Consider the following 56,397-nt stretch of genomic DNA (forward strand, 5'->3'; position numbering starts at 1 on the left):
TCTTGACGTACTGGTTGGTTCGTTCAGTTTTCAAAGATCAATTCAATCATGGTGGGCCTGAGTGGACTTGAACCACCGACCTCACGCTTATCAGGCGTGCGCTCTGACCAACTGAGCTACAGGCCCCGATGAAATTCAATAATGGAGCGGGTGAAGGGAATCGAACCCTCATCATCAGCTTGGAAGGCTGAGGTTTTACCACTAAACTACACCCGCAAGTATTTCTTGTTGTTAGTTGTATCTCGATGGTCGGGAAGACAGGATTCGAACCTGCGACCCCTTGGTCCCAAACCAAGTGCTCTACCAAGCTGAGCTACTTCCCGTAATAATAATGGCGCGCCCGAGAGGAGTCGAACCCCTAACCTTCTGATCCGTAGTCAGACGCTCTATCCAATTGAGCTACGGGCGCATTATTTTATTTAAAGCGACATTTACCATTGTAACACATTCGACATTTTAACGCAAGAACTTTTTTGTAAAAGTTGGTGCGGCCGAGAGGACTTGAACCTCCACGGGATTACCTCCCACTAGGCCCTCAACCTAGCGCGTCTGCCGATTCCGCCACGACCGCAAAATTCATTTTAAAACAAATGGATGCTGTCATGATAATTGGAAAGTGCGGGTGGAGGGACTTGAACCCCCACGCCGTGAAGCACTAGATCCTAAATCTAGCGTGTCTGCCAATTCCACCACACCCGCATAATAATGGTGAGCCATGAAGGATTCGAACCTTCGACCCTCTGATTAAAAGTCAGATGCTCTACCAGCTGAGCTAATGGCTCAAATGAAAGGAATCTCTAACACTTGAAAAGCTTGTTATCTTTTATAAGCACAAGAAACATCATATAACTTATTGCGCTTTTTGTCAACTCTTTTTTCAAAGAAAAATGGCTGGGCCAGCTGGATTCGAACCAGCGCATGACGGTACCAAAAACCGTTGCCTTACCGCTTGGCTATGGCCCAAAAAATGGCGGTCCGGACGGGACTCGAACCCGCGACCTCCTGCGTGACAGGCAGGCATTCTAACCAACTGAACTACCGGACCTTTATAAATTCAAGTGACCCGTACGGGATTCGAACCCGTGTTACCGCCGTGAAAGGGCGGTGTCTTAACCACTTGACCAACGGGCCAAAATAAAAAATGGCGGAGAAGGAGGGATTTGAACCCTCGCGCCGCTTGCGCGACCTACACCCTTAGCAGGGGCGCCTCTTCAGCCACTTGAGTACTTCTCCATAATGGCTCCAACGGTAGGATTCGAACCTACGACCGATCGGTTAACAGCCGATTGCTCTACCACTGAGCTACGTTGGAATAATGTTGAATGTTGCTGACTCGTTTATCAGCGACGTTATATATCTTATAACATCCTGCCGATAATGTCAAACCCTTTTTTTCGAAAAAAGATTTCGTTTTTTTTCGAGTATTGGGTTGTTTTGTTAAGGCTTAATTAATTTAACATGTGTTGTCTTGTTCGTCAATGGATTATTTACTTCTTTTTTAAAATCCCTTTACATTTACCGCAACGATACCGCTTTGTGTCTACTCTTCTTTTGCGCTGGTATGCTTGTCCGCATTCTGTGCAAATATAATGATGAGACCTAGCTTGTTTTTGTGACGGTAATGGAGAACAATATCTCGGTGATCCTGTTTTCTTCAATAATTCTTTGAATTCAGGATCACGATGTCCGAAGCCTTTCCCTTCAATATGAAGGTGATAATGACATAGTTCATGTTTAATGATGCCCTCTAATTCAGCACCATCCAATTCTACTACATACTTCGGATTGATTTCAATGGTTTTTTTCGAAGGAATATAACGCCCTCCTGTCGTCCTAAGACGAGAATTGAATTTTACAATATCAATAAATGGTTTGTCAAAGTGTTTTTCAGATAAATCGTTTGTCCACTTCTGTAATTCCTGTAGTGTTAGTGACTTCACAGGAACACCTCCTCTATTCTTTGCATACTGTATCATAAGAATGAAAAAAGTTGAATAAAGGTTGAATAAAAGGAGTTGGAGTCCTATGCCCTCATGGCTTAAGAATCAAATGGCGAAAGCTTTTTTCAATAAAGATAAGTATCAGATTAAAATGTTAAACCAGTGCTGGTATTACTATCAACAGCTTTATAAATAAAACTACCCGGAAGGCAATCTCCCAGGCAGCTTCAGTTCAATTATTGATTAACCATGGTCAAAGCGATTCGTTGTTTTGTTATATCGACTTGATCTACCCAAACAGTGACTACATCACCAACTGACACCACGTCCATCGGATGTTTAACATATCTATTGGCTAGCTTAGAAATATGGACAAGCCCGTCCTGCTTTACACCAATGTCTACAAATGCCCCGAAGTCGACGACATTTCTTACTGTCCCTTCTAGTTCCATACCTTGCTGCAAATCTTCCATGGAGAGAACGTTTGTTTTCAACAGAGGTTTAGGGAGATCATCACGTGGATCCCTTCCCGGTTGGACAAGCGATTTCAATATATCCTCAAGAGTCAGCTTACCGATGCCTAGTTGTTCAGCAGTAGAAGCTGTTTCTAATTGCTTCAATTCTTCTGCTAGTTTCTCACTTCCTAAATCTTCACTGTTGAGGCCTAACATCTTCAACAGTTCCCGTGTAGCCTTATAACTTTCCGGGTGAATGGAGGTACGATCAAGGGGTTCCTTGCCGTCCATTATTCTTAAGAACCCGATACTCTGTTCAAAAGTTTTAGCTCCTAAACGAGGAATATCCTTCAGTTCTGAACGCTTCATAAACTTTCCTAACTCTTCCCGCTTTCTCACCACGTTGTTTGCAACCGTCTTGCTAAGTCCAGATACATGTTGCAGCAAGGAAGCTGACGCCGTGTTCACATTGACTCCTACTTGGTTAACAGCTGTTTCGACTACGAATGTCAACGATTCGCTCAATTTCTTTTGTGTGACATCATGCTGATATTGCCCTACACCAATTGATTTTGGATCTATTTTTACTAGTTCAGCTAGAGGGTCCTGAATACGTCTGGCAATGGAAACGGCACTTCTTTCTTCCACTTGCATGTCCGGGAATTCTTCACGAGCAAGCTTAGAAGCTGAATAAACACTGGCTCCTGCTTCGTTAACAATCATATAAGATACATCAAGTTGATGATTTTGAATCATATCGGCAATAAATTGTTCTGTTTCTCTTGATGCCGTCCCGTTTCCAATCGCCATTAGCTCAATGTCATACTTTTTCATGAATTGGAGGATTTTCTTTTCAGCTCCAGCTGTATCATTCTTAGGTGCAGTAGGATAAATCACTCCGATATCCAACACTTTCCCAATTTCATCTACAACAGCCAGTTTACATCCTGTGCGATAGGCAGGGTCCACACCAAGGACTACTTTCCCTTTTAACGGAGGTTGTAACAATAAGCTGCGCAAGTTGCTTGAAAAGACTTCAATCGCCTGTTCTTCCGCCTGTTCGGAGAGAGAGTTTCGAATATCTCTTTCTACGGACGGCTGTATCAAACGCTTATAACTATCTTGAATTGCCTCTTTTAGAAGAGATTGTAGTTGCCCCACTGTGCCAGGTTTAATTACTCTTCTATCCAAGTATTGAAGGATAGCCTCCTCTGGAGGTTGAACGGAAACCTTTATAACATCCTCTTTTTCTCCACGATTTAGCGCTAGGACACGGTGAGATACAATGGATCGAATAGGTTCCTGGTAATCATAATACATCTCAAAGATCCCTTTCTCATCCTTATCCGCATTCTTTCCTGAAGAAGAAATTGTCCCTTTATCAAATGTTTGCTTCCTAATTTTTTCACGGTATGTAGGATCATCAGAAACCCACTCGGCGATGATATCATTGACTCCTGAGCGAACGTCTTCCACTGATGCTATTTCATGTTCCTCAGAGAAGTAGTTCTTTGCTTCTGTATCGAAATCAATTTTCTGTTGCTCCCACACTTGAAGTGCAAGTGGCTCCAATCCTTTTCCTTTGGCAATAGTAGCCCTCGTCCGACGCTTTTGTTTATAAGGACGATAAAGGTCTTCTACCTTTTGCAACTTTTCAGCTGTTTCGATTTGATGACGGAGCTCTTCTGTAAGCTTCCCTTGGTCATCGATCAGACGGATGACTTCTTCTTTGCGTTGGACAAGATTCTTAACATAATTCCAGTGATCTTCAATATCCTTGATTTTCACTTCATCCAAGCCGCCTGTCAGTTCTTTTCTATAACGGGCAATGAATGGTACGGTGTTGCCTTCGTCCAGCAACCCGATCACTTGTTTAATTGTGTCGGCATTCAATTTTAGTTGTTTGGCTACCAGATTCAATAATTCTGGATTATTGTTTATATCACTCAAAAAATGACCTCCTTTAATGACGTCTTTTTTATTGTACCAAATTCCGTTTGGGTTTACCTGAGAGGCAAGTCCCCAGGCCAATATGTACTTTCACATCCAAGGTCCTTCTTCTATCTGGGACCAAGGGAAGATGTTAACTAGTATAGCAATTTCGCTACCCTCTACTGTTTCACCACAATAGTCAAACGAATGAATACAGGTATCTATTGTAACTATCGAAAAAATTAATAAATCCTTATTCTCTGCTGCTATAGCGAAGAATAAGGATTTATCAATCATACTCCATGGCGATCAAAGTCGTGTCATCATCTCGCGACTGTCCATAAAGTTCTTTATATTGTTGTGTAATGTGTTCGACATTCTTTATTCGGGTTAACTTAGAAGACAGACGACGGTCATTGACTCCGTCTGAAAACATAAGAAAGACCATCCCTTTCTGAGCTTTTCCTCGAGTGACTCTCAGCGTACGCGGGTATCCCGATAAATATCCAGCTAACGGAATATTACGATTTCGTTTTCCATCCGATTCTACGGTAATGACACCGATATTCCCGATGGAGGAATAGGAGTAAGTATCAGTCTTAAAGTCTATCCTCAGAATACCAAGAACGACTCCTCGCTTCCCTACTAATACTTCATTACACTTTTTCACAAGTGCTTCTACGGTCAAAATCGGATTCTCTTCTATTACGTCCATTACAGCCTTGGATGATTCCCTTGCCATTTCTCCACTGCCCAGACCATCGGCCAGTGCACAAAGGAACGCATCGTCCGTTTCTCTGTAAAAATAGCTATCCCCACAATAATAATTTCCTTTTTTGGCTTTTTGGAAGACAGATAGGTTCACCCGTTTATTTTCCCTCTCCACTTAGAATACCTCGACAGACTCAGCTTGCAGGGCTTCTCTTAATTTCCTCAATGCGCGTCTTTGCAAACGAGATACGTGCATCTGGGATATACCTAACCGTTCGCCTGTATCCTTTTGACTCATATTCTCAAAATAGGTGCATTGTAGAATCTCTTGCTCTCGTTCACTTAAAATAGGCAACACTTTTTCAAGCAGCATCTTCTGATCGATGTTGGAATAGCCATCCTCATGGTTCCCGATCAAATCAAGAATCGTAACCGTACTTCCGTCCGAGTCTGCTTCAATTTTACGGTCGACAGAAAGGGCTTTATAACTTTTGCCCATTTCCATTGTTTCCAACACATCTTCTTCAGATACTTCCAGATATTCGGCGATCTCCAATACAGATGGGGAGCGTTGGAGAGTATTTGTAAGTTCTTCCGCTGCTTTTTTTATTTTTGGTCCAAGCTCTTTAATTCTGCGGGGCACATGGACGCTCCATGTTTTATCACGTATGAAACGCTTGATTTCCCCAATGATTGTCGGTATCGCAAACGATTCGAAAGATTTCCCGAAATCAGGATCATACCTTCTAATCGCAGCTAACAGCCCCAACATACCCACTTGGACCAAGTCTTCATGAATGGTACTGTTTTTAGAGTATTTACGCGCAATGGATTCAACAAGGTCTTTGTATACAAGTACGATTTTCTCTTGTACAGCTTCATCACGGGGATGCTCTTGTAAGTAGGCGATCCATTCGTAAACTTCCTCATTGTGGTGTTGTGATTTGGTCGCCATTTTGACCCACCCCAGTTTCATGGAGATATTTTGTCATGAGGACAATGACTCCATATTTACTATTTATCTCGACTTTATCCATAAGAGCATCAATCAGAAATAGGCCAAACCCACCTTCGCGAAGTTCTTCAATATCATCATCCTGTTTGTAAGGACCGATATCTTCCTTGATTTCACCAAGATTGAAACTTCCGCCATGATCAGCAACCATAACTTCCAGACGGTCCTGATAGACACCGAAACCGATGGTGATTTCCCCTTCACCTGTTTCTTTGTAAGCATGCTTGACTGCATTCGTAATCGCTTCAGATATCGCTACTTTGAGATCTTCAATATCCTCATATGTGAAACCCATGCGGTTCGCAATTCCGGATATACTCAAACGAACGACCCCTATATATTCAGCTTTGGCAGGCACTTTCACTTCCACAAAATCAAATGGTTCCATCATTACATTCCACCTTGCACTGTAGACTCGATGTTTATGATTTCAGTCAGACCAGTAATCTTGAATAAACGATATACACGATCCTGCATGTGCACAAGTCTCATTGTTGACGCATGCTCCTTCGTTGATTTCAGGGCACTAATAAATACCCCAAGCCCTGTAGAATCCATATAATTAACATCTTGAAAATCCACTTCCACCACTTGTCCTTTTTCCTTCGTCAGCGGAAGTAATGTATCTTTCAACTTAGGAGCCGTAAACGCATCGACCTCACCCGTAAGAACGACGTTAGAGACCCCTTCATTATTCGTAACATCTATAGATAAGTTCATTCAAATCCCCTCCTAATTGCTTTTAATTAAATTAAAATAAAAGCTAAATAGTAAATACCCTATACCTCAAAACCTTAAACATTTCTTCTTAAAATAATTAAAGTGAAATCATCTCTCAATTGGAAATCCTGCAAGCGTTCAAAATGTTTATACACTTGTTCAACAATCCCCTGAGCTGGCAGGTGTGAATATTGCTTGATCACATGTAATATCTCTTCTTGTTCGATAAAACGGTCACCTTGTCTACATTCTGTGACTCCGTCTGTCAGAAGAATGATCATATCTCCTTTTTCAACTTTCTTTTCGTACTGTTTATAAGTTACTTCTGGAGAAACCCCGAGTACTAGTCCTGGTACATCGATTTCTTCAAACTCATCCCGGTCCTTATGATAATAGAACCCAGGTTCGTGACCTGCAGACGAATAGGTAAACGTATGTTTATTGGAATTGTATACACCATAGAACATTGTGATGAACATGCTGGCATCCACGTTTCTTTCGACAACACGGTTTAGACTGCCAAGAATGACATTCGGGTCTGTACCCATGCCCGAAAAGCTATCCATGGAATACTTGATCATCGACATACATAAGGCAGCAGGAACCCCTTTACCAATCACATCTGCTACAGCAATCCCGAGAGTTCCTTGACGATCATCTACAAAGTGATGGTAATCCCCGTTCATTTGTTTCGCCGGGACACTCAGAGCACCGACCTCCACATCTTCAAGGTCTGGTTTCACTGTAGACAACAAGGTCTTCTGCATATTCGCAGCAACAGAAATTTCAGACTTGAGCTCCAGCTGCTTCTCCCTTAGTGTTTGATACTCTTGATAAGCTAATCCGTAAGAAATCATCGTTTCGAGAAGAAAGTTCATGGATGATTGAATATACTCCGGCATATCCGGGTATATTTCCTGTAACGCTTGGATGTGTATATTGATAATCTCCTCTGGAGAGATATTTTGTTGCATGGAATGCTTACTGAACTGCTCCGCTTGATAGAGTGCTTGCTCATCTTTCGTCTTAATATACTCTTTTAAAAGATCTTTATAATTCTCTAGGTCGAGTTTCAATAAACTCATCGTTTCTACCTCCTTTAACGGAGCCATTTGACAACAATGATTTCCGTTCCCTCTCCTTCTTGGGAGACGATATCAAATTCATCCATCAACCGTTTCACGCCGGGCAGTCCCGCTCCGAGTCCTCCTGAAGTCGTAAACCCATCTTCCATGACCTGGCTGATATCTTTGATTCCAGGCCCTTTATCGATCGCTACGATCCTGATTCCTTTTTTATTCATATCCTCCAAGGCTTCAAAACAGACTTCCCCTGTCTCTGCATATAAATAAATGTTCCTTGCTAATTCGGATATGCCCGTGGCGATTCTCGCTTGGTCGACGGTCCCGAAGCCTATCTTCCTGGAAATGTCCCGGCCAAGTTGACGCGCCCCGACAATGTCCCACTCCTTTTTTATATTGACACAGGATTGGAAATCCATATTCACTCCTCCAATTCCTGGCGAAGTTTAATCAACCCTTGTTCTAAATCTAACGCTGTTGGGACATCTTGCAGGTGTATGCCTAAGTCAATCAGCGTCATCGCCACAGCTGGTTGGATTCCTGTCAGTACGACCTTTGCCCCCATCAAATCAGACATTGTCACTACGTCACCGAGGACTTTCGCAATGAAAGAATCGATTATATCAACGGAAGTCAGGTCGATGACCACGCCTGTCGCCCCGCTTTCATGAATCTTGCTCAACAGATCTTCCTGGAACTGAATTGCTGTTTGGTCATCCAGGTCGATTTGGATGGAAATCAATAAATAATTATGAAGCTTTAAAATAGGTATCCTCATCGTTATCACTCCCTATCTAGCGAATCAATTAATTCTTCGATGTCTTCATCATTGTTTTGTGTTTCTTCAATACGTCGATTAGTCAGTTCTAATGCGGTCTGGAACCCTTTCCTCAAAGAGCTCTTTGTAGGGAACTTACCTAAATCGATACCCAGATTCACGATGGTCTGTGCAATTTCAGGACGGATACCAACTAAAATACATCTCGATCCGACCAATCTAACGGCCTCAGCAGCCTGGATGATGTGGTGGGCAACCATCGTATCGACGACAGGCACTCCTGTGATATCAATCAAAACGACTTCCGCGTTATGTTTAATGACTCCATCCAACAAGTTTTCCATAATCAACTTTGCCCGCTCTGTATCGATGGTGCCGATCAATGGCATGATCGTGATATTTTCCATCACCGGTATTAAAGGAGCTGAGAGTTCTTGCAATGCCACGCGTTGCAATGAAACGATATGTTCCCAACTTCCTGAATACTCGTTGACGAGTCGATTGATGATCGGATCCACCCAACCATCCACCTTTCTCAACACTTCAGAGAAATAGTCCGAGTCTATCTTATCGGATTGCTTCAAGATAAAGTCTGTTACAACACGACGGAACACTTGCATCCCATCGGTCAAATAGCTCAACGGCCATCCTAAATTGATTAAACGCTCCGAAAAGTCGTCCAAGTCAGAGGATAACCCCTGTTTCTCGATACTGGAAAAGATGACATTCACAAACTCCCTGTTGGTGCTTTCGAACATCTCATCTGAGATTGTTGAGGTGTAATCATTTTTCTTGTGGGCATTGATTTCCTCTAACCACATGGTCACGATATCATCGCTATGTTCTAGTACTACATTTTTCAATCGTTCATCCATTATCTAAACCTCCGCCTCATTACCCTTCTATTAATGTTACGCTCTAATTCTATTTGGATATAATGTTATCAGAAACTGACCCACTTTCACACCATTAGCTACTTACGAAAAAAACTGCATCTTTTCAATTTTGACATCTTATTAGAAGAAAAAGGAATCCCCACCCTTGAAAAGCTTGTGTCACTGGGATTTTTCCAAAGGATTCCCATTACAAGATAAGCATCTATGTTAAAAAAACTTAATAATAAAAAACACGCCATATACCGTACCCTTCTTACATTTATAATAAACCAGAAAAGCAAAAAAAATAAAGTTACCTTAATTTGGTAACTTTATCATAATAAATAAAAATTTTTGATCAGAAGTCGATTAAACCGAGGCTGATCTGCAAAGCTTTATTCACTTGCTGCATCATCGGTTCATCGAGTTGAGTGATCTTGTCGGTCAAACGCTGCTTGTCAATCGTTCTGATTTGTTCTAGTAGGATCACAGAATTTCGCTCGAACCCGTATTTTTCTGCATTGATTTCTACATGTGTTGGAAGTTTGGCTTTTTGTATTTGCGCTGTAATCGCCGCGACGATCACGGTAGGGCTAAAACGATTACCAATATCATTTTGAAGGACGAGTACAGGGCGGACCCCGCCTTGTTCGGATCCCACAACCGGGGACAAATCAGCGAAATAAACGTCACCTCGTTTGACTATCACTGGCTTCACACCCCGCTCACTAGTTGCTCCAGGGTGTGTTCGGCCTCCTCTTCAGCTTGAAACGCTTCTGAAGCGATATTTAGATTGATTTTCGCCATTTCCATGTAGCCTCTACGCATGGATTCTCTGATATGACGTTGTTTTTTCTCACGCAAATACATTTTCGTTGCTTGACACATGAAATCGCTCCGATCACTGTTATCGAGTTGAATGAAGCCATCCACTTCATTGAGTAGGTTATCCGGAATCCGGATGACAATCTCCTGCATGCTATCGGACAAAACCATACACCTCCACCATCTTCTCTCAAAAGAAACCAGTCAATTAGTCCACTCTAATCTTATCAAACGGGAGTGTCCATTGCAAAGGAGTGTTGGATTTTTTTCGTGAATCATGAAAGCTTTTATCCTTACATAGGGAGAATTGTCCTAAATGAGAGAAATAGCATCATAATGAATTTCTGACGGCTATCGTTCTCCCATCCTGTCGGAAAACTCTCGGCACCCTCTGACTGATCATACAGGGAATCTCATAATTGATGGTATCGAGATGGTCCGCCACTTCATCAGCAGAAATTTCTTCTTCCCCCTGTTTACCAATTAAGGTAACCTTTGTCCCTATAGGATATTCCTGATCAAGGCAAATCATGAATTGATCCATGCAAATTCTTCCGACAATCGGATGGCGTTTCCCGTCGACAAGAACGTCCATCCCTTGCAGTTTGCGGATCCAACCGTCCGCATAGCCAAGAGGAATAGTCCCGATCCACTCGTCTTTTTCTGTCGTGTAGGTTGCCCCATAACTGATTGATTCCCCTGCCTCCAACTTCTTCACATGGACAAGACGGCTCTTCAACTGGAAAGCGGGATTCAAATCAATCGGTTTCTCCTTTTTGACAACAGGAGAAGGGTAAAGACCATACATACTAATGCCGAAACGGACAAAGTGATCCATCCGCTCGGGGAATCTCATACTCGTTGCACTGTTACTAGTATGAATTTCGACATTTTCTGGCCAATTCCTTTTAAAATGGGAAAACAATTCTTCAAAACGCTTTTGCTGGGTTTCAAAATATTCAGTATTCGCTTCATCTGCAGTAGCAAAATGCGTGAATACTGCTTCCAATTTAAAAGCAGATTGCCTTCCCATGATTTTGAGAATTCGTTCCATTTCCTCCGGCGTTCGAATTCCAACTCTCCCCATGCCCGTATCGATTTTCAAGTGAAGTCTTAAAGGCGGAGAAAATGATAATCCCTCTACTTGTTCCAGCCATTCCTCCTGGAAAACAGTGAGCGAAATCGCATGTTCGGCGGCAACAACTGCATCTTTCGGACGGGTCCATCCCATAACGAGGATAGGTGATTCAATCCCAGCCTGTCTCAGTTTTACTGCTTCGTCCAGAAGAGCGACAGCTAACCCTTTGGCCCCGGCATCAAGCGCCGCACGGGCTACTTGAATATCCCCGTGTCCATAAGCGTCAGCTTTGACGACTGCATAAATCCCTGTCCCACCCTTTAAACGTTTTTTTAATTGCTCTATATTATATTTAATCGCTGACAAGTCAATCTCAGCGATGGAATCTCTGTAATAATTGGTGAATGACAATGTGCCCGCTCCTCTCTCTAACTATTCTTACTATTATTGAATGAGAAGAAGACGGTGTCAAATGCTAAATAAAGAAAGGGCACAAAAAGAAAATAAAGCAGACCGTTAAGCCTGCTCCTTCCATGATTATTTGACCATAGTACCATTGTTGATCGAACTTGCTACGGCAACCATTTCATCCTGGGTCAATTCATTGCTCGCCAATTGATAGGTTGTTCCATTATGGTTCCATTCCAGACGGTTATGCTCGAAAGCGGCGAATACCCCATCCGAAAGTTGGACAGGTTCACCATTCACCTGAACAGAATATTGGGCGCTCGCTGCTTGCACTTCCGCTTTCTCTTGGACCAATGTAAAATCTTTATCTCCCGCATAAGTCATAATGACACGCTTTCCGTCCTCTGAAGTCACTTCTCGTTCATCTGCCAATTCAGCTCCGAATGTTTCCTGAGGATAAAGAACTTCTTCCAGTTCTTCCCCTTCCATATTCGCTACAGGAGCTTCCGTCGGTGCCATAGCCATGTTCTTATCCACATCAAAGTCTTCCTTCTTCATGGAATCATCTTTGGAGAAATTAGCAAATTGCACTTCCACTAATGCGTTCATGTCTTGATCGAATACCTTGACCATGACCGGGTGGTACGTCTTTTTATCAAAATAGATTTCCTGGAATGGCAATGTCTTGTTATTTTGATAATTCGTCTTTGTTTTGAACACATAATAGTTTTCCGATGCATTGAACTCAGCTTCTGAATCAGCTTTAATATCATTCAAGAGGGAAGCAAACAAGTAAGGTTGACTCGTATTTTGCGGCCATTCGCTTTGGAACTTGAAGCTCTTGTTCAAAGCTGGAGTCAATACATAAACACCACTATCGTTTTTCAGAATGATCTGGCTTCCTTTTTCATCCTGATCGTTCTGTAACTTCACACGATAATAGTCGTCCTTCTTATGCCACACCTGAATGTTGTACTTCTGTTCCTCTTTCCCTGTACGCATCTTCATATTCGCTTCCGTCTTATAACCAGCCATCTCTTCCGACTGTTTCTCCAACTTCTTGACGACATCTTCTTTCGACTGTGAGCCACAAGCAGTCAAAGCACCCAAGACGAAGAGGCTGAACAATAGGATCAGAAAACGTCTTTGCATAAGACTCAACTCCTTTGTCTCTACTTAAGGACAAAGGGAACGTAGTGATATGGATCAAGAAGAAACTGTACGGAACGTCCGGGATAAACCTTCGATGACGTCAGTGGCGAGTAGGTCAACCTTCGAATGTCCATCCTGTACTAACAAATCAGCCGTATATCCATGGAGGACACATCCGTTACTCAGCGCATCCATCAGGTTCTCTGTCTGCATCATCATACTCAACAGAATACCTGATAAAACATCCCCGCTACCACCTTTGGCCAGTCCATCATTCCCTGTATGATCGACTCGTTGTTCCCCATCAGGGGCTGTGATCACTGTGGAAGGACCTTTTAAGATAAGATGGACACCGTAATGTTCAGCAAATTCCCGCGAGTAAGAAAAAGGAGAAAGTAAGATTTCCTTGATCGATCGTCCAGTCAAATGGGCGAATTCTCCAGGGTGAGGCGTCAATACCGTCGGGGCAGTCCTTTTCTTCAATTCCTCTAAAGAGTCTTTCAAAAGGTACAACCCATCTGCATCAATAAGAAGCGGGGTTTCCTTTTCACGAACCAATTGTCCGATCAGATCCCCCCTGTGCTGCCTCCCGACCGATACCCATCCCGACTGCGACCCCATCATAACTGGATAGATCCGGAGCTCGTCCTCCTTCTTCATACTCCACAAAGGTCGCTTCCTGGATAAAAGAAGCAATCGACGGTATTGCCTGACGATCTGTCGCAATAGCGATCAAACCTGATCCACTACGCAAAGCGGCCCTTGCTGTCATGGAGACGGACCCTGGCATGTAGCGAGAACCCCCTAGGATCAGTCCTTTTCCATGAGACCCTTTATGAGAATGTGCGTCCCTTTCCGGCATCGTCCTTTTCAAATCAGAAACTTCCCACAATCGCCGCTGGTGATTAGCAAAACATTTTACAGGGAGTCCGATTTCAACAACTGACCACTTCCCATAAAAAGGTTCGGTTTGCTGAAGGAAAACACTTTGCTTCGGAGCTTCGATGATGGATGTATAATGGGCCTTGAAAGCATCAAAATCATCCACGCCCTCATCTGCTGGCACGCCTGTCGGAATATCAACGGCCAACCTTAGAACTGATTGTTCATTACAAAGATGGACGATAGTAGCGAAAGGCTCTCTCAGCCGCCCTTTTGCGCCGATTCCAAGCATCGCATCAATGCATACATCTGCCTGTCTTAGAGAAGTATTCAAGTCTTCCGAACGATTCATTCGTCTATACGGGTGACCAGAAGCTTGGAATATCCTCTTATGGGCTTCTGCATCGCCAGAAATCTTCGTATCGGGAACAACTTGCCAAGCTTCCACGTCATATCCAAGGTTCAGCAATGTCCTGGCAATGACGAAGCCATCGCCACCGTTATTGCCAGCACCAATCAAGACGACAATCTTGTGTTCAGGAAGAATGTGACGCAGCAAATCATAAGTGACAGCGCGTCCAGCATTCTCCATGAGCAATTCCCCTTCTAATCCAGCAGCTTCCATCGCCACTCGATCCCGTTCGTACATTTCCTGTGCGGTAACAATATCCAATTCGTTCCCTCCTACCCGCATTACAATGTTATGAGACAACCTATGTAATTATGTCTGTCCTCCTATTCCTCTCTAGTACTCTTCTAAAACTACTTGGGCAATGGCATGGTCAGTACTGTGACTGATGGATACCCAAATGCGGTAATTTTCGTAACCTTTCCCTTTCATCGTGGGTGCGCCTGACTTTTCATCTGAAAGAACTTCCACGTTCCGGAATCCTAATTTTCCGATCCCCGTTCCTGTTGCTTTCGCAAAAGCTTCTTTCGCCGCAAAGCGTCCAGCTAAGTATTCCGCTTGCCTTTTTTCATTTAACATTAGATAACGCTCTTGTTCACGTTCCGTTAATATCCGTTGAACAAAACGCTCCTTTCGCTTTATACTTTGTTTAATACGATCCAATTCAATGATGTCCACACCGATTCCTCTGATCACGATTCATCTTCCTTTTCTATAACAATCTATGAACAGTATACCCGAATCTTTTCATGATAAAAGAAGAATACAAGGAAACAAGGAAGACTACATTGAATTAAACACTATTTTCACTAAGCAAAATCACTCACACACCAAGAATAAATTTAGAGGTACCTATAAAAGGAGACAGCGTTATGTTTGTACGCACAGAAAACTTCAAAGAGTTCCTGAGATTTTATCCTATAGTCTCATTCCTTGTCGGCTTGCATTTCTTTTTGTGGCTTTTCATGGATTTCCTTCAGTTTGGATTTGCTGTCGAACTGAAACAGTGGGGAACAGGAATGAACGTATTGATTTTGAACGGGGAATATTGGCGCCTTATAACGCCGATCTTTTTACATGGAAATTTCACCCACGCCTTATTCAACTCCTTTTCTCTCGTCCTGTTCGGCCCTGCTCTTGAACAGATGCTAGGAAAAGGCAAGTTTATCTTAATGTATCTCTTTGCAGGAATTGCAGGTAATATCGGCACATTTGTCGTCGACCCAGATGCCTACTACTGGCACCTCGGCGCTTCGGGCGCGATTTTCGGAATTTTCGGCGTGTACTTATTTATGGTCATGAACCGGAAGCACTTGATTGATACAGCGAATTCGCAAATCATCCTCGCTATTTTTGCGATTGGCTTTTTCATGACATTTGCTAGGTCAAACATCAATGTTCTCGCTCACTTGTTCGGCTTGATTGGCGGTTTTGCAATCGCTCCAATTATTTTGAAAAATGCTCAAGCCTTCTCCCTTTGGCAAGTGCGTGCTCGGCATTCAAAAGCAGACAGTGACGAAATTTCCTTTGATCCGAACCGTTGGAAAAAGCGCAAACTCCCCCGCGGTAATATTGGAAAATATATCGTTTGGGGCATCATCATCTTCCTCGCCTTGTTCGCGCTTATAAATCGTATGTAATAAAACAAAGCCGCTATCTGATAAAGTTAGCGGCTTCATTTTTCTCCAATTATTGAACTTAATAGCAGTATTTGAACACTCGATTCCGAGATAATCGGGGTACTCTAGGGGCTCCAGGAAACGGATCGCTTTCCGTGGGGTGGGAACTGAGCCTCCTCGAGCTAAAGCTCTACAGGGTCTCACCTGTCCCGCTAATCCAACAGGAGTCACACCGTTTCCTTCCGCCCCTTTGCCGTATTAGTTCGGAATCAGTCTCCATTCTGCCTTATAATGAATGGAGAGAGGTGAGAACAGCAGTTGTAGAACCTTTTCATGATATCTCCCTGTTTTGTTTGTCCAGGTGTTCCGAGATATTCAGTAAGGTAATGGGGACGGGAAGCTGCGAACTCCTAATTGGAAAGCGCAGTACCTGGAGCATCAGCGTATGGACTGGGCAGTGTTTTGATCAGTCTCGACAAGCTTAAGAACAATCATTTCAGGGAGTGTTCTACTCCCTGAAATGATTAGACTACAAGCGTAGAGCTGTAGGAGATAAAGGAAACACGAAGAACAGAGTGATTCGATATTGACTTGTCTCGAAACTGCGTCTTCAAGAATAGGTAGCTTTTATGGGCAGTGTAGATAATATAAAAAAAGATCAGATCCTCTTTTGGAGGTCTGATCTCTTTTTTTATGGCCTGATTAGCTACGGCCTTTATTTTGGTAACTACCGCGGTTTCCGCCTTTTCCACTGAAATTACGGTTGCGGGATTTGTTTTTATTGTTGAAATTGCGCTTACCGCCTCCACCTTTGCGGTAACCACCTTTTTTCTTATTCTTGTCACGCTGGGCGTTTTTCACACTGATCGGTTGAACAGAAGACAAACGAACAGGTACTTCACTGCGTTCTTTTGTCATCATTTTCAATGCTGCTGCGACAAGGTCTGTAGAATCATACTGTTCAAGCAGTTCATTGGCTGCTTGCTGGTAGTTCTTCAAATCGTTGTTTGAAATCGTTTCTGCCAATTTATCAACAGCCACTTTTTGCTGTCCGCGAGCTGCTTCTTCGGAAGAAGGTACTTTCAAACGTTCCACTTTCTTCTTCGTGATTTTCTCAATCAGGTGAAGCTGATCTTTTTCACGTGGTGTAACGAAGGAAATGGATTTCCCTTTACGACCCGCACGTCCGGTACGCCCAATACGGTGGACATAGCTTTCTGGATCTTGTGGAATGTCAAAGTTGTATACGTGGGAAACATCGGAAATGTCCAGACCACGTGCTGCAACGTCTGTTGCGACAAGGATCTCGATGCGTCCGCGTTTGAACTTGTTCAATGTGGACATACGCTTCCCTTGAGTCAAGTCACCGTGAATGCCTTCAGCACTGAATCCACGAGCTTGAAGACCGTCAGCTACTTCATCGACACGACGTTTAGTACGACCGAAGATAATGGCCAATGCAGGGTCATGGATATCCAGCAAACGTGTCAGTGTATCGAATTTGTGTTTTTCCGGAATCTCTACGAAGAACTGCTCGATGTTTTCCACCGTCATTTCTTTCGCTTTAACTTTTACTTCTTCCGGATTATTCATCAATGTTGTTGCAATATCACGGATTTCTTTCGGCATTGTCGCTGAGAAAAGCAATGTTTGTCGCTCTTCTGGCAGTGCCTTCAGAATATCGCGGATATCCTCGATAAAGCCCATGTTGAGCATTTCATCCGCTTCGTCAAGTACTGCTGTGTGGACATCTTGTAACTTGATCGTTTTACGACGGATGTGGTCCAGCAAACGTCCTGGTGTTGCTACGACGATGTGGTTATTTTTCAAGGCACGGATTTGGCGCTCCATGTTCGATCCACCATAAATAGGCAGGACACGAATGCCTTTTCCTTTCCCTAGACGGTTAAGCTCCTCTGCTACTTGAATAGCCAATTCCCTTGTCGGGGCGATGACAAGTCCTTGAACGGCCTTCACTTGCTTGTTGATTTTTTCCAGCATCGGAATACCAAATGCAGCCGTTTTTCCCGTACCTGTCTGAGCTTGACCAATGACATCTTTTCCTTCTAGTCCTAGAGGGATCGTTTGTTCTTGTATTGGTGTTGTTTCTTCAAAACCCATAACATCTAATGATTTCAGGATAGGCTTTGATAATCCTAGTGATTGAAATGTTGTCACAGTAATTTCATACTCCTTTATTGTTAAATCTATACCTATTCACATGTAAAAAAAGCCTTCTGCCACAGGAAACGGGAGAGGCTTCTCTGGTATCTGCCTTATAGATTCATTCATCATAACACATATTACATAGTTAATTCTACACATTTTTTCTATGCTTTTCAAACGCAATAATGATAAAATGATTAAAAACTCACGCATACCAGAGGAGGGCTCACTTGGAAAAACCTCCAATACAACCATATTTAATTTTGTTGATCGGGGTCCTGTCCATTTCCACATCCGCAATTTTCGTCAAACTTGCTGGTGAAGCTCCCGCTTCCATGATTGCTTTTTATCGTTTGGCGATTGCGGTTGCAATAATGGCTCCTTATGTATTATGGAAACATTTTGACGAAATAAAACAAACTCGTAAGAAAGATTGGCTCCTGGCTATATTCTCAGGGATTTTCCTCGCCTTCCATTTCATTTTGTGGTTTCAATCTCTAAATTATACCACGGTGGCAAGCTCTGTCGTACTCGTTTCCCTACAGCCAATATTCGCCTTCATTGGCACATATATCTTCTTTAAAGAACGGTTCACAGTCGGAGCTATTCTTAGCTTGGTCATTACGATTACAGGAAGCGCCATCATCGGCTGGGGAGACTTTCAAATCAGCGGTCTTGCCTTATTCGGGGATATTCTCGCTCTTCTTGGCGCTTTGACAGTCACCGGTTATTTCTTATTGGGACAAAATTTACGAAAACACCAATCATTGATGACCTACACATTTATTGTTTATGGGATGGCAGCTATTACGCTTCTTCTTTACAATGTGCTCCTTGGATACTCTTTCACAGGTTATTCCGGTAATCAGTGGCTGATGTTCTTAGGACTAGCCATCATCCCGACATTTTTCGGTCATACACTGTTCAACTGGACGTTAAAATGGTTGAGCACATCGACGATTTCTATGGCGGTGCTTGTCGAGCCGGTCGGAGCCTCCCTATTAGCATACTGGATTCTTCAGGAGTCCATCAGTTGGGCACAATGGCTCGGGGGATCGATCGTCATCTTCGGTCTAATGATGTTCATATTGAGCACCACAAAAAAAGTGAAACCTAAATTCACCCACAAAACGGGCAATAGATGACTATGGAGTCTGTTATAATGATGGCAGACTAAATGCAGGAGAAACTAAGAGAGCAGGTGAACATATGGCAATACAATTGATCATCGATGGCGGTGGAGATCTGCCTCAAGGAATGATGGAACAATACAACATTCAGTCCGTTCCACTCAACCTCCATTTCGGAGACGAGCAATACAAGACAGGAGAAACAATTGACTTAGCTACTTTTTATAAAAAACTGAAACAAGCAGAGGAACTTCCTCGTTCTTCTTCCCCAAGTCCGAACGACTTTTATGAAAAGTTTAAGGTCATCGATGAAAATGACGAAATTCTTGTTTTATCCCTAACCCAGGGGTTGAGCAGTACTTATGAGAGCGCTGTAATGGGGAGAAACATGTTACTTGAAGAGGAATCCGACAGAAAGATTGCTGTCTTGAACACAAAGACGGCTTCTTGCGGAATAGCACTTCTCGTTGATGAAGCTCTGAAGAAAATAGCGGAAGGGTTGAAGTTCGAAGAGATTGTCGCCCATATAGAAGAGCGAATTGAGAAAACATCCACCCTTTTCATTTTAAAGACACTAGAAAATGTAATTAAAGGGGGACGCTTGGACAAAGTAAAGGGTACCCTCGCCAAGACTTTGAATATCAAGCTTCTTATGAGAGCTAGTGAGGTTGGGGATATAGAAGTCACAGAAAAAGTTCGAGGAGACAAAAAATCTCTTCGCCGCTTTATCGACCAAATCGGTGAATATACGAACCAATTTGAAGATCGCGCCATAGCTCTCTCTCACTGTAATGATGAAGAACGTGGTCATTCTGTATTGAATAAAATTAAAGAGCGCTACCATTTCAACCATAGTCTTTTCATGGAAATGGGACCTTTGATCTCAACCTATGCTGGGGAAGGCGGCCTCGTCATCGCCTTCTTCAAAGACTAAACGATTCCCTTATTGGGAGTATTCATGAAGACTCGGCTTCGAAACTTTTGTTTAAGTGGATGGGCAGCGGGGAAGACGGCAAGTCTCCTCATCCCCGCCGCACCTACCCACTCCCAAAGTGTCTCGAAATTGAGCCTTGCATTAAAGGGAACCATAGCGATATAAAAAAGGTCAGAGGATGGAGTTCCTCTGACCTTTTTTCATGCATGATAATCTTCATATTTCGGCTGTGGAGATAATAGTGCGAGAATCCCTGCGGTAACTGGGAATAAAATCGTCAGCAATATAATCTCCTGGTAGCCTCCAAACCAGTCAAAAAACAAACCGAATGGCAGCGGGCCGAGGGCTGAACCAACGACCATCACCGTTTGAGCAAGACCTTTAATGCTACCCAAGTGTTCACGCCCAAAATAATTCGGCCAAACAATGTTCAAAACGATTCGCTCAAATCCGTTGACAAATCCCCAGAACACTCCGAACACCACAGCCATCCACCAGGTATCTGTAAATAATAGAATGACTAAAGTGAAAATGTGACCAAAGAAAGTGATTGCAAGCACATAGTGAACTTGGAAGCGATCAACGAGATATCCACTGACAAAAGTGACAGGAAAACCGATAAGCGCCATCAAGGTCAACACCATTGCCGCCACTCCTGTATCCAGTCCTTGTAAATCCATGATGGAAACAATATGGAACGTCACCGCTGTATTAACGAGAGCTGGAACGATGACACAAAAAAGAATAAACCAAAATGCTCGAGTTGCCATCGCTTCTTTCAATGACCAGCTTTTTTCATTCACTTCGACATTCGGATTTTTCATATCTTCTTTCACAGGCTTGGGTGTTCCATCAGGGACTTCTCCAATATGTTCCGGTTTATTACGAACAAAAATATAAGCAAGCGGGACGAATACCACCAGTAAGGCGAAGCCCCACATCCCCCAGGTCATCCTCCACCCGAAAGAATCAATCAACCAGGTGTTCAAAGGGGGAAGCAAGGCAGAACTCGCAAATCCTCCGACTGCCATGACACTGAGAGCCCTCCCCCTTTTTCGGATGAACCATTGAGGGACAAGCGTGTTTGGAATCAAAGTCATGGAACCTTGTCCAAATAAGCGGATCATAAAAAACCCAAGAAACATCATAATAGGACCAAGTAGAAAGGCATTCCAAAACAGAGCCAAAGCAAGGTTAATTCCAATAGTGACCATCATCGCTCTCTGGCCGAAGCGGTCAATTAGCCGACCCATCATAAACAGGGTAATACCTGCCAGTAAAGTTGCCGTCGAATAAATCCCGGAAACCAGTGATCTAGAGTAATCAAAATCTTCTATGTAATAATCAATAAAAATAGATATCGAATAAGTTTGGCCGGGGCCAGAGAAAAATACACTCAGCCCCGCAACCAAAACCACTATCCATCCATAATAAAATGGTGGTTGGATAGGTATTTTCCCCCTATGTTCCTCCACATTCCCCGCCCCCTTATTGGCTTACAAAATCAAGCACCTCATCAAAAAGTTCTTCCTGATCATCCCCATGACAAATTAAATGCTTGGATTTTTTCAAAAAAATCACTTCTTTTTCATCTGAAGGTATTTCTTCTTCTAAATAGGTTGCAGCCGCGCGTGGGACCATACCATCCAACTCCCCCTGAATTATTAAGACAGGGCATCGCACAAACTGTAAATACGGCCGTGTGAATTGGACGCATTTCATGAATTGGATAGTCGAAAACAAATACGTGTCCCGCATTTTTTTCTTGTATCTCCGAAAGAGTTCGTTGTCGGCAAGAACTCCTTTCCATGCATCAGCGCACATCTCCAGCACGTCTTTGCACATTTGGGGTAAGCTGACATACTTTCCAGCAGCAGAAAGCAGGACAAGACGATCCAGGTGGTACTTCGCAGTCAAATAAGCTGCTATCATGCCACCCATAGAGAATCCAATGATATAGATTTTGTCATGGCGCTTCTGCAAATCGAGCAACGCCAGCTCTGCGGTTGCAATCCACTCTTGATAATAATGCCCTTCAAGATCCAGGTCTTCGCCGTGACCAGGGAGGGTCGGATTAACAATTTCCCAATCTGTCCGGGCTTCCAAAAAGTCAACAAGAGGTTGTACCTCCTCCGGACTCCCTGTATATCCGTGAATACATAAACATCCAATACTCATGTCGCTTTGCCTCCGCCCATCATTATTTCGTTATGCGAAAAATTATAACATAGGAATCCCTCTGAAAAATCGGTATCTATGGTAAATCTTACCTTAAGAAAATGCGCACTAAAAAAATAGCGCGCATTACTTAATTCCTTTAACGAATGTACCGATCCCCTTGACGATAGGACTCACTTCTTTCACCGTTTTCATTACCTGCCCAGTCGTTGACATCATTTTATCGAAGTCGAGCTGACCTTCTTCATTTTGAAAATAGTTCATGACACCTTTTGACATCGCCCCAACATTGAATGAAGGCGGAGTACCATTCCCGGTCTCAGTATAACCTGTGTAATTGTAACTATTCATATACGGATTTTGGAAACCGTACATGGATTGGTTATAGTTTTCGAACCCCCAGACGTTACCTTGATTGTTGTACATCTGTTGATAGGTGTTCTGATCGTAAGGAGGGGTGGTGGGATAACGATACCAACCATTATAATTATAATAAGGGTAATGAGGGTAATAAGTGTACATAACTGTTCCACCTTTAACGTATGATACTTCAGCCTATGAGGAAGCAGTTTGAAAAGTGAAACAAAAGTTAATCACTATTGATGAAAGATTCTGCAAGGCAACTCACGTACAAGGGCTGGTCGGGCATTGAATCTGGGTTATAAATCAATAAAAAGATATTAGCAAAAAAATATTTCGCAAAACGATAAAAAAAACAAGTGATATCTAATCACTTGTCGAAACTATTAAGAAAAGTTCATCGTATTTGTATTCATATATGGTGTCTCTTCTTTAATCCCTAATCTATTTTTCATTTTGCGCTCTTGGAAACCAAGAATCTTCTCCCCATCTATAAATACAGCAGGCGTTCCATATACGTTTCGCCTTTGCAACTCCCTGAATTGCTCGCGATTTTCTGAAACGTTCCGCTCTTCATAATCAATCTCCCACTCTTCCAGCTTAGTGATCACCTTATCACAATAGTTGCAGTTCCGACTCGTGTATACGATGACGTTCGGGTTACTCAACGCTCCCCCTCCTTGTGTAGAATCTCTAACGAACTCTTCCCTGTCATCAAAAGATTTAAACATATTTCAACAAATTTTTTACTCGCTTTATGTAAAAAAGATTATTGTTTTTATCAACACCAATATTGGGGACCTTTGTTATCAGTCCCCATGGAAAAACTATGGGACCCTGCCCCCCTATCAGCTTAACACAAGCAACATAGCGACTTTTGGGCATACAAGGATTACTTGGGTCACCAAAAAGGGGAGGCTGAGCTCTGCAGTAATTAGTGAATTTGTGAGATTTATAATTGATCGATAGGCTGTTCACCACTGATCAAATCGTAGCTTTTATGAACAGAACCTTTGACAGAAAGTAATTGTACAAGGGTAGCGGCAACATCTTCCCTCGGGATTTCTCCCTGGTCTGTACGTTCACTCAAGTTCACCTTCCCTGTACCAGGATCATTCGTGAGCCCTCCTGGACGGACAATCGTATAATCAAGGTCCGTACTCCTCACGTATTCATCTGCTCGATGTTTTGCATAAAGATAGAACTTGAAATCATCCGGCGCTTCTTCCGCACGGTCCGCTCCCATGGAACTCAGCATCATATAACGCTTCACACCATTTGCTTCGGCATGTTCTGCAGCCTTGATCGCCCCTTCCTGGTCAACGACAATCGTCATATCTGCGCCAGTGTGGGGGCCGGATCCCGCAGCAAAGATAACAGCATCCATGCCATGAAAAGCATGCTCGAAGTCTCTCATCAAATCACCTAAAACGGTTTTTACACCTTTTTCTTCAAACTGCGGAATCTGATCTGTATCTCGAACCATCGCATATGGTGTATGTTCTGTTTCCATCAATTTTTCAACGATATGTTTCCCTACTTTTCCATTTGCCCCTATGACAAGAACCTTCATTCCTTTTACCTCCTTGAGTTGTTTCTAACTTCTGTTGTTCCCTGCCACCTGCCATTATAAACCGTTAATAGGTAAAAGCAGGAAGTTTACCTGGAAGGAGCGAATCGTTTACTTATCCTGCGAACGGAGGCGATTATATGCCCAACACTTATTTATTCACTGGTTTCCCTGGTTATTTGGCAACATCCCTGGTCGAAGACCTCTTCAAAATTGGTATCACTATGGAAAAAATCTATCTCCTTCACCTCCCCCAAACAGAAGGACAAGCGAAAAAACAGTTAGAAATATGGAACGATGGAGACATTGTCGATACCCGAAAAGTAGAACTCATCCATGGGGATATCACAAAATCCGATATTGGATTGCCCTCTTCCGTATCCCAAAAACTACAACAGGAAGTCACACATTTCTATCACCTGGCAGCTCTTTATGACCTGGCCGTTTCTTTGCTCCCGGCATGGGAGGTGAATGTCCAGGGGACGCGGCAAGTCAACCGCTGGGTAACCCATTGCCTGAACTTAGACAGATATATTTACTTCAGCACTGCTTATGTTTCTGGTAAGAGAACAGGTCGCATTTATGAAACAGATTTGGTTCACGGGGAGGGCTTCAAAAATCATTATGAATATACCAAGTATGAAGCAGAATTACTCGTTGATCGAATGCGACATAAAGTCCCTACAACGATCATCCGTCCAGGCATTGTGGTCGGCCATACTAAAACTGGAGTAACCGCCAAGTTTGACGGTCCCTACTTCCTATTAAACATGTTAGAAGTTATGAAGCATTCTCCGATCCTCCCATTTTTCGGAAAAGGTCAAGTGAAAGTAAACATCGTGCCTCAAGATTATGTTATAGCAGCCACCAATCACCTTGCACACCAACCTGGAAGTGCCGATCACACTTATCACCTTACCGATCCTGATCCATATGATGCCAGGAGTATTTACGAATATTTATGTCAGGTGTATGCTCATAAAATTCCACGCTTCACGGTCCCGATCCCTCTCGCCCGCCAACCGTTACGAATTCGTGCATTAAGAAAAAGTCTAGGTATCCAAAAACAAGCACTCGAGTATTTTTTAAGTGGCGCTGACTATATCTCCACCCAAACTCAAATGGACCTTAGGAAAACGAATATTTATTGTCCTGACCTTTTCACCTATATCGATAACCTTGTTGATTATTACAAAGTGAAAAAAGAGGATCCCAACAAACACATCTCCCTTTTTTGAACTTACTCTCTAGTAAAAGCTTAGCCATAAGTACGACCTTACCTGTCATCCATAGCTTAAAAACTCCGATCCCAAAGAAGCAGCGGCTGTATACAGCCGCTGCTTCTTCCTCATCCCTTCTCCAACCAACTTTCATAAAGGATTTCAACATTCTTTTCGATCTGCTCTTTTTCTAATTGCAGCTGTCCTAGACCATCGATATCTTCACAAGTTTTCATCCGTTCTTCCAGCTCAGACATCTCCTGTTCCAACTGCATGATTTCTTTTTCCACATCTACTGGTCCAGTTTGTTCCTTTGTTCGTTGTCTAGTTTCAGCCTTCTCACGGGGTACACGTTTTTTTTCTTTTTCTTCCAACAAAGCGTGCCAGTATTTTTTCGTCTCCTCATAAGTACCGATGTGACGATGGAGCTTCCCATCAACTAAATAAGCAGTGTGAGTAAAACATTGGTTTAAGAAATACCGGTCGTGTGAAACACCGAGCACTGTGCCGGTGAACTGATTAAGTGCCTCTTCCAACACTTCCTGTGACTCTACATCCAGGTGGTTCGTTGGTTCATCGAGAATCAAAACTTGGATATCCTGATGCATGAACACAGCCAGTTTCAGCCTCATCTGTTCTCCACCGCTCAGGTGACGAATTTTACGGAACACATCATATCCGTAAAACATGAAGCCGGCTAACCTGTGACGTGCCTCCCCTTCCGTTACTCGGATATGATCTCTGAAATAATCGATCATCCGCTGGTCGCGATCGGCTTCTTGTAAGGGGTTTTGCGGCAGGTATCCGATTGTTAGAGAAGGGGCATGTTTGATGATCCCCGCACTTGGTTCTTCTTTTCCTAAAAGAATCTTTAATAGTGTCGATTTTCCACTTCCGTTCGCACCGACGATGGCAATCCGGTCTTGATAACGGACATGAAGATGGACGCTATCAAATACAGGGACTCCATCATAATTCTTCTCTAGACCTTCCACTGTAAAAACATCTTTCCCTGTCCGACCCTCAGCGTCTAAAGAAAGCTTCATTTTCTTCGGATCAACCATCGGTTTATCAAGTTTCTCCATCCGTTCCAATGCTTTTTCCATGCTTTTCGCTTTCTTGAACAGCTTTGGGTTCGGTGGATTAGCTTCGTTCGCCCATTGTCTCAAACGGCGAATCGCTTCTTTCATCTTTTTGATCTTTTTCTGTTGTTCTTCATATTGATGGAATTCAGCCAAAAGTTTCTCTTCCTTTTGTTTCTCAAAAGAAGAATAGTTCCCTTTGTACATATGAACTTCTCCAGATTCAAGATCCATGATATCTGTGACCACATGATCAAGGAATGAACGATCGTGCGAGATGATGCACACGGTTCCATCATATTGTTGCAAATAACTTTCTAACCATTCGATGGCTTGTAAATCGAGGTGGTTCGTCGGTTCATCTAATAAAAGCACATCCGGTTGCTCCAGTAGCAGCTTAGCTAAGCCCAGCTTCGTCTTCTCCCCTCCGCTCAGATTGGCGAAAGGTTGCTCCAGCAAGTGATCGACATTCAAACCGTTCGACACCTTTTGGATGGATGCATCGATTTCATAGCCTCCTTGCTGTGTGAAACGCTCCTGCAGTTCCCCATAAGCTGCTATGGCGGCCTCCATTTTATCTGGGTTTGTCATTTCTTGCTCTAAAGCTTCCATCTCCTTGGCCAGAGATAAAAGATTTTCAAAAGCGAGCTCTACATATGCCCTTCCCGTATCATGCCAGTCGGAAGGGATTTGCTTTAAATAACCGATTTTCGTCCCCTTCTGTATAAAAAGGTCCCCTCCATCCAGGGTTTCTTCCTTTGTAATGATTCGGAAGATGGTTGACTTCCCACTTCCATTCCTGCCGACGAGACCAACTTTTTGATGTTCTTTCATTTCCATATCCAAAGACTCGAACAACACTTCTCCACCAATGATTTTATATAAATTCTTTAACGTTATGATCATAAATAATTTTCCTCCTAAAGACTTTTTGAAGACACAAAAAAGTCAGAGGTCTCGTTACCTCTGACTTTCACTTGGCTCTATTCCCTATATTTGTTGATAGCCACTAAAAAGGAGTATCTGCACACACTTAGCGGGCAGAGTCCTTTCTTCATCAACATCTACTGTTTCAAGCCTTGCCTATAACCCAGATATGAGACGTTACATTTTCCACTATTCAGTTGCCATTTTGGACATACGTGTCCCGTTGACAGCTGAATCATGAATAATTGCACGGCGTACATAATTGATTTGGTAATCTAGCACGTGCATCTGTAACATCTTCATACCCTCCTTTGTCTTTAGTGTTATTGTTATTATAATGGATTCTCAGAAAATTTGCTACTCTTTTATCGTATCTGCATATTTTCCGAGCTTCTTCAACAGCTCAATGGCATCGTGCTTCTCTTCATCAGTCAAGCCACCCATAATCGCTTCAATCTGCTTCCAATGATCAGGGAAAATTCCGTTCAGTAATTCTCGCCCCTTATCGGTGATAGAAGCAAAAGTGATTCGCCGATCATTCGGACATGGGACTCGTTTCAGATAATTTTTCTTCTCCAGCTTGTCCACAACATACGTGATACTCCCACTTGCAAGGAGAACTTTCTCTCCTATTTTCTGCAGCGGTTGTTCCCCTTGGTGGTAAAGAAGTTCAAGGACCCCAAATTCTGTCGGGTTTAATTCATAACGTTGAATGTCATCTTTCACTAGATCAGCTATAGTACGCTGAGCCTTTGACAAAACAACAAACAGCTTCAACGAGGGGTCTTGTTTTTTCTTGCGGTACAGTTCTTGTTCGTTCATCACGGTTCGCCCATCCTTTTCAATAGATAAAGATAGTATAAGTTTAACAAATTCTAACTGTCAAACCACCCCTAAATGATGATCTTCTGATATTTTAAGGGTTGAGCATCGTTTTCAAAGCGTGCGGACCTCCCCCAAGGACTGTGAAATGGTTAGGAAGAACCTGCATACTTTCAGGGGTTTCCCCTTTGATCTCCCCATCCATATCAACCTCCTGGGTATACTGGACATCTACCTTCAGCTTTTCCCCCTGAATGTGATAGAGCTCTTGAAATTCACTTGGATCTGTTTGCGGCCGCCCCATAGTCATCAATTCGCGGAATAAAGTAAGGTTGGAGTTCTTGACAATCAATACATCAAACAACCCGTCCTGCATGTCAATGGAAGGGACAGGCAATCTTCTTGTACCGATAAATTGCCCATTCATGACAAGGATCATCACTGCTTCTCCCTCAATCATTTCACCGTCGATTTTAATTTTGTAATCAAAAGAATCCGCCTGGTTCATCGTTTTTAACGCGCTTATGAAATAACTGAGCACCCCTAGTCGATTCTTTTGATTTTCATCAATATTAAACGATGTTTGTGTTACAAGGCCGATCCCCCAAAAGTTTAAAAAATAATCATTCTCTGTTTTGCCTACATCGACCGTCAATTCTTCTCCTTCTATAATCCCCCTTGCCGCCTGTTCCAAACGTTGAGGGGTGTCCATTACGCGACTGAAATCATTACACGTACCTCCAGGAAGGACACCAATGACCGGACGCTGCTCCAACGGGGCTAAGCAGTTTATGACTTCATGCACCGTCCCATCTCCACCATAAATGAAGAACACCTCTACTTCCGGTCCATAGGAACGACAAACTTCCCTCAAATCCTCTAAGGAAGACGTTTGAATGACCTTTAACTCTTTCACTTCTTCACTGATGATTGGTAACGTCTGACCAAGAGCTGTTCCAATTTCATTTTCACCTTTATTTCCATTATATAAGAAAACACCACTTTGGTAACGAGGCATAGTATCCCTTCCTTCCTCTTATTCATAATTGACTATTTTCCCTGACCTGAAACCAGCCATTCTTCCTTCACTTTCTGTAGAAAGCGTTCAGGTTCATCGACGGTCAAATAAATCCGTCTCACTTCGCGTTTGAATCCGAAAAGCCGACGCCCCTCTATCCCTTCGTTTAACAGGACTTCGAATTGAGGCGGCTGTTTCTCAAATCCAGCAAGTACCAAGGCAAAGGAATACCGATCCTCCAATAATGTTTCACCTTGAAAACGTCGAATCTCCTCCACTTTTTCTAATGGCACGGATATATGGAAACGAAGCCCTTTTTGGAGATGGATTAGGTTATTCTGGATTACGACAGGACTTTTACGAATCGCCTGGTAGTCACCTATTAAGAAGACAAGCGCATAGACGTCAAGAATGGTTGCAATCCAGGCGATGGTGTGGCTGTACTGCAGAAGCATGACATGGACAGCGATGATTTCAATAAGCATCGCATGAACGAGCATAAGGAAGACGCCGAAGTATTCACTATTTTTATGATAACTGAAGGTATGATCGCCCAACGGCTTGCTATCCATGTTTGGAAAAAAGGTGTAGCGGACGGCCGAAGCATCTGTGGATATGAATTCGATGAGCCGCTCCAACTTCCTATAGCTTCCAAACGTTTTCTGATTGGCTGTAGATATTCTTGCAAGTAAATGAGGACATGTTTGAAGTGTAGCCTTAAAGTTCTTTTTCCATGTTTTAAAATTTTTAATCAAAAGAACTAGAAGGAAAAATTCTAAGAGGAGAAAACTTACTTCAACGACAATAATGGAAACGTTCATGAATAGCAGGTGTTCTTGAGCATAGGGCGGAACAATCCAGTACACAAATCCCGCCCCTAGAAGCCATAGAGGAGCAAGCAATGACAGAGTCGGCTTTCTTCGAAGAACAAATAAGAAAAAAACACCGGAAGGACGATCATAATGTCAAGGACGGTTGCCAGCACAAGAATTGGTGGTACTGTACCCGTCGCTTCTATCTTCTGAATAAAGAAGTTCGAAAAAAGTAATGCAGCAATACAAAAGATGCCTCCGTAAAACGACTTCGGATGTGTTTTTAATGCTTGCATGATAACTCCCCCTTCTTTTCCTTTATTTTACTATAAAAAAGAAGCCCTGATGGAGCATTGGATTTAAAAAATATCTGGTCAGGCATTGTTCATAAGGCTGTCATATCCCCTTTCTTTGACGATATAATTTCGTTTACTTCTAGCCACCAGTGATTTATACTATAATTTGTTTAGGGGGCTAAGTAAATATGGAAAGAAATATTGATCAATTATTAGGGTACAACATCAATATGTTGGCACACTTTTTACAGAATATATATAACCAAAGATTGGGAGAGTATGGCCTTACTCATTCCCAGGCGAAAGTGATTTACTTCCTCGCCAAAGCAGGGGAACAATCTCAGACGGACTTACAAAAACGTCTGCATATAAAAGCTTCATCAATGAACGGACTGATTGAGACACTGTTGAAGCATGAACGGATAGCTAAGAGATCCTGTCAGAAAGACAAACGGACGAAGCTCGTTAAACTGACTGAGAAAGGCAAGGAGCTTCATGCGATCATTCTCAACATTATTGAAGAGATCGAATCAGAAGCAGCTCAAGGACTGTCTAAAGAAGAGCAGCAAGTGATGGTTTCCTGGTTAAAAAAAATGCAAGAAAACTTGAAACCTAAAATAATAGGGAGAGAAGACAAATGAAAGAACAAAGTCAACGCTTAGGTTCTCAACCCATCCCGAAGTTGTTAACCAATTTATCTGTTCCAGCGATGATCGGTATGTTTGTCATGGCCCTTTACAATGTGGTAGATACATTATTCATCGCCCGTGGTGTTGGTATCTTAGGTGTATCTGGCGTCAGTATCGGTTTCCCTGTGATGATGATTATTATGGCAATCGCAGCAGCAGTCGGGATCGGCGGAGCATCTGTCATCTCCAGACGCTTAGGGGAAAATAAACAAGAAGAAGCGAACCAAGTATTCGGAAACATTCTTTTTACCATAGTGGTCGTCAGCAGCTTAGGATTTATCGGTGCTTTCACTTTTCTTGAACCATTACTGAGGTTGTTCGGAGCGACTGAAAGCATTATGCCTTATGCGGTCGATTATTTATTCCCGATTATGATCGGGTCGATCTTTTTTTCCTTCGCTTTTACGACGAACAGCATCATACGTTCGGAAGGAAATTCCAAGTTTGCTATGATGACGATGATCATTCCAGCGGTTTTAAACATGATCCTCGATCCTATTTTCATCTTCGGATTGAACATGGGAGTCCAGGGAGCCTCCGTTGCCACAGTCATCTCCCAGGCGACCGTCACCATTGTCGTGCTGAATTACTTTTTAAAAGGGAAATCCTCCCTGACTATTAAAGCGGCCTATCTAAAGCCACAGTGGTTTGTCATCCGTGAGGTGCTAGTCATTGGCATGCCAGCTTTCATCCGTCAGGTTTCCGGGAGCGGAATGATGATTGCAATCAATTGGAGGCTCATCAAATTCGGAGGCGAGTTTGAAGTTGGTGTGTTCGGTATCGTTCAAAAATTGGCGATGTTCACCATCATGCCGATGATTGGTGTATTGCAAGGAATGCAGCCCATCATCGGATATAACTACGGTGCGAAAAATTATGATCGGTTGAAAGAAACGGTCATGTTAGGGATGAAAGTCGTAACGGTCATCTCTGCTGGTATTTTTGTATTGATGATGGCCTTTCCTGAAGGGTTGATGAACATTTTCACTGGAGATTCCGCAACAATCGAAACTGGAGCCTATGCCATCCGTATTATGTTTGCTCTGGCGATGTTGATCGGTGTTCAGGTCGTCAGCGGTGGCCTCTATCAAGCATTGGGGATGGCAAAACCCGCTCTCATCTTATCGATGGCCCGGCAGGTTCTATTTTTAATCCCGCTTGTTTTAATTTTACCGAACTTCTTCGGCGTGACAGGGGTATGGCTCGCTTTTCCACTTTCCGATTTAATGGCATTCCTGCTGTCTATGGTCTTCCTTTATAAAGATCGTTCCTTATTTTTCAGGTCCAAAAAAGAAGATCCTCCCTATCAACCAGCCCCTTCCCAAGGGTGACCACTCAGCACGGTGCCATCACGCATCGTGCTTTTTTCCATTAAAGCTCCCGATTCTTGAAGACTCCGTTTCGAGACTTTAGTGGGAGTTTAGGGGCTACGGGAAAAGGTTCGTCCAGTTCCATCGCCCAGACATTCGCGTCATAAGCAGAACATCAAAGGAATAAAAAACCATTCCGTTGATGTTCTGCTTATGCCAGTCGTGTCTCCCAGGGCGATTCCTCATTTGAATGTCCAGTCCATACGCCGCTGATCAAGGCACTTCCGCTTTCAAAATAGGAGTCTCACCGTTTCCCTCCGCCCCTTTCCATGATAAGTATTTCGAAACCATCTTCAAGTAAAAGAAGCGGCATGATGTAAGTGAAAGTGCGGTAATCACAGGCTTGAAGTGCTATTCTCCCTCTACTTATGGCAGGGTTATTTTTAGGCGATTTCGAGTAACTCATACGGCAAGGGGAGATGGGGGATGAGGAGACTCCTGCGGGAAAGGATAGACTGGCAAGACACCAAAGGTCATGAAGTGACCGAGGAGGCTTGCCGTCTTCCCCGCGGAAAGCGACTTATCCACCACCGACCCTTATTCGCAATAGAATTCTCGAAACAGAGTCTTCCATAATACTGCCATATTGTTGAGTAACATACTTTTTGGGAATTATACGATGAATGGTAATCACCTAACTTTTCCCAGAAAGTTTGTCAGGTAATTATAGCAACAACTGACAATTTCCGTTAGAATAAGACAGAGAGTTTTATTTTTCTAGATTAAAGGATGGAACGCATGGCATACTCGGTTAATTTAATAAAATTATTCACTCGTCGCGAAGATCATTTGTTCAAATTGAATGAAGCGGAACGAATTAGAAATGTATGGAATCTATTATTCTTCCTATTAGTCCTAACGATTCTTACATACGTATGGACAGCATGGCTTGGCCTTGGGACGGATGCCATTTCTGCCAATATGACTGACTTGAATAGGGTCGAATATGAAATGAGGAAAGCATGGTTCTTACTTGGACGCGTAAGTTTTGCTATTCTCTTATTTTTATTCATCATCTTCATTTCATCTTTCTTTTTCTGGCTATTCAACAACGTGTCTTATAAAAAGCTGTTCATTCTCCAGATGAACGTTCTTCTAGTAATGTTAGTAGAACGAATCACCTGGATTCCGCTCATGACTTTTGCTGGGCTCGATTGGTATGTCTCTCCTTTATCCTTCGGTGTAATCGCATCTTATTTTACGACCATCGACTGGGTGATTTACTTTTTCGGAGCCATCTCTATTTTTCAGTTATTCATCATATGGTATCAGGTCAAATGCTTGTCATGGCTTTCCAAAACAAAGATTGGCTGGGTTTGGGTCGGTGTCGTTTTTTGGCATCTTTTGCTATGGGCAGGAACAGCCGCTTTAACCAAATACGATTTATATCTCCTTTATTTAATCAGATAAGAAAGCAGCAGGTGTAAAGATTTATGAAAAAAATCAATTACAAAGGTAGAATCCTGGGACTCTTGATTGTCGCCTTCATTACGACCAATGCTTTCCTCATCTATCTTGATGAAGGAGAACAAGTCGATCGTAAATCATTTATTAATGAATGGTCGCAATCGATCACCTATGATTTATATGAAAAAATGGATACAAGAGGGGTTTTTGCCTCGGAAGAATCCGAACCCGTTTACTTCAATGAAGAAACAGGGTCATTCAACGAATTCCTTGTGTCGGAAGGGGATACGGTGAATGAGGGCGATGGCCTTTATACATACAATGTCCAGAACTATTATCAACAGGAAGCGCGTCTTCAATCGGAAGTCAGTCGTATCGAAGAGGAAATCGATGCTATTGAAGATTTCATTGATGATATTGAAAGTTATCGTGTCCCCGACCCACCAGAAGAGGACAATGATACTGGCTTATTCAACAATAACGATGACTCCAATGACCCCCCACCTCAATCGTACGTTGAAACAGAGTACTTGAAGGAAGAAAAAATAGCTGAACAGGAAGCCGAACTCGCCAAGCAAGAAGCAATGCTGGAAATGACGGAGGATCAGCTTGATCAACTTCAAGAAGATGGAGACCAAATTACAGTTACGAGTGCTTTTTCGGGTACAGTTGCAGATATTTCCAAAGATTTGAAGGCACCATTACTCACTTTAGAATCGACAAATCTTGTTCTGGAAGGAACCATCCATGAACAGGAGCGCAACCAGATTGAAGAGGGAATGCCTGTCGAACTGAATGTAAATGAAATCGAATACGAGACCACAGGAATTCTGGAATCCCTAGATGAATTTCCAGAAGACATCGATGTGAACAAATCTAGCCGTTATCCATTCACAGTAACATTAGAGAATCCTGGGGAAGAATTGCTGCCAGGCTATCATGCAGACGTGAAAATCGTTACAAATGAATCTTTGGATGTAGTTACAGCTATAGAAGCAGCTTTGGAGACGGAAGAGAATCTATTTGCCTGGGTCATGAATGACGAAGGGGTTGTGGAACGTCGGGAAATCGAAACAGGACTTGACGAAAAAGGACTCGTCGAAATCGTGTCTGGGCTTGAAGATGGAGAATGGCTTGCCGTTGAACCAAAAGATGAATTCCGAGATGGAAGAGTCTTTTTCACTCCCATGAACATGGACGATTTGAGAGTTCGTCAAATGTTCGATATGGAGCGTCAATCGATGTTGAATTATGGTTTGCTTGGACTTTTATCACGCTGAATTACCGGACACGAACAGACCGCTGCACATAAGCGGTCTGTTTTTTTCCTCCTTCCAATAAGCTCCCAAACTTTGATTGAGGGTGAGGGGGCTCTGGTAAGCTACTCACTTTCCGGTAACCACTACCATCCATAGTTGCTCGGGAGTGTGTCTAGAGGAAGGTTTTACATTTGCATCTCTTTCCTTCACATGTGAGGATAATAGTTAGATAGAAATAGAACGTACTACCTTTACAAGGGGGTAAAAAAATGAAATTGAGCGTTTTGGATCAATCCCCTATTTTAGCTGGGACAGACCCCAAAGAAGCCCTTAAGCAAACGACAGAGTTAGCAAAGTGGACAGACAGACTCGGGTTCCACCGCTTTTGGGTATCCGAGCATCACAGTACAGGAAGCCTCGCAGGATCCGCACCAGAAATTCTCGCGACTCACCTTGCTGCTCATACTAATCAAATTCGAATCGGAACAGGCGGAGTCCTCCTTCCCCACTATAGTTCGTATAAAATTGCGGAAGCTTTCCGCATTCTTGAAACATTGCATCCAAACCGTATCGACCTCGGGGTCGGCCGAGCCCCTGGTGGGATGCCGAACGTAAACTTAGCTTTGAACAGTGGCCAATTACCAAGCATAGAAAATTATCCGGCGCAAGTGGAGGAATTGATGGCTTATCTGCATGGCCAAGACCCTCATGGTATGGATATTCATGCCACACCCAAAGGTGATACCGCTCCTCCCATCTGGATGCTCGGCTCAAGTGGAACAAGTGCACGTTTAGCTGCCGACCTGGGGGTCTCCTACTCTTTCGCCCATTTCATCAATGGACGAGGTGGAATCAGGGCGATGGAACGCTACCAGGATTATTTCACTTCTTCTATGCAACAAAGTACACCGGCCGGAAATGTTTCTGTCTTTGTCGTATGTGCGGATACAGATGAGCATGCAGAATACCTTGCATCAAGCCTTGATATGGCACTATTGCAAATCGAGCAAGGATACCAACGCTCCCACTTCCCTACCCCTGAAGAAGCACTCAGCCATTCGTACACAATATTCGAAGAAGAGAGAATCCAGGATAATCGCAACCGTATGATTGTGGGATGTGCAGAAAAAGTGAAAGAAGAAATTGAGCAATTAGCAGAAATGTATCACGTAGAGGAAGTGATTATCAATACGATTATCACTCCTTTCGAAGAACGGATGAAATCCTATGAGCTGATTGCGGATGCCTTTGCATTGAGTACCCATTCTACCACTATGACGTAATGTCATGGTGGTTTTTTGTTCCCCTCCCCTTAAAACTCTTTCCAGCCACTTTCCTACCAATTTAATGAGTTAGCACATTATTGAGACTTATTTCCTATTAATTTTGACTCAAATACAGCCGATATCAATAGTTGTCAGACATCATAACAAGGAGTGATAATTGTGAAACGTTCATACATAGTCTTCGTCCTCCTTTCCATAGGCTTCCTATTGGCAGGATGTGCGAACAATGAAACGAAAGCGAATACAGATCAATCGATAAGTGCTGGCTTGATTGTGACAGACAGTGGTCTCGGTGATGATTCTTTCAGTGATTCTGCCTTTCAAGGATTAGAACAAGCCCGCGATGAATTAGGAATTACGTTTGATTATCGCGAGCCTTTCGATCAAGATTACGAGAAACATACCCAGGACCTTTTAGAACAAGGACACGATGTCATCATCGGACTCGGTTACAATTCCCAACAAGCCATTGAAAAACTGGCCAAAGAGAACCCTGAGCAATCGTTCGTCATGATTGATGCAGTCTCTGAACTTGATAACGTAACCTCCATCACCTTCAAAGAAGATGAAGGAAGTTACTTGATAGGTTTGATTGCCGGTATGAAAACAGAAACCGATACGGTTGGATTCATTGGGGGCGAAAATATCCCTGTCGTAGAACGATTTGAAAAAGGGTTCATAGCAGGTGTGAAAGAAGCGAATCCTGACGCACAAGTGCTTTCTGAATATGCTGGTACATTTGATGACGATGGAAAAGGAGCGTCTATCACACAAGAAATGGTTACTAAAGGTGCTGATTTCGTCTTCCCGGCAGCCGGTTTCACAGGAATAGGAGTATTGAAAGAAGCACAAAGGCAGAAAATTCGTGCCTTTGGTGTCGATAGTGATCAATTCTTTGTAGCTGAAAAAGCGGTCGTTTCTTCCATGTTGAAAAACGTCAATGTAGCCCTTTACGGAGTTATGGAACAGTTGAATGAAGGAGCGGAACTCGAAGGTGACACAAAAACACTTGGAATCGAAGAAAATGGTGTCGGACTTGCTCCGATCCGCCTGGTAGAGATGACGAGTGAAGAACAGGATCTATTGAATGAGGCGACAGGAAAGGAATGAAGGAGGAAAGACAATGACAATAGGACGTAGATTATATACGATGACGCTTATTCCGTTGCTATTATGCCTGGCTCTTATCGGCTTCATCGTGTTTCAAATGATTGATTTACAACGCTCATCAAATCAAGATGTCCAAATTTTATTAGAAGGAAAAGAATTACATGGACAGCTTGTCAGTGTAGAACAATCACTGACCACTTTCGGCTACAACCCTTCAGAAGCTTCACGAAATGAAGCAGAAATGCAAATGGAGCAGACGAATGCGATTTTCGGAGCGATTGAACCACTCATTTCTACTGCAGAACAAGAGCAATGGTATGATCAAGCGAAAACAAAATTCGCTGATTGGTCAGAAGTTGCTTCCGAAGCCCTCGCGAACAATGATATCAATGAAGTACAACGCCAAGCATCCAGGACGGGAGGTATCATCAACGATATCTATATGCTTCAACAAGAAGCACAATCCTGGTATGATGCACAAATGGATGAACAAAAACAAACAATTCAAACCTTAATCTGGTTCACAATTATCGCAGCTTCTGTTCTAATTGTAACTAGCATTCTATCCACGACCCGCCTGGCTAAACACATTGCACGACCCATCCGCATCTTAGCAGAAAAGGCCTCAGAGGTCGCAAATGGAAACTTGAAAACAACCATTGATGTGAATGAAAAAGAGAAAGATGAGATTGGCCAATTGAAACGTTCCTTCCGAACTATGGTAGATAATTTACAAGAAACCGTACAATCCGTCCATCATATTGGTCACAATGTCCAGGATTTCAGTTCACGCTTGCACAAAGAAATGACAGGTGTTTCTGAAATATCCAGCCAGGTTACGAACTCTACGGATGAACTTGCTCAGGGAAGCCAATCGATTTCGAACGATGTGCAGGATGTGGTTACTTTAATGGATGATCTTCATCAAGGCTTCGAGAAGAACAGAGATCAGGGTCAACAATCTCGGGAAATAAGCCAGGAAGCATTGGTTTATGTAGAAGAAGGTCAGAAGAGTATTATAGAACAACGTTCCCTTATGGACAGAAGTTCCTCTTCCATCGCCAATGTAGAGAGCTCTGTGAATCAATTCATCCAATACACAGATCAAATTCAATCGACTGTTAAACTGGTCAATGACATCGCAGAGCAGACGAACTTGCTTGCTTTGAATGCGGCTATCGAAGCTGCTAGAGCTGGCGAACACGGGAAAGGTTTTGCGGTCGTTGCGGAAGAAGTTCGGAAGCTTGCCGACCAATCCACGAAAGCAACCGGGAATATCTCTGATATGGTGCTGCAAATTAGAGATGGTGTAAAAATCATCGAGCAGGAAATGCAGGAAACGGTACAAATTTCCCGCGAGCAGAATCAGTCTGTCGATACTTCCAAAGATGCTTTTGAAAAGATCAGTGGGCAAGTAACGAAGATCGATCAACAACTAGAAGAATTAGTAAGTGGACTGGATCATTCCAAAGAACAAAGTACTAATGTCAATGTATCTATTGAAAATGTCAGCAGTATTGTCGAGGAGACGGCTGCTGGGACAGAAGAAATATCTGCTTCAACCGTGGAGCAGCAAACTGCTTTCCAACAAATGATTGAAGAGACAAACAAACTCGAAGAAATGGTTACAGACCTCAATGAACAACTACAACATTTCGAATGGCAGTCTGACGAAACACCGCTTGCAGAATTTGACCAAGAATATGAAGAACCTACCACCGCTTCCGCTTAAAGGAGCGGTGGTTTTTCTATCTTCGTTTTGGTTGCCCTGCAGGTCGCTCAAGGGAACGGAGATCTTCATCGATATTGAGCACTTTTTGTTCGACCATCTGTCGAGCATCGTCGATCCCTTTGTTATAGAAGAAAGGTCCCATTTCCTCCGATAGCATATGTACCCACTGTTCTGCAGCCAAGTCACCGATGACCTCTCCTTTTTCAAGCTCAAAATATTCTTTAATTCTTTCTACCATATATTCTCTTTCTTCCTTTTTCAGTTTCATTAGTCCCTCTCCTTTCCCCCTTAGCATATCACAACCGTTCCGCCATGCCGACGACACAGAAGGCACCATCCATCCTTCTGTCTGGGTTTTATCAAGCCACGATAAATTTCGATGGGACTAGCCTCAACTCCCCATTTCAAGAGCCCTTTGCTTTCCAATCCATCCCACTGGATTATTTCTTCTCATAAACCTTCCAACAATATTCCACAAACTTTATTTTCACACATCAAATGAGCAGTATTAGTTTTCTTAAGAGCGGTTTGTTTGTATGATAAATGACAGAGAGAACTTTCTCCACCTTATATAATGAATGAAAGGGAGGGCAAAGGGTGAAAAGAAAAATATCATATTTACTATTAGTATTCTTACTCTTATCTGCCTGCAGCCAGGCTTCAACGAGTGAAAGAGATTGGACAAAACCTTCCTGGGATGAAATCACATCCGAAGCGGAAGGCACGGAAGTCCGGCTATACATGTGGGGTGGAGACGAAGGGATTAACCAATATATTGACGAATGGGTCACCCCTCGTATGAAAGAAAATCACGGGTTGACCTTAGAACGAGTACCGATGGACACCCCTGAAATCCTGCAAAAACTACAAACGGAAAAACAAGCCGGTAAACAAGAAGGAACTATCGATCTCATTTGGATTAATGGGGAGAATTTCAAAAATGCTAAAGAAAACGGGTTATTAATGGGCTCTTTTACACATACACTGCCAAACTTCACGGACTACTACGATACGAATAGTCCAGCCTTCCAAACTGATTTCGGAACAGCTGTCGATGGCATGGAAGCCCCTTGGGGAAAGGTCCAATTTGTTTTTCATTATGATTCCGATAAAATCGAAGACCCTCCTGCTTCATTTGAAGAATTACATGCATGGATCCATAACAACCCAGGAAAATTCACCTATCCTAGAGCAGAAGATTTTACAGGTAATGCATTTCTGAGACATATATTGTATGCACAAGCTGGGGAGCCTGAAGACATTTATGGACAACCGCTTGAGGAAGAGAGGATTGCAGAGACGGCGCAACACACGTGGACATACTTGAATGATATTACAGGTGACTTATGGCGTTCTGGAGAACATTATCCAAACTCATTAACAGAACTCGATCGCTTATATAGTCAGGGCGAGGTTTGGATGACTATGGGGTATAACGAATCACGGGCGGAATCACTAATCGAGGAAGGAGTCTTCCCTGAATCGACTCGTTCCTTTGTAATGGAACCAGGATCGATTGGCAACACCCACTTCCTTTCGATTCCTTTCAATAGCCAGAACCGCCCTGGGGCTTTGACCGCAATTAATGAAATGCTTTCCCCAGAAGCACAGCTCGCCAAATTCAAACCAAAATATTGGGGAGAAAACACACCCATCAGTTTTGAAAAACTTTCCGAAGAGATGCGGAAGCAATTCAAGACTGTCGAGCGTGGAAAGAGCGTGTTGCCACCAGAAAAACTAGAGAAAAGCTTTCTTCCTGAATCAGAAGCAGCTTACGTCGAGTTGATGAGGGAACAGTGGTTCAATGAAGTTGTTCAGAAATAAAATCCTCCTCCTCCCAGCTTTTGTTTTTTTAGCACTTCCTTTCTATGGTTTTATGACCGCTATTGTACAAAGCTTGGGAAACGAAGAACCATTATCACACTATTGGGATCTTTTGGATTCTGATCGCTTTTTAGCTTCGATAGCGTTCAGCATCCGCACGGCAGGGATTGCCACCATTTTATCCATAGCAATCGGACTATTGCTGATTCGGTCTTTTTATAAGATTTTGGTCCAGCTATCCCCACGGTTAAGAGTATGGATACCGATGTTATTCCCACACTTTGTATGGGGGTATATGGTGATTTTGTTACTTGGAGAGTCAGGAATCTTTTCCCAAATAGCTGTCGTTTCTGGGTGGATGGAAAGTCAAGCTGATTTTCCCATTTGGACGAGGGATCGATATGGAATCGGCATTATCATAACTTACGTATGGAAGGAAGTTCCACTTGTCATTCTTTTATTGTTGCCTGTCTACTCATCTATTCGGCCAGAGTATTATGCGCTCGTCGATACGTTAGGTGGAAATGGATGGAACCGTTTCACAACTGTCGAGCTCCCCCACTTGCTGCCTGTACTGGTTGAATCATTTCTCATCATTTTTTCCTTCAGTTTGACGGCTTACGAAGTACCGGCACTGATTGGCACTACGTTTCCTGAGATGATTTCCGTTCTTGGGTATGAATGGTTTTACGGGAGCTCCTGGGACGACCGACCACTTGCGTTTGCTTCGATGGTAAGTATTAGCATATTTTTATTGATTCTCACAATTATTGGTTACACATTTTTGAACCGGACCAGATTGAAAGCTATGAGAGGGGGTAAATGATGAGGAGTAGAAAAATTTCATTCTCGATTATAGCCTGCGTGTTTTTCGTATTCCCAATGATTCTTCTCCTCTTACAAAGTGTAAGTTCTCCCTGGCGCTTTCAATCAGAAGACGGTTTCACCTGGCAATGGACAAGTTATCAAAAACTTCTTCAGGATCCCATGCTATGGGAAGCCACGCTAACATCGATTGTTATTGGCTACGCTGTGCTGGTCATTAATTTTATCATTGGCCTTTTCACTGGAAAAGCATTAGTATCCTCCCCCTATAAAGGGAAAGCATGGGTGGAAGCAATTCTGCTATCCCCTATTTTATTACCAGTTTTGGCAATTGCTATGGGATTACATCTATTGATGATCCGTATCGGATTAGCGGATACCTTGATCGGCGTCATCCTCCTCCATCTTGTTCCGACAGTCCCTTACAGTATTAAGATTTTTTATAATGGCTATAATCAAACCGGACCAGCGATGATGGAGCAATCAAATATACTTGGTGCAGGATTTTGGACTCAGATTTTCACTGTAGAACTGCCGCTCCTTAGACCAGCAATCAGGAGCCTCACCTTTTTGACAATCGTTATCAGCCTCAGTCAATACGCAATCACCGCGATTATTGGTGGAGGACGGATCCTTACCCTCCCTCTTGTATTTTTTCCATATATGGAAAATGCAAATACATCGCTGATGGCCGCCTTCTCCATTTGGTTTGCCGTCATACCTGTGACCATGTATATCGTTATTGAGTTATTGATCTTACTACTCCCTTATTCTCGTTTGCCATGGAGGAATCATAGATGAACCAGACGACTTTAGAGATTAAAAACATGACAAAAAACTATAAATCGGAGACGGTTCTGAACGAATTATCTTTCCAGCTTCAACAAGGGGAGATCTTGAGTATTGTTGGCCCATCGGGAAGCGGAAAAACAACGTTGCTACGTGTTCTCGCTGGCCTTGAAGAACCGACTAACGGTTCGATTTTCATGTATGGGGAAGAGATTACGAAACAAAAAGCCAATAAACGGGACATCAGCCTCGTATTCCAGCAGCCGCTCCTCTTTCCCCACATGACAGTCATGGAAAACATCGTGTACGGTGCAAAAATTTCAAAAAAATATAAAAAGGAAAAAACCGATGCCCTTCTTACAGCTATAGGGATGGGCAAATACCAGGACCATTTCCCTTCTGAAATATCAGGAGGACAACAGCAGAGAACTGCCCTCGCCCGTGCGATGGCTACAGAACCTGAAGTAATATTATTCGATGAACCATTTAGCAGTCTCGATCCCTCGTTGCGGCAAGATTTGCGTTATTGGGTTCGTAATTTCCTTGTGAAACAAAAAACGACGGCCATATTTGTAACCCATGATATGGAAGAAGCAATGATTATGGGAGATAAGATCGCTGTATTTACAGAAGGGCAATTTCAACAGATTGGAAAGGCGAAAACATTGCAAGAATCCCCTGCGAACCTTCTTGTAGCTTCGTTTATGGGAGGAAACCTGATACTTAGTGAAGAGGAATATATATCGCTTCAAGAAATTACCCTGTCTCCTCCAACGGACAGAAAGGCTGACCGGATTTATGAAGCAACCCTACTGCACGTCACCTATCAACACGCACGTCCCATAGCCCATCTACACATCCATTCTCTGGATGAGAAAGTGTCTCTCCCACTCCAACACGAAGATGAATTGCAGGAGAATGTGACCATTTACATTCCAGATTCGGAAGTCCGTCGATTCCATGAGGAAGGCAGGTGAAGGCAAAGAAGATGATCCGCTCCCTGGTATTCTTCATGCTTTTCATAACAGTTGCGTGGTTTACTCGAAAACAGTTCGATCTAAGCACAGATGGAATGCGGACTTACATCCTATCCACCGGCACAACCGGTCCACTTATACTTATAGGTCTTTATTGTATCGGCCCTATCCTTGCATTTCCGACCTCTGTTCTCTCCCTTGCAGCAGCCTTTACTTATGGGGTTTGGCCAGGAATGCTTTATATTATCATCGGAGCCACAGGCGCAGGTGTGACCGGATACGTGATAGGGCGTTTCTTCGGGGATTCTGTTTTTAAATTTCAACAAACAAAATGGTCTTCCGCAATCTATGCACGCATGCAGAGGCAAGGATTTCTTTATGTATTCATCCTCCGTCTCATTCCATTGGTTGGGTTCAGTATTCTTAGCTATTTAGCAGGGATGACACGAGTGAAGTTCCCATCTTTCATTTTAGCTACAGTGATCGGCATGCTACCAGGCACGTTTGCTTACAGTCTTGTCGGTACCAGCCTTGCGAGTGGAGACAGAATATTCGTTTTGATTGCCGTCAGCGTTTTCACCCTTCTCCTCGTCACGATTTATTCCTTTCGCAACAAAGTCCGAATCTGGCTCAAACTATAGAAGAATCAAACCACCCTCTCATCAACAAAAACTACCTATTAACGAGCGATAGTGTGCGGTCCGACTCCGAAGTGCTTTATACGGCTAAGGGGCGGAGGGAAACGGTGAGACTCCTGTGAGATTAGCAGGACAGGTGAGACCTCGGAAGGCGAAGCCTGAGAAGGCTCACCACCCGCCCTACGGAAAGCGAGCTGTTTCCCGGAGCCCCTAGAGCCCCACAATATCTCGGAATCGAGTCTTATAGAATACTGCCATTTACCGTAATAAAAATTAAATAAAGAGAGCAGTTGAATAGCCACACAGGGCATTCAACTGCTCTTTTCATTGATACTTTGCCATAAATTCACGGTCAATTTTATTTTTCAACTGCCAGGCTTTTTGGTTATGTGAACTGAGAGGGCCGTAAACAAGAAAACCTTTTTTACCACCCGTCGATAAAATATAGAGAGCATTCTTTTGGGGAGTAAAGGATTCTAAGGGCTGTCCCGTGAGATAGCTCCTTAAGTTTTGCCACAAAACAGGACCCTGACGAACAGCATAGACTCCACTCTTTGGTAAATTAGGAAAGTCGATCATAGTTGTGCAATCGCCTGCACCAAAAATAAAATCATAATCGCGGAATTGCAAAGTGGAGCGGACTAATGCAAAATTACGTTCGTCGATGGCAACAGATGAGTTCTCAAAAATGGGGTCACCGATTGCCCCACCAAGCCACAACACACCTGTGTGACGTACACGGTTTCCTCGATCAGTCTTCACAAATTCCTCAAAGACTTCTTCTACTCTTTCATCCTGCCAAACCCGGATACCCTTCTTTTCTAAAAGCTTTTGCATCCTTGCCGACACCCACTTCGGCGTATGAGACATGACTTTTTCGGCCGTAATCAGACGCACTTGACCAGGGATGTTATGTTTTTGTTTGTATGCTTGTACCGCCATGGCCAGTTCTGTACCGGCCGCTCCCCCTCCAACAATTAAAGGCTTGTTCGTCTCTCTTAACCTTCTGATTTGATCAGGGAACTTATAGTTCGGTTTAATCGTCCGTGCTATCGTATCCTCAAAAGTCGCAGGTAAACTTTTAGAACCAATATCAAAGCTTATGACATCAAATGGATAAACAGAGCCATCCTCGCAAACGATTTTCTTTTGCTCCGCTTTCAACTTAAACGCTTTTTTTTGGATCAAATGCACTCCTGCAGACTTTGTCAGTTTCCTTAGATCGACACGCATCTCCCCTTCTGTGTATATTTCTTCCGTAAAACCTGAAAACATTCCCGAATAATATTGATAAGGCGACGGGTTAATCATACACACATCCCAATCATCCCTATGGCCTTCTTTCAGTTGCCTCAAAACTTCTAAATGAGAATGACCGGCACCAACCAACAATAAACGATTGTACAATCTAGCACCTCCTTACAGAAAACGCCCACATGGCTTTAAACCATGTGGACGCGGTTCTTAGAGACTCGCTTGTAAAAACTCCTCAACTTCTTCAGGAGTCTTTGCATTTGCACTGTGAAGATGGGCTTTTTTGTTTCCATCTTTGAAGATCAAAATACTCGGTATCCCCATCACTTCATATTTTTCGGCAATTTCAGGCAACTCGTCCCGATTGACGTTGTACCAGTCGTATCCTTTATATTCTTCAAGGATGTCTCCGATGAACATATCCATTCGACGGCAATCCGGGCACCAGTCCGCCTCAAATTTAACAATGACAGGGCGCTCGCTAGTGATTATTTCATTAAATCTCTCTACTGTTTGGATGGCTTCCATCTACCTCAATCTCCTTTTTTTCAATATATCTACATTCTATAATAGTTTAAATATACACGTTTGTCTTATCATCCGATTTATTTATACTCGACTCTTCCTAACAACCAGGCTGCTAATAATCCAAAGATGAAAGCTAGAACACTTATTACCATCAATGTTGCACTATCAGGAACACCAGGGAAAATGACAAATACAGAACCGATGACTAATCCAATAATGATGGCAAACGTACCAGAGGTGTAATTTTCCAAAAAGAATTTGACGATCTTACTCATCACCACAATTCCACATAAAATACCAACACCAACGACAGCGATAATGTCGATACGGAAATCGGAAATCGCTGAGGTGATTGTCGTGTAAACTCCAATAATCAGCAAGATGAAAGAGCCACTGATTCCTGGAAGGATCATTGCACTACTCGCAATCCAACCGGAGAAAAACAACAAGAGATAATCGGACATCGTAAGGTTCTGCATGACATCTGATTCTGTTGTTTGGAATAGTGCCATGGAAGCGACAAGCCCTGCACCAAGCAATAATAATAAATAGTGATTCCATTTGAATTTATGTTTCACATCTCCTTTGTGTACCAAATATGGCAGCACACCAATGATCAACCCAAGAAAGAAAAATTGAGTCGGTCCAGGATAATGTTCAAATAACCATTCAATTAAGTTCGCCATCAGACCAATCGCAATAACGACTCCAATTCCGAGGGGCAACAAAAACTTCAAATGTGTCTTCCATTCTTTACTGAAGAATCCGTTGACTGCTTCAATCAGCCGATCATAGATTCCTAAGACGACCGCAATCGTTCCTCCGCTGACACCTGGAACAACATCACTCGCTCCCATCAGCATTCCACGATAGATATTTCTCCATTCCCACATGCTTCTTTACTCCTTTGCTTCTTCCCTGTTTTCTTTTTATTCATTCAAACTCCTCTAATGTTTTATCATACATTTTCCAGAAAAAAAAAACAAAGAATCCGGGGAATTTCCCTCCATAGATACCAGTGAAAAAAAAGAACCAATCAATCTCCTATTACTCATGGTCATTCTGGTAGCCCGTTAACTCCTCTTATTCGATCAAGCAAGGAACTTATGGACGGCAAGTGTATGTATTCCCCTATTATTCCTGTTATAAAATATCCTTAATTCATAGTGTGAATCCACCCACGACCTAATCAATAATAACTCCCATCAATTCCTTGGTAACTCGCCTACGCTGCAGTCATGATTAAACCAGTGTAGACACTCATGAAAAGCAATCGAATTCGGGTGAATTTCGAAAGCGGATGGGCATATTACAGGATATGTCCTAAGGGAGCAGTCCATTCAATATAATAGTGCTTCCAGCCATGGATGTTCAGGTTGATGATGCATGAGGGCCTGTTTCAACCATTCTTTCTGGTGTTCATTAAGATAAGGGAACACATGCTGAAAATCTTTATGATCTTTCTCTCTTGTTTTTGCTGATTTATATAATAAGACGATTTCAGGATTCAAATAGGGAAAGCCTTGGGCTGATCTCAACTTCATCTGATCTAAATGAAATGTAATTGAGGGGCTCCTTCTAAACTGCCACTGCCGCCTTGATTTTTCATTCAGGAGAATTTCCAGGTGGTTTCCCTCCGGGGAGGTAGCATGTATTTCATGGGTGGGCAGATGAAGAGTCTCCTGATTTTCCCAAGCTACCAACTCTCTTTCTTTGACTACACATAAATCCCAGAGTTTTAAAGTTTCCTGTAACAGATGCTGATCTTCCCGAAAAATAGCAATTTCCATATCTTCATGAATCCTTGTTTCTTCTCCAATATGAAGATCGATCGCCCATCCCCCTGCAAACATCCAATCTCCATCAAAAGCCTTCAACCACTCTTCTACCTGTGAGCATTTCTTAAACATGTCATACCTCCTTTTTCTAGTCTAACCCTTTTCGAAATCTCTTAACCTATTGTTACTTTTCTGACAAATTTGAATAAATCTGTTAAAATAAAGCGTCTGCTAAGGAGGAATATTATGTTAAAAGGAAATTTATTTGAACTTCGTCCTGTCTCTAGAGAGGACTTACCCTATTTATTCAAATGGGCGAATGATGAAGAGCTTGCCACTCTTGGGCATGGGAGTGCTTCTGCATATCAAAACAATAATCCGCTGGAAGATATAGAAGCTTTTTATGAGAAGAACCTCACCGCTCAACCTTTATGGGAAAACGGTCGGGTTTTTATGGTGTACACCGTAAGTACAGGGGTTCCCATCGGCAAATGTCATTATGGAAGTCTAAACCCGGTTGTAAGGTCAGCAGAGGTTGGTATAAGCATTGGAGAACGCGAATATTGGGGTCAGGGCTACGGTCACGACATTCTTAATACTCTTTTGAAACACCTTTTCTATACACTTAACCTAGAACGTGTTCAGCTTGATACTTGGAGTGGAAACTCTCAAGCCTTACGTTTATATGAAAAGGTCGGGTTCAGAGTTGAAGGAAGGCTTAGGAAAAATGAATATGTACAGGGCGCCCATTATGACACGGTTTTGATGGGAATCCTGCGGTCGGAATTCGCGAAATAGTTGGGAAATTAAAATGGGATGTTTCTTGCAAGAGAATGCAGGGAATGAATAAATCAATCATCGCTTTCAGATTTACAATCAAGGATTCTCTTGGGAAAGGAGAGAACGATGAAAGATCAATTAAAAAACCCTGTATTTCTTATCTCTGCTTCCGTCATCACCCTATTAGTTATCATCGGAGCGATGAACCCGGAAGGATTCGGCGCTGTGGCAGGTGCTTTATTTGAATTCACTACAGTCAACTTCGGCTGGTTTTACTTGATTTCTGTCTTCGGTTTCGTTATTTTCCTTGTCGCCCTCGGACTTAGTAAATATGGGAAAATTAAAATCGGACCACAGGACTCAAAGCCGGAATTCCCTTTCTTCACATGGATCGGCATGCTTTTTTCTGCTGGTTTTGGTGCAGGACTCGTATTCTGGGGAGTAGCCGAACCTATGAGCCACTTCTTTGAAACGCCGTTCACTGATTTAGATGCTCAAACAGAAGAGGCTGCCCGAATCGCCATGGGATACTCTTTTTTCCACTGGGGAGTCAATCAGTGGTCTGTCTTCGCGATTGTTGGTCTACTAATCGGTTTCCTGCAATTCCGCAAAAACAAAAAAGGTCTGGTTTCAACTGCTCTGGAACCGGTGATTGGAAAATCGAAACCTGTTAAATATACGATCGATTCTTTGGCCGTCATCGCAACTGTCATGGGGATCGCCACTTCTTTAGGATTAGGAATCCTTCAAATGAACGGCGGATTACACGTGGTATTCGGTATTCCTAACAATACGACGATTCAATTAGTCATCACGGCTGTTTTACTTATTTTATACTTAACTTCTTCCAGTAGTGGTCTAGAAAAAGGCATCAAATGGCTGAGCAATATAAATTTAGCTCTCTGCTTCCTCTTGCTTTTATTCGTTTTCTTCGCAGGTCCTACTGTATTCATACTTAACAGTTTCACACTTGGATTAGGGGATTACATCTCTAATTTCGTCGGATACAGCTTGAGGCTTACCCCGTACCAAGGCGGTTCATGGCTGCGGGAATGGACGATTTTCTATTGGGCCTGGGTTATTGCCTGGTCTCCATTCGTCGGAGCATTCGTCGCCCGCGTATCGAGAGGTAGAACAATTAGAGAATTCATTTTCGGGGTTCTTATCGTCCCGCCTTTGATCGCCTGTTTATGGATTGCAGTTTTTGGCGGTACAGCGCTGAACAGTGATTTGAATAATGGCACACAAATCGCCGAAGCGGTAAATAACGATGTTACAGTAGCTCTATTTGAAACCTTTGAATTTTTACCGCTAACTGGAATTCTATCTTTTTTATCAATACTGTTGATTGCAACTTTTTTGATTACGTCTGCGGATTCTGCAACATACATTTTGGCTGGCATGACGACAAATGGAAGCTTGACACCCGCCCTTGCAATTAAAGTTATCTGGGGAGTGCTGATGGCCGCTATAGCTGGTGTGTTACTCGTCGCAGGTGGATTGGATGCCCTACAAACCGCCTCGCTTGTCTCGGCCTTACCTTTCACGATTATCATTATATTATTTGTCTATGCATTCTTAAAAATGATCAGGCAAGAACCGCTTCCACAACGACAATTGAAAAAGAAAAATGAATAAGAAAAAAGCTAAAGAGTTTTTTTCACCTCAACTTATACAGTTTCTTATTTCTGAAAAAGGGTGCCCTTGAAAACAAGGGCACCCTTTTTCATCCAATTCCCAAGTCGCCAGGGTCTTGAAAACTCCCGGGCTTCACAGAACCAATCCCTAAATCACCGGGGTCATACGCTTCTATTACACCTGCGTCCCCCCTATAACCAAACAATAAAGTAAGTAGGAAGAGTAAAGAATAAACGATCTTTCTCATACAGATAATCCTCCTTATTATGATTGAATTCTTTTCATATACTCCAGAGGAACTCTCGCAAAAAAGTGGTCCCCTCTTTCCCTGATGAATCGCTGATAGGAATGCCTCAACATCTCACTATCTTTAGTAGCTAACCCTAAGTAACTCTCCTGAAAAGGGGTCAATGAGGACATTGATTGCAAAATTTCACGCGTCGCCTCGTACTTGCCGCGTGCTAATTCCAAATGGGCTTGTTCCACGGGATCTGAAGTAACTATCCCATCTGTTTGTCTATGGAAAGCAGAGATGAAAGGTAATGTATGGTTTTTGATCGCAGTAACAAAAGGAACTAATCCGTGACCTTCCGCAATTTTCACTGACATTGCCAACGATTCCATCGAGGATTCATAACCATTAAATAGATTACACAAAGCTAAATCGTGATACATCCGACTCTTTTTCCGTGGTGATACTTCTGTGTTAATCATTTTATAAGCATGACGGCTAGCAAGAATGGAATTATCCGTTTTCCAGTAATGATGAAAAAGCAGCTCCTGATAACGTTGGTTCAAATAATAATACATCAAAGGCTCATCCACCTTATGAAGCGCCTGTTCACAATTATCTAAATACTTATCGAGCGCTGTGTAAACTTTCCTATCATGATAGGAATATACAAAGGTGAACAGATGAAGACAGTGTAGCGATGGATGCGTATAATGGAGGGATTTCAACTCATCCAAGTAATCTTTCGTAGTTTCCTTATTCAATCTTTCCACTAATATTCGGTATAGTTGCCTTATTTCTCTGTTTATGGAATGAGTTGAAAGGATGATAGCAAGATCATCAAAAAAGTCATTCATATAAAGAAATTCCAAGCAGACGATCTGCTCTTCCAAGTCCTTTGGAAAATGGGAGAGGATAAAATCTCTAGTACGAAGGACAGCATCACTTTTAGGGTAATATCTCAAGTTGTTTAAATAGACATCATATAAAGAGGATTTTTGGGTCATTTGTAATTGTCTTAATGGACTCGGTTCGATTACTTGGTTATCCGTCATTTCTCCCCATCCCCCTTTCTCCCCCTATTAACAGTTTATTGAATTTTCTCAAATTTGTCTATACAGCAAGAAAGTTTTTACAAAAACTTTAGGTAATGAACTTGATTCATTCAATAATATAGCAAGGAGACTAGAGCCCTATGTATTGGGGATTAACAGATTGATAAGTTATAAAAAATGACACCACTGAAAAGTGATGTCAAAATATATTTGCGGTTAAAAACCAGACATTCCATAGGACAAGAGAATAGACCAGCATACGCTCGCTGTTCGATCCTGTCCGGATGGTGAAGATGAATTGCCAGTGTTTTTTTGAGAAGGGGTAAGCGAGTGGGATTCCTTTCCTGGTTATATAATCGGCAAACAAATGAGAAAGCACTCCAATGATAAGTCCTCCGATATACATGCGAGGAACATGTAATGCTTCTTCTAAAATAACTCCATAAACAATCAATACACCGACAAATAACAGGGAGTGTGTCATCTTCCGGTGCCCACGAATCATTATCAAAATTGGTAACAGGAGCATAACAAATATTTTCAGTTGTTCTCTATATGTATCTAAGTATTGAGGGACGAATAAATAACAAAGAAAAGCGATAGTAAAGACCATCATCAGTCCCCGCCAAAATTTATGTCCAAGTGTCGAGGTCGGTGTATCGATATCCGGTAATAACGACCCGAACATAACGAACACAAAAAATAAAATCGTTTGAACCGGTTGGGCAGGGAGCCATTCAAATGTTGGCAACAATGTCATAGCTCCTACACCGAATGTAAAGCCAACAACCTGGTGTCCTGGTGCCATCATGGTGTTGTATCCTCTCTATATCTAGTCAAAAAAATAAACCCACGAACTGGTGGGCCTTCTACTTAACAATCTTTTTCCGGAAGACCGAGCATTTGAAATTTCGGCCCTTCCATCGTCTGTTTCCCTTCTATCTTTAAAGGTCCTGTCATATGAACGATTCGTTTGTCGATCGCAACAGGAATCGAATTGATATGATGAAGCTCGTCATCCCCTTCTGGTTCCCCGATCGTCATCCCGATATCCGGTTCTCCACAACCAAAACCTGCAAAGAATAATCGTAAACAACCAGCTTCTTCATCTTCCAATATTTGATTCAACAAATCACGAGCTTGATCGGTGATCTCCATCGTCTTCCACCCCTTCGACTATAAAATACCACAGATGTTTTAAATTTGGGTAATGAAATGCAATATACCAAAAGACCGCTTCCAGTCTATTGAATGAAATCAGTGTATTACTGCAGGTTTCTTTCGAATAGAATCCAGAAAAAAAACACCCCCCGATGGAAAGACCCTCGGGGAGTGTACAATACTTCTATACCGCTTTTGCGTTGATTTCCACATCGATATTGCCACTAGTGGCTTTAGAATATGGGCATACTTTGTGAGCTTCTTCTGCAAGTTGTTCCGCTTCTTCTTGAGAAACGCCTTTGACTTCCACATTCAGTACAACACCGACTTTAAAGCCGTTGTCGGATTCATCCTTAAGCAAGCTGACGTCAGCAGTGATTTCAGATTCGATTTCTTTCTTTTGCTTGCTGGCAACGAGATTCAATGCACCATCGTAACAAGCGGAATACCCTGCTGCAAACAATTGTTCAGGGTTGGAACCTTTTTCATCACCTTCACCTGGCATGGATAGGTTCAAATCAATCAGGCCATCGTCAGATTTAACATGACCGTTACGGCCACCCTGGGCTGTTGCATGGGCTGTAAACATTACATTACTCAAAATGATCACTCCTTGACTTTTAATAATTGAATCCACAACATTTATATACCCCATCTTGATGCAGGCTAAACATTTCTATTCCTCATACACCCGATATTCTTCTTTCAAATCTTCCGGGGCCACCTTAACCATCCATTGCATAATATAAGTGAACACGGCCAAATCATCCACTAAACCTAAAAATACAAGGAAGTCAGGAATAATGTCCCATGGGAACAATAAATAAGCAATCAAAAGCAATACAGAGAGCCACTTCTTACCTGGACTCACTTCTCTTGATTTAAAAAAACGAATGAGGAATGGCACTGATTTTCTGATATTAAATAAAAACTTGATTCTTCGCCATAGCCGGAGCATAGTCATCCCTCCTCCTATAATTATACCCTGCTCCGTTCATACTCAAGCAACTTGAATCCTCACAATTGCTTAAATGAAATGTATACTTTACCATGAAAGAAATGCGGAAGTGCCTTGGGAGCCCTGACAAGCTTAAGCAAACCTTTGAAGTGGCGGTATTTGCCACAGCAAAGATTTGCTTAAGACCTCGAAGGGCTAGGCACTACAGCAGGGCCATACAATAAAAAGCGAAAGTATCCTGATAGTCCTGGCACCACATTTTACATTGGACTCCTTTAAAAAGGTTGTTTATATTATAGAAGAATTAAAAAATATTACGATGACTGAGGCAATCCAACACATACTAAAACTGGCTACATAGCCCATTTTTTAATTTTCTGCATACGATATCATAGCTCAATGAAAACGAAGGGGAGAAAGTTGTCATGAAGATTCTACTACTAAACGGAACGATTGTCGGGAAAAAAACCCGGACGCTTCTTGACGAAATTGAAAAATATATACAGCAACTGCCCACGACTCATGAAACGAAAATGGTGGACTTGGAAAATTATGAATTACAATTCGTCGATGGGCGACCATCCGAAGAATATAACGATGATATGAAAACATTGATCAGAGAAATTGAAGAAGCAGATGCTTATGTCATAGCGACACCTGTCTTCCAAGGATCCATTCCAGGGACATTGAAAAATGTTTTTGACGCTGTTTCTCCACTCGCCATGAGATACAAACCTGTATCCATCGTTGCGAATGGAGGAACATTGCAACATCACCTCGTAGTCGAAAATCAACTCAAACCGATTCTCAATTACTTCCGGTGCATGGTGACACCAAACTACGTGTATACACACACGAACCACTTTTCCACCCATGGAGAGCTCATTGACGAAGACGTACGCAACCGCCTAAAAGAAATGACCGTTGTCTTTGATCAATACATGCAAATGAGCAGAGAATTAGAGCCCGATAAGTAAATTTCCTATACCTATTTTCCTTAACACAGAAGAGGCCACGTCATGCTGAAAGAATGACGTGGCTTCTTCTGTGTTAACCAAGGATTTTCGTTATGTAATTCTGCGTTTCACGAAAGGGTGGAACCCCGCCATATTTATCGACATTGCCTGGCCCTGCATTATAGGCAGCAAGAGCAAGCTTTTCGTTTCCGTCATAACGATCCAGCATTTGCTTTAGATACTTTGTTCCTCCCATAAGGTTCTCTTCAGGATCGAAAGGGTCCATTACACCTAGACCCTGGGCTGTAGACGGCATGAGTTGCATTAATCCTTGCGCCCCTGCATGACTAGTCACATCTGGATCAAAATTAGACTCAGCCTGGACGACAGAACGAACCAACTTTTCGTCAATACCGTGGTAGGCTGCGGCCTTTTGAATTAATTGATTCACACCAGGTGTCCCTCCGCTTACTTCAGGAGCCTGTGTAGAGTCTGCCTGCTGCTGAGATGATATAGAAGGCATGTAAGATGGTATAGAACGTTCTACTGTTTTATTCTTTGTGGAATTACTAGTGGCCGATTCTGCCAGAGCCGCATCAAGCAGGCTTTGAAACGTCATGGACTGCATTCCACTTGAAAAACTATTATCACTTCGTTTTCGTAACATCGACATGGCTTGCATTTGGATCATAAGTTGGATTTTGCTGACATCCATGGTCCCCACTCCAAATTAATTGTTATTATCAGTCTACCTGATTCCGACTTCTTAAACAATCTCCACTTGAATATATTTTACATTTTACCAATAGTAGACAAAACTTGAGAAAAACTTTTACTAAAACCACTAATGAGTTATCCAATCTGCTTGTTTTTTTCCCAAAGCAGAAGCCCCCCTAAGAGTGATACAATAAGGATAGCAGAAGAGATACTGACTAATTTGCAAGTACTAAGACGTGCAGGTTGTCCACTTCTTAGTACCAACTACCCTAATTCAGTTTTTATTTATTTTGTATGTACTCTCTTTTGTCTCTTACGTCGAATCACCTACTATTTTTCCCCGCCAGGAAAAATAGCCTGTAGATTTTATGGTCTGTCTTCCCTCAATCAAAAGACAGCAACCATCCCCCCCTTTTGCCCATTCAAAAGGGGATTTTTTTTGCCCAATCCCCCACCTCTCCCCTCCAATAAAGCTCCCTATTCCATAAGACTCAGTTTCGAGATAATCCGGGGAATTGTTTGCCATATTAGGAGACAGGGGTGGTAGGGAAGCTACTCGTCTAGCTCCCTCGTCCAGACACTCGCGACAGAAGCAGAACAGAAAAGGAATGAAAAGGCACATTCCGTTGCTGTTCTGCTTATGCCAGTGATATCTACCAGGAAAGCGCTACATATCAAGCTTCCACGTCTAAAATGACCAGTGGAGAGTGTTTCATATTATCCGCTTCGCTTTAGCATACAGCACGTCTCCCAGAAGTGGTTTCGAGATACTGATATGGCAAAGGAGCGGAGGGGAATGGCGGGACTCCTGTGGGAAAAGAGTGCTAGGTGAGACCCCACAGTCCGAGGAGGCTCACCGCGCTCCCACGGAAAGCGAGTCATCCCCCGCAGCACCATCCACTTATACAAAAGTCTCGAAACGGAGTCTTCAGGATACTGCCAGTTAGTTGAAGGGTTTTATAATACATAAAACGATGTTTGAGTGGACAAGCCGCCAAAATTTTTATAAAAAATCAAATATTCCTCGTTTGTACATCA

Annotated in this window: 62 protein-coding genes and 12 tRNA genes; 20 read left to right on the top strand and 54 right to left on the bottom strand. The window is 42.7% G+C overall.

What is annotated here, in order from left to right; genetic code table 11:
• Positions 1 to 49: 49 nt before the first annotated feature.
• From BMZ58_RS17095 to BMZ58_RS17155, 13 genes are all read right to left on the bottom strand, one after another.
• Positions 50 to 126, bottom strand: a tRNA-Ile gene (locus BMZ58_RS17095).
• Between the two features lie 16 nt (positions 127 to 142).
• Positions 143 to 216: transfer RNA gene (locus BMZ58_RS17100), tRNA-Gly, on the bottom strand.
• A gap of 30 nt (positions 217 to 246) precedes the next feature.
• Positions 247 to 323, bottom strand: a tRNA-Pro gene (locus BMZ58_RS17105).
• Positions 324 to 332: 9 nt separating this feature from the next.
• Positions 333 to 409: transfer RNA gene (locus BMZ58_RS17110), tRNA-Arg, on the bottom strand.
• A 74-nt stretch (positions 410 to 483) separates the two neighbouring features.
• Positions 484 to 571, bottom strand: a tRNA-Leu gene (locus BMZ58_RS17115).
• Positions 572 to 617: 46 nt separating this feature from the next.
• Positions 618 to 699: transfer RNA gene (locus BMZ58_RS17120), tRNA-Leu, on the bottom strand.
• Positions 700 to 706: 7 nt separating this feature from the next.
• Positions 707 to 782 (bottom strand) — tRNA-Lys (locus BMZ58_RS17125).
• Positions 783 to 888: 106 nt separating this feature from the next.
• Positions 889 to 963 (bottom strand) — tRNA-Gln (locus BMZ58_RS17130).
• A 5-nt stretch (positions 964 to 968) separates the two neighbouring features.
• Positions 969 to 1,045, bottom strand: a tRNA-Asp gene (locus tag BMZ58_RS17135).
• A gap of 14 nt (positions 1,046 to 1,059) precedes the next feature.
• Positions 1,060 to 1,131, bottom strand: a tRNA-Glu gene (locus BMZ58_RS17140).
• An 11-nt stretch (positions 1,132 to 1,142) separates the two neighbouring features.
• A tRNA-Ser gene (locus BMZ58_RS17145) sits at positions 1,143 to 1,233 on the bottom strand.
• A gap of 4 nt (positions 1,234 to 1,237) precedes the next feature.
• A tRNA-Asn gene (locus BMZ58_RS17150) sits at positions 1,238 to 1,312 on the bottom strand.
• 175 nt (positions 1,313 to 1,487) lie between these two features.
• Entirely contained in the window at positions 1,488 to 1,940 is a 453-nt protein-coding gene (locus tag BMZ58_RS17155) for a SprT family protein (RefSeq protein WP_075037777.1), read from the bottom strand.
• A gap of 85 nt (positions 1,941 to 2,025) precedes the next feature.
• On the opposite strand from BMZ58_RS17155, the gene cmpA reads away from it, so the two are divergent.
• Positions 2,026 to 2,136, top strand: a complete 111-nt coding sequence (gene cmpA, locus BMZ58_RS20870; protein WP_139207373.1) for a cortex morphogenetic protein CmpA — start codon at positions 2,026 to 2,028, stop codon at positions 2,134 to 2,136.
• Positions 2,137 to 2,176: 40 nt separating this feature from the next.
• Here cmpA and BMZ58_RS17160 read toward each other — a convergent pair whose 3' ends face one another.
• The 16 genes from BMZ58_RS17160 to acpS form a co-directional block, all read right to left on the bottom strand.
• Positions 2,177 to 4,345 (bottom strand): Tex family protein, encoded by a 2,169-nt coding sequence (locus tag BMZ58_RS17160; RefSeq protein WP_075037778.1) that lies wholly within the window; start codon positions 4,343 to 4,345, stop codon positions 2,177 to 2,179.
• Positions 4,346 to 4,616: 271 nt separating this feature from the next.
• Positions 4,617 to 5,213 (bottom strand): SpoIIE family protein phosphatase, encoded by a 597-nt coding sequence (locus BMZ58_RS17170; protein ID WP_075037780.1) that lies wholly within the window; start codon positions 5,211 to 5,213, stop codon positions 4,617 to 4,619.
• A complete protein-coding gene (gene sigB, locus BMZ58_RS17175) occupies positions 5,214 to 5,993 on the bottom strand; it encodes an RNA polymerase sigma factor SigB (RefSeq protein WP_075037781.1) in 780 nt (259 codons plus the stop codon). It lies immediately after the preceding gene.
• On the bottom strand, positions 5,965 to 6,441 hold the full coding sequence (gene rsbW / locus BMZ58_RS17180) for an anti-sigma B factor RsbW (protein WP_075037880.1): 477 nt from the start codon (positions 6,439 to 6,441) through the stop codon (positions 5,965 to 5,967). The genes sigB and rsbW overlap by 29 nt, the downstream gene beginning before the upstream one ends.
• Positions 6,442 to 6,443: 2 nt before the next feature.
• Positions 6,444 to 6,773 (bottom strand): STAS domain-containing protein, encoded by a 330-nt coding sequence (locus tag BMZ58_RS17185; protein ID WP_075037782.1) that lies wholly within the window; start codon positions 6,771 to 6,773, stop codon positions 6,444 to 6,446.
• Positions 6,774 to 6,847: 74 nt separating this feature from the next.
• Positions 6,848 to 7,858: a PP2C family protein-serine/threonine phosphatase gene (locus BMZ58_RS17190; protein WP_075037783.1), complete on the bottom strand. Its 1,011-nt coding sequence runs from the start codon at positions 7,856 to 7,858 to the stop codon at positions 6,848 to 6,850.
• A 14-nt stretch (positions 7,859 to 7,872) separates the two neighbouring features.
• Entirely contained in the window at positions 7,873 to 8,274 is a 402-nt protein-coding gene (locus tag BMZ58_RS17195) for an anti-sigma regulatory factor (protein WP_075037784.1), read from the bottom strand.
• A 2-nt stretch (positions 8,275 to 8,276) separates the two neighbouring features.
• Entirely contained in the window at positions 8,277 to 8,633 is a 357-nt protein-coding gene (locus BMZ58_RS17200; RefSeq protein WP_008632953.1) for an STAS domain-containing protein, read from the bottom strand.
• 5 nt (positions 8,634 to 8,638) lie between these two features.
• Positions 8,639 to 9,508: an RsbT co-antagonist protein RsbRA gene (locus BMZ58_RS17205; RefSeq protein WP_075037785.1), complete on the bottom strand. Its 870-nt coding sequence runs from the start codon at positions 9,506 to 9,508 to the stop codon at positions 8,639 to 8,641.
• A gap of 358 nt (positions 9,509 to 9,866) precedes the next feature.
• Positions 9,867 to 10,217, bottom strand: a complete 351-nt coding sequence (locus BMZ58_RS17210; RefSeq protein WP_035511328.1) for a type II toxin-antitoxin system PemK/MazF family toxin — start codon at positions 10,215 to 10,217, stop codon at positions 9,867 to 9,869.
• A 5-nt stretch (positions 10,218 to 10,222) separates the two neighbouring features.
• Positions 10,223 to 10,504, bottom strand: a complete 282-nt coding sequence (locus BMZ58_RS17215) for a CopG family ribbon-helix-helix protein (protein WP_027956786.1) — start codon at positions 10,502 to 10,504, stop codon at positions 10,223 to 10,225.
• A 160-nt stretch (positions 10,505 to 10,664) separates the two neighbouring features.
• On the bottom strand, positions 10,665 to 11,822 hold the full coding sequence (alr, locus tag BMZ58_RS17220; RefSeq protein WP_075037786.1) for an alanine racemase: 1,158 nt from the start codon (positions 11,820 to 11,822) through the stop codon (positions 10,665 to 10,667).
• A gap of 126 nt (positions 11,823 to 11,948) precedes the next feature.
• Positions 11,949 to 12,971 carry a LolA family protein gene (locus BMZ58_RS17225; RefSeq protein ID WP_075037787.1) on the bottom strand — a complete coding sequence of 341 codons (1,023 nt, stop codon included), beginning with the start codon at positions 12,969 to 12,971 and terminating at the stop codon, positions 11,949 to 11,951.
• A gap of 54 nt (positions 12,972 to 13,025) precedes the next feature.
• The gene (locus BMZ58_RS21490; RefSeq protein WP_244151636.1) at positions 13,026 to 13,529 is read right to left on the bottom strand and encodes an ADP-dependent NAD(P)H-hydrate dehydratase; all 504 of its coding nucleotides are present in this window, start codon (positions 13,527 to 13,529) and stop codon (positions 13,026 to 13,028) included.
• Complete coding sequence (locus BMZ58_RS17230; RefSeq protein ID WP_244151638.1) at positions 13,519 to 14,526, bottom strand: NAD(P)H-hydrate epimerase; 1,008 nt, start codon at positions 14,524 to 14,526, stop codon at positions 13,519 to 13,521. Before BMZ58_RS17230 ends, BMZ58_RS21490 begins: the two co-directional genes overlap by 11 nt.
• Positions 14,527 to 14,598: 72 nt before the next feature.
• On the bottom strand, positions 14,599 to 14,958 hold the full coding sequence (gene acpS, locus BMZ58_RS17235; RefSeq protein WP_075037788.1) for a holo-ACP synthase: 360 nt from the start codon (positions 14,956 to 14,958) through the stop codon (positions 14,599 to 14,601).
• A gap of 176 nt (positions 14,959 to 15,134) precedes the next feature.
• On the opposite strand from acpS, the gene BMZ58_RS17240 reads away from it, so the two are divergent.
• Positions 15,135 to 15,902 carry a rhomboid family intramembrane serine protease gene (locus BMZ58_RS17240; RefSeq protein WP_075037789.1) on the top strand — a complete coding sequence of 256 codons (768 nt, stop codon included), beginning with the start codon at positions 15,135 to 15,137 and terminating at the stop codon, positions 15,900 to 15,902.
• A 681-nt stretch (positions 15,903 to 16,583) separates the two neighbouring features.
• Here the strand turns inward: BMZ58_RS17240 and cshA are convergent.
• Positions 16,584 to 18,059: a degradosome RNA helicase CshA gene (cshA, locus tag BMZ58_RS17245; protein ID WP_075037790.1), complete on the bottom strand. Its 1,476-nt coding sequence runs from the start codon at positions 18,057 to 18,059 to the stop codon at positions 16,584 to 16,586.
• A 218-nt stretch (positions 18,060 to 18,277) separates the two neighbouring features.
• On the opposite strand from cshA, the gene BMZ58_RS17250 reads away from it, so the two are divergent.
• Positions 18,278 to 19,192: a DMT family transporter gene (locus BMZ58_RS17250; protein ID WP_075037791.1), complete on the top strand. Its 915-nt coding sequence runs from the start codon at positions 18,278 to 18,280 to the stop codon at positions 19,190 to 19,192.
• A gap of 64 nt (positions 19,193 to 19,256) precedes the next feature.
• Positions 19,257 to 20,111, top strand: a complete 855-nt coding sequence (locus BMZ58_RS17255; RefSeq protein ID WP_075037792.1) for a DegV family protein — start codon at positions 19,257 to 19,259, stop codon at positions 20,109 to 20,111.
• 200 nt (positions 20,112 to 20,311) lie between these two features.
• Here the strand turns inward: BMZ58_RS17255 and BMZ58_RS17260 are convergent, their stop codons facing one another.
• The 5 genes from BMZ58_RS17260 to BMZ58_RS17280 all read right to left on the bottom strand — a co-directional run bounded on the left by BMZ58_RS17260 (position 20,312) and on the right by BMZ58_RS17280 (position 24,222).
• On the bottom strand, positions 20,312 to 21,586 hold the full coding sequence (locus BMZ58_RS17260) for an MFS transporter (RefSeq protein WP_075037793.1): 1,275 nt from the start codon (positions 21,584 to 21,586) through the stop codon (positions 20,312 to 20,314).
• Between the two features lie 13 nt (positions 21,587 to 21,599).
• The gene (locus tag BMZ58_RS17265; RefSeq protein ID WP_075037794.1) at positions 21,600 to 22,289 is read right to left on the bottom strand and encodes an alpha/beta hydrolase; all 690 of its coding nucleotides are present in this window, start codon (positions 22,287 to 22,289) and stop codon (positions 21,600 to 21,602) included.
• 126 nt (positions 22,290 to 22,415) lie between these two features.
• Complete coding sequence (locus BMZ58_RS17270) at positions 22,416 to 22,811, bottom strand: YppG family protein (protein WP_075037795.1); 396 nt, start codon at positions 22,809 to 22,811, stop codon at positions 22,416 to 22,418.
• 224 nt (positions 22,812 to 23,035) lie between these two features.
• On the bottom strand, positions 23,036 to 23,317 hold the full coding sequence (locus tag BMZ58_RS17275) for a glutaredoxin family protein (RefSeq protein WP_075037796.1): 282 nt from the start codon (positions 23,315 to 23,317) through the stop codon (positions 23,036 to 23,038).
• 284 nt (positions 23,318 to 23,601) lie between these two features.
• Positions 23,602 to 24,222 (bottom strand): SDR family oxidoreductase, encoded by a 621-nt coding sequence (locus tag BMZ58_RS17280; protein ID WP_075037797.1) that lies wholly within the window; start codon positions 24,220 to 24,222, stop codon positions 23,602 to 23,604.
• A 137-nt stretch (positions 24,223 to 24,359) separates the two neighbouring features.
• On the opposite strand from BMZ58_RS17280, the gene BMZ58_RS17285 reads away from it, so the two are divergent.
• The gene (locus tag BMZ58_RS17285; RefSeq protein ID WP_075037798.1) at positions 24,360 to 25,457 is read left to right on the top strand and encodes an SDR family oxidoreductase; all 1,098 of its coding nucleotides are present in this window, start codon (positions 24,360 to 24,362) and stop codon (positions 25,455 to 25,457) included.
• A gap of 110 nt (positions 25,458 to 25,567) precedes the next feature.
• On the opposite strand, the gene abc-f is transcribed toward BMZ58_RS17285, so the two are convergent.
• The 6 genes from abc-f to BMZ58_RS17310 all read right to left on the bottom strand — a co-directional run bounded on the left by abc-f (position 25,568) and on the right by BMZ58_RS17310 (position 30,396).
• A complete protein-coding gene (gene abc-f / locus BMZ58_RS17290; protein ID WP_075037799.1) occupies positions 25,568 to 27,427 on the bottom strand; it encodes a ribosomal protection-like ABC-F family protein in 1,860 nt (619 codons plus the stop codon).
• A gap of 210 nt (positions 27,428 to 27,637) precedes the next feature.
• Positions 27,638 to 27,745 (bottom strand): RAxF-45 family protein, encoded by a 108-nt coding sequence (locus BMZ58_RS21650; protein ID WP_279626144.1) that lies wholly within the window; start codon positions 27,743 to 27,745, stop codon positions 27,638 to 27,640.
• Between the two features lie 60 nt (positions 27,746 to 27,805).
• The gene (locus tag BMZ58_RS17295) at positions 27,806 to 28,270 is read right to left on the bottom strand and encodes a MarR family winged helix-turn-helix transcriptional regulator (RefSeq protein ID WP_075037881.1); all 465 of its coding nucleotides are present in this window, start codon (positions 28,268 to 28,270) and stop codon (positions 27,806 to 27,808) included.
• A 94-nt stretch (positions 28,271 to 28,364) separates the two neighbouring features.
• Positions 28,365 to 29,288 carry a YegS/Rv2252/BmrU family lipid kinase gene (locus tag BMZ58_RS17300; protein ID WP_075037800.1) on the bottom strand — a complete coding sequence of 308 codons (924 nt, stop codon included), beginning with the start codon at positions 29,286 to 29,288 and terminating at the stop codon, positions 28,365 to 28,367.
• A 32-nt stretch (positions 29,289 to 29,320) separates the two neighbouring features.
• Positions 29,321 to 30,154 (bottom strand): hypothetical protein, encoded by an 834-nt coding sequence (locus BMZ58_RS17305; RefSeq protein ID WP_075037801.1) that lies wholly within the window; start codon positions 30,152 to 30,154, stop codon positions 29,321 to 29,323.
• 11 nt (positions 30,155 to 30,165) lie between these two features.
• Positions 30,166 to 30,396, bottom strand: coding sequence for a hypothetical protein (locus tag BMZ58_RS17310; RefSeq protein WP_075037802.1), 231 nt, complete (start codon positions 30,394 to 30,396; stop codon positions 30,166 to 30,168).
• Positions 30,397 to 30,584: 188 nt separating this feature from the next.
• Here BMZ58_RS17310 and BMZ58_RS17315 point away from each other — a divergent pair, with 188 nt between their 5' ends.
• Both BMZ58_RS17315 and BMZ58_RS17320 read left to right on the top strand, forming a co-directional pair.
• Positions 30,585 to 31,037 carry a MarR family winged helix-turn-helix transcriptional regulator gene (locus BMZ58_RS17315; RefSeq protein WP_075037803.1) on the top strand — a complete coding sequence of 151 codons (453 nt, stop codon included), beginning with the start codon at positions 30,585 to 30,587 and terminating at the stop codon, positions 31,035 to 31,037.
• On the top strand, positions 31,034 to 32,416 hold the full coding sequence (locus tag BMZ58_RS17320; RefSeq protein ID WP_075037804.1) for an MATE family efflux transporter: 1,383 nt from the start codon (positions 31,034 to 31,036) through the stop codon (positions 32,414 to 32,416). The genes BMZ58_RS17315 and BMZ58_RS17320 overlap by 4 nt, the downstream gene beginning before the upstream one ends.
• A 283-nt stretch (positions 32,417 to 32,699) precedes the next feature.
• Here the strand turns inward: BMZ58_RS17320 and BMZ58_RS21240 are convergent, their stop codons facing one another.
• Positions 32,700 to 32,861, bottom strand: a complete 162-nt coding sequence (locus BMZ58_RS21240; protein ID WP_167360108.1) for a hypothetical protein — start codon at positions 32,859 to 32,861, stop codon at positions 32,700 to 32,702.
• Between the two features lie 323 nt (positions 32,862 to 33,184).
• Between BMZ58_RS21240 and BMZ58_RS17325 the strand changes: the two genes are divergently transcribed.
• From BMZ58_RS17325 to BMZ58_RS17345, 5 genes are all read left to right on the top strand, one after another.
• Entirely contained in the window at positions 33,185 to 33,865 is a 681-nt protein-coding gene (locus BMZ58_RS17325; RefSeq protein WP_244151640.1) for a hypothetical protein, read from the top strand.
• Positions 33,866 to 33,888: 23 nt separating this feature from the next.
• A complete protein-coding gene (locus BMZ58_RS17330) occupies positions 33,889 to 35,142 on the top strand; it encodes an efflux RND transporter periplasmic adaptor subunit (protein ID WP_075037806.1) in 1,254 nt (417 codons plus the stop codon).
• 248 nt (positions 35,143 to 35,390) lie between these two features.
• Positions 35,391 to 36,404: an LLM class flavin-dependent oxidoreductase gene (locus tag BMZ58_RS17335; protein ID WP_075037807.1), complete on the top strand. Its 1,014-nt coding sequence runs from the start codon at positions 35,391 to 35,393 to the stop codon at positions 36,402 to 36,404.
• 162 nt (positions 36,405 to 36,566) lie between these two features.
• A complete protein-coding gene (locus tag BMZ58_RS17340; RefSeq protein WP_075037808.1) occupies positions 36,567 to 37,517 on the top strand; it encodes a BMP family lipoprotein in 951 nt (316 codons plus the stop codon).
• A gap of 13 nt (positions 37,518 to 37,530) precedes the next feature.
• Positions 37,531 to 39,249 (top strand): methyl-accepting chemotaxis protein, encoded by a 1,719-nt coding sequence (locus BMZ58_RS17345; protein ID WP_075037809.1) that lies wholly within the window; start codon positions 37,531 to 37,533, stop codon positions 39,247 to 39,249.
• A gap of 16 nt (positions 39,250 to 39,265) precedes the next feature.
• On the opposite strand, the gene BMZ58_RS17350 is transcribed toward BMZ58_RS17345, so the two are convergent.
• Positions 39,266 to 39,517 carry a DUF2164 domain-containing protein gene (locus BMZ58_RS17350; RefSeq protein ID WP_075037810.1) on the bottom strand — a complete coding sequence of 84 codons (252 nt, stop codon included), beginning with the start codon at positions 39,515 to 39,517 and terminating at the stop codon, positions 39,266 to 39,268.
• A 329-nt stretch (positions 39,518 to 39,846) separates the two neighbouring features.
• Between BMZ58_RS17350 and BMZ58_RS17355 the strand changes: the two genes are divergently transcribed.
• The 5 genes from BMZ58_RS17355 to BMZ58_RS17375 are packed head-to-tail and all read left to right on the top strand — an operon-like array spanning position 39,847 to position 44,305.
• The gene (locus BMZ58_RS17355) at positions 39,847 to 41,073 is read left to right on the top strand and encodes an ABC transporter substrate-binding protein (RefSeq protein WP_075037811.1); all 1,227 of its coding nucleotides are present in this window, start codon (positions 39,847 to 39,849) and stop codon (positions 41,071 to 41,073) included.
• Positions 41,054 to 41,899 (top strand): ABC transporter permease subunit, encoded by an 846-nt coding sequence (locus BMZ58_RS17360; protein ID WP_075037812.1) that lies wholly within the window; start codon positions 41,054 to 41,056, stop codon positions 41,897 to 41,899. The genes BMZ58_RS17355 and BMZ58_RS17360 overlap by 20 nt, the downstream gene beginning before the upstream one ends.
• Complete coding sequence (locus BMZ58_RS17365) at positions 41,899 to 42,699, top strand: ABC transporter permease (RefSeq protein ID WP_075037813.1); 801 nt, start codon at positions 41,899 to 41,901, stop codon at positions 42,697 to 42,699. The genes BMZ58_RS17360 and BMZ58_RS17365 overlap by 1 nt, the downstream gene beginning before the upstream one ends.
• Entirely contained in the window at positions 42,696 to 43,664 is a 969-nt protein-coding gene (locus BMZ58_RS17370) for an ABC transporter ATP-binding protein (protein WP_075037814.1), read from the top strand. Before BMZ58_RS17365 ends, BMZ58_RS17370 begins: the two co-directional genes overlap by 4 nt.
• Positions 43,661 to 44,305: a TVP38/TMEM64 family protein gene (locus BMZ58_RS17375; RefSeq protein ID WP_083412866.1), complete on the top strand. Its 645-nt coding sequence runs from the start codon at positions 43,661 to 43,663 to the stop codon at positions 44,303 to 44,305. The genes BMZ58_RS17370 and BMZ58_RS17375 overlap by 4 nt, the downstream gene beginning before the upstream one ends.
• A 321-nt stretch (positions 44,306 to 44,626) precedes the next feature.
• On the opposite strand, the gene BMZ58_RS17380 is transcribed toward BMZ58_RS17375, so the two are convergent.
• From BMZ58_RS17380 to BMZ58_RS17395, 4 genes are all read right to left on the bottom strand, one after another.
• Positions 44,627 to 45,709 carry an FAD-dependent oxidoreductase gene (locus BMZ58_RS17380; RefSeq protein ID WP_075037815.1) on the bottom strand — a complete coding sequence of 361 codons (1,083 nt, stop codon included), beginning with the start codon at positions 45,707 to 45,709 and terminating at the stop codon, positions 44,627 to 44,629.
• A 57-nt stretch (positions 45,710 to 45,766) separates the two neighbouring features.
• A complete protein-coding gene (locus tag BMZ58_RS17385) occupies positions 45,767 to 46,084 on the bottom strand; it encodes a thioredoxin family protein (RefSeq protein ID WP_075037816.1) in 318 nt (105 codons plus the stop codon).
• Between the two features lie 77 nt (positions 46,085 to 46,161).
• Positions 46,162 to 46,977, bottom strand: coding sequence for a DUF368 domain-containing protein (locus BMZ58_RS17390; RefSeq protein ID WP_075037817.1), 816 nt, complete (start codon positions 46,975 to 46,977; stop codon positions 46,162 to 46,164).
• Positions 46,978 to 47,424: 447 nt separating this feature from the next.
• Complete coding sequence (locus BMZ58_RS17395) at positions 47,425 to 47,994, bottom strand: nucleotidyltransferase domain-containing protein (protein WP_075037818.1); 570 nt, start codon at positions 47,992 to 47,994, stop codon at positions 47,425 to 47,427.
• A 114-nt stretch (positions 47,995 to 48,108) separates the two neighbouring features.
• Between BMZ58_RS17395 and BMZ58_RS17400 the strand changes: the two genes are divergently transcribed.
• Positions 48,109 to 48,660, top strand: coding sequence for a GNAT family N-acetyltransferase (locus BMZ58_RS17400; RefSeq protein WP_075037819.1), 552 nt, complete (start codon positions 48,109 to 48,111; stop codon positions 48,658 to 48,660).
• Positions 48,661 to 48,768: 108 nt separating this feature from the next.
• The gene (locus tag BMZ58_RS17405) at positions 48,769 to 50,280 is read left to right on the top strand and encodes a BCCT family transporter (RefSeq protein ID WP_075037820.1); all 1,512 of its coding nucleotides are present in this window, start codon (positions 48,769 to 48,771) and stop codon (positions 50,278 to 50,280) included.
• 88 nt (positions 50,281 to 50,368) lie between these two features.
• On the opposite strand, the gene BMZ58_RS21245 is transcribed toward BMZ58_RS17405, so the two are convergent.
• The 6 genes from BMZ58_RS21245 to BMZ58_RS17430 form a co-directional block, all read right to left on the bottom strand.
• Positions 50,369 to 50,527, bottom strand: coding sequence for a hypothetical protein (locus BMZ58_RS21245; RefSeq protein ID WP_167360109.1), 159 nt, complete (start codon positions 50,525 to 50,527; stop codon positions 50,369 to 50,371).
• A 17-nt stretch (positions 50,528 to 50,544) separates the two neighbouring features.
• Entirely contained in the window at positions 50,545 to 51,567 is a 1,023-nt protein-coding gene (locus BMZ58_RS17410; RefSeq protein WP_075037821.1) for an AimR family lysis-lysogeny pheromone receptor, read from the bottom strand.
• A gap of 199 nt (positions 51,568 to 51,766) precedes the next feature.
• Complete coding sequence (locus BMZ58_RS17415; protein WP_075037822.1) at positions 51,767 to 52,378, bottom strand: metal-dependent hydrolase; 612 nt, start codon at positions 52,376 to 52,378, stop codon at positions 51,767 to 51,769.
• Positions 52,379 to 52,440: 62 nt separating this feature from the next.
• Positions 52,441 to 52,725: an iron-sulfur cluster assembly accessory protein gene (locus BMZ58_RS17420; protein WP_075037823.1), complete on the bottom strand. Its 285-nt coding sequence runs from the start codon at positions 52,723 to 52,725 to the stop codon at positions 52,441 to 52,443.
• Between the two features lie 187 nt (positions 52,726 to 52,912).
• On the bottom strand, positions 52,913 to 53,329 hold the full coding sequence (locus tag BMZ58_RS17425) for an organic hydroperoxide resistance protein (protein ID WP_075037883.1): 417 nt from the start codon (positions 53,327 to 53,329) through the stop codon (positions 52,913 to 52,915).
• A 75-nt stretch (positions 53,330 to 53,404) separates the two neighbouring features.
• Positions 53,405 to 53,686 (bottom strand): YkvA family protein, encoded by a 282-nt coding sequence (locus BMZ58_RS17430; RefSeq protein ID WP_075037824.1) that lies wholly within the window; start codon positions 53,684 to 53,686, stop codon positions 53,405 to 53,407.
• A 425-nt stretch (positions 53,687 to 54,111) separates the two neighbouring features.
• Here BMZ58_RS17430 and BMZ58_RS17435 point away from each other — a divergent pair, with 425 nt between their 5' ends.
• A complete protein-coding gene (locus tag BMZ58_RS17435) occupies positions 54,112 to 54,663 on the top strand; it encodes an NADPH-dependent FMN reductase (RefSeq protein ID WP_075037825.1) in 552 nt (183 codons plus the stop codon).
• A gap of 73 nt (positions 54,664 to 54,736) precedes the next feature.
• Here the strand turns inward: BMZ58_RS17435 and BMZ58_RS21655 are convergent, their stop codons facing one another.
• Positions 54,737 to 55,357 (bottom strand): lytic transglycosylase domain-containing protein, encoded by a 621-nt coding sequence (locus BMZ58_RS21655; RefSeq protein ID WP_075037826.1) that lies wholly within the window; start codon positions 55,355 to 55,357, stop codon positions 54,737 to 54,739.
• Positions 55,358 to 56,397: the final 1,040 nt, after the last annotated feature.

This window comes from Halobacillus dabanensis (assembly GCF_900114165.1).
Classification (GTDB): domain Bacteria; phylum Bacillota; class Bacilli; order Bacillales; family Halobacillaceae; genus Halobacillus; species Halobacillus dabanensis.

What these genes read in the sequence shown, in the direction of transcription:
- cmpA (WP_139207373.1), top strand. Translation starts at nt 2,026, where the DNA reads ATGCCCTCATGGCTTAAGAATCAAATGGCGAAAGCTTTTTTCAATAAA.
- sigB (WP_075037781.1), bottom strand. Translation starts at nt 5,993, where the DNA reads ATGGCGACCAAATCACAACACCACAATGAGGAAGTTTACGAATGGATC.
- rsbW (WP_075037880.1), bottom strand. Translation starts at nt 6,441, where the DNA reads ATGGAACCATTTGATTTTGTGGAAGTGAAAGTGCCTGCCAAAGCTGAA.
- BMZ58_RS17185 (WP_075037782.1), bottom strand. Translation starts at nt 6,773, where the DNA reads ATGAACTTATCTATAGATGTTACGAATAATGAAGGGGTCTCTAACGTC.
- BMZ58_RS17190 (WP_075037783.1), bottom strand. Translation starts at nt 7,858, where the DNA reads ATGAGTTTATTGAAACTCGACCTAGAGAATTATAAAGATCTTTTAAAA.
- BMZ58_RS17195 (WP_075037784.1), bottom strand. Translation starts at nt 8,274, where the DNA reads ATGGATTTCCAATCCTGTGTCAATATAAAAAAGGAGTGGGACATTGTC.
- BMZ58_RS17200 (WP_008632953.1), bottom strand. Translation starts at nt 8,633, where the DNA reads ATGAGGATACCTATTTTAAAGCTTCATAATTATTTATTGATTTCCATC.
- BMZ58_RS17205 (WP_075037785.1), bottom strand. Translation starts at nt 9,508, where the DNA reads ATGGATGAACGATTGAAAAATGTAGTACTAGAACATAGCGATGATATC.
- BMZ58_RS17215 (WP_027956786.1), bottom strand. Translation starts at nt 10,504, where the DNA reads ATGGTTTTGTCCGATAGCATGCAGGAGATTGTCATCCGGATTCCGGAT.
- BMZ58_RS17225 (WP_075037787.1), bottom strand. Translation starts at nt 12,971, where the DNA reads ATGCAAAGACGTTTTCTGATCCTATTGTTCAGCCTCTTCGTCTTGGGT.
- BMZ58_RS17240 (WP_075037789.1), top strand. Translation starts at nt 15,135, where the DNA reads ATGTTTGTACGCACAGAAAACTTCAAAGAGTTCCTGAGATTTTATCCT.
- BMZ58_RS17255 (WP_075037792.1), top strand. Translation starts at nt 19,257, where the DNA reads ATGGCAATACAATTGATCATCGATGGCGGTGGAGATCTGCCTCAAGGA.
- BMZ58_RS17265 (WP_075037794.1), bottom strand. Translation starts at nt 22,289, where the DNA reads ATGAGTATTGGATGTTTATGTATTCACGGATATACAGGGAGTCCGGAG.
- BMZ58_RS17270 (WP_075037795.1), bottom strand. Translation starts at nt 22,811, where the DNA reads ATGTACACTTATTACCCTCATTACCCTTATTATAATTATAATGGTTGG.
- BMZ58_RS17280 (WP_075037797.1), bottom strand. Translation starts at nt 24,222, where the DNA reads ATGAAGGTTCTTGTCATAGGGGCAAATGGAAAAGTAGGGAAACATATC.
- BMZ58_RS17285 (WP_075037798.1), top strand. Translation starts at nt 24,360, where the DNA reads ATGCCCAACACTTATTTATTCACTGGTTTCCCTGGTTATTTGGCAACA.
- abc-f (WP_075037799.1), bottom strand. Translation starts at nt 27,427, where the DNA reads ATGATCATAACGTTAAAGAATTTATATAAAATCATTGGTGGAGAAGTG.
- BMZ58_RS21650 (WP_279626144.1), bottom strand. Translation starts at nt 27,745, where the DNA reads ATGTTACAGATGCACGTGCTAGATTACCAAATCAATTATGTACGCCGT.
- BMZ58_RS17295 (WP_075037881.1), bottom strand. Translation starts at nt 28,270, where the DNA reads ATGAACGAACAAGAACTGTACCGCAAGAAAAAACAAGACCCCTCGTTG.
- BMZ58_RS17300 (WP_075037800.1), bottom strand. Translation starts at nt 29,288, where the DNA reads ATGCCTCGTTACCAAAGTGGTGTTTTCTTATATAATGGAAATAAAGGT.
- BMZ58_RS17310 (WP_075037802.1), bottom strand. Translation starts at nt 30,396, where the DNA reads ATGCAAGCATTAAAAACACATCCGAAGTCGTTTTACGGAGGCATCTTT.
- BMZ58_RS17315 (WP_075037803.1), top strand. Translation starts at nt 30,585, where the DNA reads ATGGAAAGAAATATTGATCAATTATTAGGGTACAACATCAATATGTTG.
- BMZ58_RS17320 (WP_075037804.1), top strand. Translation starts at nt 31,034, where the DNA reads ATGAAAGAACAAAGTCAACGCTTAGGTTCTCAACCCATCCCGAAGTTG.
- BMZ58_RS21240 (WP_167360108.1), bottom strand. Translation starts at nt 32,861, where the DNA reads ATGAGTTACTCGAAATCGCCTAAAAATAACCCTGCCATAAGTAGAGGG.
- BMZ58_RS17325 (WP_244151640.1), top strand. Translation starts at nt 33,185, where the DNA reads ATGGAACGCATGGCATACTCGGTTAATTTAATAAAATTATTCACTCGT.
- BMZ58_RS17330 (WP_075037806.1), top strand. Translation starts at nt 33,889, where the DNA reads ATGAAAAAAATCAATTACAAAGGTAGAATCCTGGGACTCTTGATTGTC.
- BMZ58_RS17335 (WP_075037807.1), top strand. Translation starts at nt 35,391, where the DNA reads ATGAAATTGAGCGTTTTGGATCAATCCCCTATTTTAGCTGGGACAGAC.
- BMZ58_RS17345 (WP_075037809.1), top strand. Translation starts at nt 37,531, where the DNA reads ATGACAATAGGACGTAGATTATATACGATGACGCTTATTCCGTTGCTA.
- BMZ58_RS17350 (WP_075037810.1), bottom strand. Translation starts at nt 39,517, where the DNA reads ATGAAACTGAAAAAGGAAGAAAGAGAATATATGGTAGAAAGAATTAAA.
- BMZ58_RS17360 (WP_075037812.1), top strand. Translation starts at nt 41,054, where the DNA reads ATGAAGTTGTTCAGAAATAAAATCCTCCTCCTCCCAGCTTTTGTTTTT.
- BMZ58_RS17365 (WP_075037813.1), top strand. Translation starts at nt 41,899, where the DNA reads ATGAGGAGTAGAAAAATTTCATTCTCGATTATAGCCTGCGTGTTTTTC.
- BMZ58_RS17370 (WP_075037814.1), top strand. Translation starts at nt 42,696, where the DNA reads ATGAACCAGACGACTTTAGAGATTAAAAACATGACAAAAAACTATAAA.
- BMZ58_RS17385 (WP_075037816.1), bottom strand. Translation starts at nt 46,084, where the DNA reads ATGGAAGCCATCCAAACAGTAGAGAGATTTAATGAAATAATCACTAGC.
- BMZ58_RS17390 (WP_075037817.1), bottom strand. Translation starts at nt 46,977, where the DNA reads ATGTGGGAATGGAGAAATATCTATCGTGGAATGCTGATGGGAGCGAGT.
- BMZ58_RS17395 (WP_075037818.1), bottom strand. Translation starts at nt 47,994, where the DNA reads ATGTTTAAGAAATGCTCACAGGTAGAAGAGTGGTTGAAGGCTTTTGAT.
- BMZ58_RS17400 (WP_075037819.1), top strand. Translation starts at nt 48,109, where the DNA reads ATGTTAAAAGGAAATTTATTTGAACTTCGTCCTGTCTCTAGAGAGGAC.
- BMZ58_RS17405 (WP_075037820.1), top strand. Translation starts at nt 48,769, where the DNA reads ATGAAAGATCAATTAAAAAACCCTGTATTTCTTATCTCTGCTTCCGTC.
- BMZ58_RS21245 (WP_167360109.1), bottom strand. Translation starts at nt 50,527, where the DNA reads ATGAGAAAGATCGTTTATTCTTTACTCTTCCTACTTACTTTATTGTTT.
- BMZ58_RS17410 (WP_075037821.1), bottom strand. Translation starts at nt 51,567, where the DNA reads ATGACGGATAACCAAGTAATCGAACCGAGTCCATTAAGACAATTACAA.
- BMZ58_RS17415 (WP_075037822.1), bottom strand. Translation starts at nt 52,378, where the DNA reads ATGATGGCACCAGGACACCAGGTTGTTGGCTTTACATTCGGTGTAGGA.
- BMZ58_RS17420 (WP_075037823.1), bottom strand. Translation starts at nt 52,725, where the DNA reads ATGGAGATCACCGATCAAGCTCGTGATTTGTTGAATCAAATATTGGAA.
- BMZ58_RS17430 (WP_075037824.1), bottom strand. Translation starts at nt 53,686, where the DNA reads ATGCTCCGGCTATGGCGAAGAATCAAGTTTTTATTTAATATCAGAAAA.
- BMZ58_RS17435 (WP_075037825.1), top strand. Translation starts at nt 54,112, where the DNA reads ATGAAGATTCTACTACTAAACGGAACGATTGTCGGGAAAAAAACCCGG.
- BMZ58_RS21655 (WP_075037826.1), bottom strand. Translation starts at nt 55,357, where the DNA reads ATGGATGTCAGCAAAATCCAACTTATGATCCAAATGCAAGCCATGTCG.